The 55,833-nt window shown below is 60.0% G+C and carries 51 protein-coding genes (1 of these 51 only partly in view); 29 read left to right on the top strand and 22 right to left on the bottom strand.

The features are described from left to right. A protein-coding gene (gene dcuR / locus ABLV04_RS19365; protein WP_023289524.1) for a two-component system response regulator DcuR crosses the window boundary here: on the top strand, positions 1 to 705 show its 3' portion. Its footprint begins 15 nt before the window's first position; 705 of the gene's 720 nt are visible here — the last part of the coding sequence; its start codon lies off the left edge, out of view; the stop codon is at positions 703 to 705. Here the strand turns inward: dcuR and ABLV04_RS19360 are convergent. Both ABLV04_RS19360 and ABLV04_RS19355 read right to left on the bottom strand, forming a co-directional pair. Beyond that, positions 686 to 1,636 carry an FAD:protein FMN transferase gene (locus ABLV04_RS19360; RefSeq protein WP_023289523.1) on the bottom strand — a complete coding sequence of 317 codons (951 nt, stop codon included), beginning with the start codon at positions 1,634 to 1,636 and terminating at the stop codon, positions 686 to 688. The genes dcuR and ABLV04_RS19360 overlap by 20 nt on opposite strands. A 65-nt stretch (positions 1,637 to 1,701) precedes the next feature. Next, positions 1,702 to 4,479 carry a flavocytochrome c gene (locus tag ABLV04_RS19355; protein ID WP_348816068.1) on the bottom strand — a complete coding sequence of 926 codons (2,778 nt, stop codon included), beginning with the start codon at positions 4,477 to 4,479 and terminating at the stop codon, positions 1,702 to 1,704. 641 nt (positions 4,480 to 5,120) lie between these two features. On the opposite strand from ABLV04_RS19355, the gene ABLV04_RS19350 reads away from it, so the two are divergent. After that, positions 5,121 to 6,632 carry an anion permease gene (locus ABLV04_RS19350; RefSeq protein ID WP_049092623.1) on the top strand — a complete coding sequence of 504 codons (1,512 nt, stop codon included), beginning with the start codon at positions 5,121 to 5,123 and terminating at the stop codon, positions 6,630 to 6,632. Positions 6,633 to 6,685: 53 nt separating this feature from the next. After that, a complete protein-coding gene (fumA, locus tag ABLV04_RS19345) occupies positions 6,686 to 8,338 on the top strand; it encodes a class I fumarate hydratase FumA (protein WP_348816066.1) in 1,653 nt (550 codons plus the stop codon). A gap of 597 nt (positions 8,339 to 8,935) precedes the next feature. On the opposite strand, the gene pcaC is transcribed toward fumA (ABLV04_RS19345), so the two are convergent. From pcaC to ABLV04_RS19315, 6 genes are read right to left on the bottom strand one after another with little or no spacing between them, the layout of a single operon-like run. Further along, positions 8,936 to 9,325, bottom strand: coding sequence for a 4-carboxymuconolactone decarboxylase (gene pcaC, locus ABLV04_RS19340; RefSeq protein WP_023289519.1), 390 nt, complete (start codon positions 9,323 to 9,325; stop codon positions 8,936 to 8,938). Beyond that, a complete protein-coding gene (gene pcaD / locus ABLV04_RS19335) occupies positions 9,315 to 10,082 on the bottom strand; it encodes a 3-oxoadipate enol-lactonase (protein WP_348816151.1) in 768 nt (255 codons plus the stop codon). Before pcaD ends, pcaC begins: the two co-directional genes overlap by 11 nt. Continuing rightward, positions 10,072 to 11,424, bottom strand: coding sequence for a 3-carboxy-cis,cis-muconate cycloisomerase (locus ABLV04_RS19330; RefSeq protein WP_147733408.1), 1,353 nt, complete (start codon positions 11,422 to 11,424; stop codon positions 10,072 to 10,074). The genes pcaD and ABLV04_RS19330 overlap by 11 nt, the downstream gene beginning before the upstream one ends. 9 nt (positions 11,425 to 11,433) lie before the next feature. Continuing rightward, on the bottom strand, positions 11,434 to 12,636 hold the full coding sequence (gene pcaF, locus ABLV04_RS19325) for a 3-oxoadipyl-CoA thiolase (RefSeq protein WP_023289516.1): 1,203 nt from the start codon (positions 12,634 to 12,636) through the stop codon (positions 11,434 to 11,436). 10 nt (positions 12,637 to 12,646) lie between these two features. Then, positions 12,647 to 13,303 carry a 3-oxoacid CoA-transferase subunit B gene (locus tag ABLV04_RS19320; protein ID WP_023289515.1) on the bottom strand — a complete coding sequence of 219 codons (657 nt, stop codon included), beginning with the start codon at positions 13,301 to 13,303 and terminating at the stop codon, positions 12,647 to 12,649. A gap of 10 nt (positions 13,304 to 13,313) precedes the next feature. After that, positions 13,314 to 14,000 carry a 3-oxoacid CoA-transferase subunit A gene (locus ABLV04_RS19315; protein ID WP_180265975.1) on the bottom strand — a complete coding sequence of 229 codons (687 nt, stop codon included), beginning with the start codon at positions 13,998 to 14,000 and terminating at the stop codon, positions 13,314 to 13,316. Positions 14,001 to 14,169: 169 nt separating this feature from the next. Between ABLV04_RS19315 and ABLV04_RS19310 the strand changes: the two genes are divergently transcribed. Continuing rightward, positions 14,170 to 14,976, top strand: a complete 807-nt coding sequence (locus ABLV04_RS19310; RefSeq protein WP_180265976.1) for an IclR family transcriptional regulator C-terminal domain-containing protein — start codon at positions 14,170 to 14,172, stop codon at positions 14,974 to 14,976. On the opposite strand, the gene smrA is transcribed toward ABLV04_RS19310, so the two are convergent. Both smrA and ABLV04_RS19300 read right to left on the bottom strand, forming a co-directional pair. After that, positions 14,973 to 15,536, bottom strand: a complete 564-nt coding sequence (smrA, locus tag ABLV04_RS19305) for a DNA endonuclease SmrA (RefSeq protein WP_032452707.1) — start codon at positions 15,534 to 15,536, stop codon at positions 14,973 to 14,975. The two genes, ABLV04_RS19310 and smrA, sit on opposite strands and share 4 nt — an antisense overlap. A 101-nt stretch (positions 15,537 to 15,637) precedes the next feature. Next, positions 15,638 to 16,546: a LysR family transcriptional regulator gene (locus ABLV04_RS19300; protein WP_180265977.1), complete on the bottom strand. Its 909-nt coding sequence runs from the start codon at positions 16,544 to 16,546 to the stop codon at positions 15,638 to 15,640. Between the two features lie 166 nt (positions 16,547 to 16,712). On the opposite strand from ABLV04_RS19300, the gene ABLV04_RS19295 reads away from it, so the two are divergent. The 3 genes from ABLV04_RS19295 to abgT all read left to right on the top strand — a co-directional run bounded on the left by ABLV04_RS19295 (position 16,713) and on the right by abgT (position 21,118). After that, positions 16,713 to 18,023, top strand: coding sequence for a M20 family metallo-hydrolase (locus tag ABLV04_RS19295; protein ID WP_023289510.1), 1,311 nt, complete (start codon positions 16,713 to 16,715; stop codon positions 18,021 to 18,023). Then, positions 18,023 to 19,468 (top strand): M20 family metallopeptidase, encoded by a 1,446-nt coding sequence (locus ABLV04_RS19290; RefSeq protein WP_049013444.1) that lies wholly within the window; start codon positions 18,023 to 18,025, stop codon positions 19,466 to 19,468. The genes ABLV04_RS19295 and ABLV04_RS19290 overlap by 1 nt, the downstream gene beginning before the upstream one ends. Before the next feature lie 123 nt (positions 19,469 to 19,591). Then, positions 19,592 to 21,118 carry a p-aminobenzoyl-glutamate transporter gene (gene abgT / locus ABLV04_RS19285; RefSeq protein WP_044522707.1) on the top strand — a complete coding sequence of 509 codons (1,527 nt, stop codon included), beginning with the start codon at positions 19,592 to 19,594 and terminating at the stop codon, positions 21,116 to 21,118. Positions 21,119 to 21,150: 32 nt separating this feature from the next. Here abgT and ABLV04_RS19280 read toward each other — a convergent pair whose 3' ends face one another. Continuing rightward, positions 21,151 to 21,309, bottom strand: a complete 159-nt coding sequence (locus ABLV04_RS19280; protein ID WP_180266290.1) for a phosphatidate cytidylyltransferase — start codon at positions 21,307 to 21,309, stop codon at positions 21,151 to 21,153. 267 nt (positions 21,310 to 21,576) lie between these two features. On the opposite strand from ABLV04_RS19280, the gene ogt reads away from it, so the two are divergent. The 3 genes from ogt to uspE all read left to right on the top strand — a co-directional run bounded on the left by ogt (position 21,577) and on the right by uspE (position 24,127). Continuing rightward, the gene (gene ogt / locus ABLV04_RS19275) at positions 21,577 to 22,092 is read left to right on the top strand and encodes a methylated-DNA--[protein]-cysteine S-methyltransferase (RefSeq protein ID WP_023289506.1); all 516 of its coding nucleotides are present in this window, start codon (positions 21,577 to 21,579) and stop codon (positions 22,090 to 22,092) included. A 193-nt stretch (positions 22,093 to 22,285) separates the two neighbouring features. Further along, a complete protein-coding gene (gene fnr / locus ABLV04_RS19270) occupies positions 22,286 to 23,038 on the top strand; it encodes a fumarate/nitrate reduction transcriptional regulator Fnr (protein ID WP_004887031.1) in 753 nt (250 codons plus the stop codon). Positions 23,039 to 23,176: 138 nt separating this feature from the next. Continuing rightward, on the top strand, positions 23,177 to 24,127 hold the full coding sequence (gene uspE / locus ABLV04_RS19265) for a universal stress protein UspE (RefSeq protein WP_004887033.1): 951 nt from the start codon (positions 23,177 to 23,179) through the stop codon (positions 24,125 to 24,127). Between the two features lie 119 nt (positions 24,128 to 24,246). Here the strand turns inward: uspE and ABLV04_RS19260 are convergent, their stop codons facing one another. The 3 genes from ABLV04_RS19260 to pntA form a co-directional block, all read right to left on the bottom strand. After that, positions 24,247 to 24,435 carry a YdiH family protein gene (locus tag ABLV04_RS19260; RefSeq protein ID WP_004887037.1) on the bottom strand — a complete coding sequence of 63 codons (189 nt, stop codon included), beginning with the start codon at positions 24,433 to 24,435 and terminating at the stop codon, positions 24,247 to 24,249. 148 nt (positions 24,436 to 24,583) lie between these two features. Then, the gene (gene pntB / locus ABLV04_RS19255; RefSeq protein WP_004887040.1) at positions 24,584 to 25,972 is read right to left on the bottom strand and encodes a Re/Si-specific NAD(P)(+) transhydrogenase subunit beta; all 1,389 of its coding nucleotides are present in this window, start codon (positions 25,970 to 25,972) and stop codon (positions 24,584 to 24,586) included. A gap of 10 nt (positions 25,973 to 25,982) precedes the next feature. After that, positions 25,983 to 27,512 carry a Re/Si-specific NAD(P)(+) transhydrogenase subunit alpha gene (gene pntA / locus ABLV04_RS19250; RefSeq protein WP_180266291.1) on the bottom strand — a complete coding sequence of 510 codons (1,530 nt, stop codon included), beginning with the start codon at positions 27,510 to 27,512 and terminating at the stop codon, positions 25,983 to 25,985. A gap of 521 nt (positions 27,513 to 28,033) precedes the next feature. Here pntA and ydgH point away from each other — a divergent pair. The 3 genes from ydgH (at position 28,034) to folM (ending at position 31,303) form a co-directional block, all read left to right on the top strand. Continuing rightward, entirely contained in the window at positions 28,034 to 28,984 is a 951-nt protein-coding gene (gene ydgH / locus ABLV04_RS19245; RefSeq protein ID WP_004887044.1) for a DUF1471 family protein YdgH, read from the top strand. A gap of 177 nt (positions 28,985 to 29,161) precedes the next feature. Next, positions 29,162 to 30,544 carry an amino acid permease gene (locus ABLV04_RS19240; protein WP_065882261.1) on the top strand — a complete coding sequence of 461 codons (1,383 nt, stop codon included), beginning with the start codon at positions 29,162 to 29,164 and terminating at the stop codon, positions 30,542 to 30,544. A 36-nt stretch (positions 30,545 to 30,580) separates the two neighbouring features. Beyond that, positions 30,581 to 31,303 (top strand): dihydromonapterin reductase, encoded by a 723-nt coding sequence (gene folM / locus ABLV04_RS19235; protein ID WP_032452696.1) that lies wholly within the window; start codon positions 30,581 to 30,583, stop codon positions 31,301 to 31,303. Here folM and ABLV04_RS19230 read toward each other — a convergent pair. Next, positions 31,300 to 31,635: a GlpM family protein gene (locus tag ABLV04_RS19230; RefSeq protein ID WP_023289501.1), complete on the bottom strand. Its 336-nt coding sequence runs from the start codon at positions 31,633 to 31,635 to the stop codon at positions 31,300 to 31,302. The two genes, folM and ABLV04_RS19230, sit on opposite strands and share 4 nt — an antisense overlap. 128 nt (positions 31,636 to 31,763) lie before the next feature. On the opposite strand from ABLV04_RS19230, the gene rstA reads away from it, so the two are divergent. The 4 genes from rstA to tus all read left to right on the top strand — a co-directional run bounded on the left by rstA (position 31,764) and on the right by tus (position 35,647). Further along, positions 31,764 to 32,480 (top strand): two-component system response regulator RstA, encoded by a 717-nt coding sequence (rstA, locus tag ABLV04_RS19225; protein ID WP_023289500.1) that lies wholly within the window; start codon positions 31,764 to 31,766, stop codon positions 32,478 to 32,480. Positions 32,481 to 32,710: 230 nt separating this feature from the next. Continuing rightward, a complete protein-coding gene (locus ABLV04_RS19220; RefSeq protein WP_023289499.1) occupies positions 32,711 to 33,073 on the top strand; it encodes a hypothetical protein in 363 nt (120 codons plus the stop codon). 264 nt (positions 33,074 to 33,337) lie between these two features. Then, entirely contained in the window at positions 33,338 to 34,639 is a 1,302-nt protein-coding gene (rstB, locus tag ABLV04_RS19215; protein ID WP_032452694.1) for a two-component system sensor histidine kinase RstB, read from the top strand. Between the two features lie 75 nt (positions 34,640 to 34,714). Next, on the top strand, positions 34,715 to 35,647 hold the full coding sequence (tus, locus tag ABLV04_RS19210; RefSeq protein WP_032452693.1) for a DNA replication terminus site-binding protein: 933 nt from the start codon (positions 34,715 to 34,717) through the stop codon (positions 35,645 to 35,647). On the opposite strand, the gene fumC is transcribed toward tus, so the two are convergent. Beyond that, a complete protein-coding gene (gene fumC, locus ABLV04_RS19205) occupies positions 35,637 to 37,037 on the bottom strand; it encodes a class II fumarate hydratase (protein ID WP_023289496.1) in 1,401 nt (466 codons plus the stop codon). The genes tus and fumC overlap by 11 nt on opposite strands. Positions 37,038 to 37,374: 337 nt before the next feature. Beyond that, positions 37,375 to 39,021 (bottom strand): class I fumarate hydratase FumA, encoded by a 1,647-nt coding sequence (gene fumA / locus ABLV04_RS19200; protein ID WP_023289495.1) that lies wholly within the window; start codon positions 39,019 to 39,021, stop codon positions 37,375 to 37,377. Positions 39,022 to 39,222: 201 nt separating this feature from the next. Here fumA (ABLV04_RS19200) and manA point away from each other — a divergent pair, with 201 nt between their 5' ends. Both manA and ABLV04_RS19190 read left to right on the top strand, forming a co-directional pair. After that, positions 39,223 to 40,401, top strand: coding sequence for a mannose-6-phosphate isomerase (manA, locus tag ABLV04_RS19195; RefSeq protein ID WP_180266294.1), 1,179 nt, complete (start codon positions 39,223 to 39,225; stop codon positions 40,399 to 40,401). An 86-nt stretch (positions 40,402 to 40,487) separates the two neighbouring features. Beyond that, on the top strand, positions 40,488 to 42,047 hold the full coding sequence (locus ABLV04_RS19190; protein ID WP_180266295.1) for a YdgA family protein: 1,560 nt from the start codon (positions 40,488 to 40,490) through the stop codon (positions 42,045 to 42,047). A gap of 39 nt (positions 42,048 to 42,086) precedes the next feature. Here the strand turns inward: ABLV04_RS19190 and ABLV04_RS19185 are convergent, their stop codons facing one another. Beyond that, positions 42,087 to 43,115, bottom strand: a complete 1,029-nt coding sequence (locus tag ABLV04_RS19185; RefSeq protein WP_048334909.1) for a Mal regulon transcriptional regulator MalI — start codon at positions 43,113 to 43,115, stop codon at positions 42,087 to 42,089. A 173-nt stretch (positions 43,116 to 43,288) separates the two neighbouring features. Here ABLV04_RS19185 and malX point away from each other — a divergent pair, with 173 nt between their 5' ends. From malX to ydfZ, 3 genes are all read left to right on the top strand, one after another. Next, positions 43,289 to 44,881: a maltose/glucose-specific PTS transporter subunit IIBC gene (malX, locus tag ABLV04_RS19180; RefSeq protein WP_065805671.1), complete on the top strand. Its 1,593-nt coding sequence runs from the start codon at positions 43,289 to 43,291 to the stop codon at positions 44,879 to 44,881. Positions 44,882 to 44,933: 52 nt separating this feature from the next. Then, positions 44,934 to 46,106 carry a MalY/PatB family protein gene (locus ABLV04_RS19175; protein WP_050534167.1) on the top strand — a complete coding sequence of 391 codons (1,173 nt, stop codon included), beginning with the start codon at positions 44,934 to 44,936 and terminating at the stop codon, positions 46,104 to 46,106. Positions 46,107 to 46,350: 244 nt separating this feature from the next. Then, positions 46,351 to 46,554, top strand: coding sequence for a putative selenium delivery protein YdfZ (gene ydfZ, locus ABLV04_RS19170; RefSeq protein WP_004151566.1), 204 nt, complete (start codon positions 46,351 to 46,353; stop codon positions 46,552 to 46,554). A 69-nt stretch (positions 46,555 to 46,623) separates the two neighbouring features. On the opposite strand, the gene ABLV04_RS19165 is transcribed toward ydfZ, so the two are convergent. Beyond that, positions 46,624 to 47,103: a hypothetical protein gene (locus ABLV04_RS19165; RefSeq protein WP_162823501.1), complete on the bottom strand. Its 480-nt coding sequence runs from the start codon at positions 47,101 to 47,103 to the stop codon at positions 46,624 to 46,626. Between the two features lie 239 nt (positions 47,104 to 47,342). Between ABLV04_RS19165 and ABLV04_RS19160 the strand changes: the two genes are divergently transcribed. From ABLV04_RS19160 to ABLV04_RS19145, 4 genes are all read left to right on the top strand, one after another. Beyond that, a complete protein-coding gene (locus ABLV04_RS19160) occupies positions 47,343 to 47,696 on the top strand; it encodes a DUF1304 domain-containing protein (RefSeq protein WP_348816059.1) in 354 nt (117 codons plus the stop codon). Between the two features lie 103 nt (positions 47,697 to 47,799). Continuing rightward, positions 47,800 to 49,011: a selenium metabolism membrane protein YedE/FdhT gene (yedE, locus tag ABLV04_RS19155; protein WP_023289489.1), complete on the top strand. Its 1,212-nt coding sequence runs from the start codon at positions 47,800 to 47,802 to the stop codon at positions 49,009 to 49,011. Beyond that, positions 49,008 to 49,241: a sulfurtransferase-like selenium metabolism protein YedF gene (yedF, locus tag ABLV04_RS19150; protein WP_004204092.1), complete on the top strand. Its 234-nt coding sequence runs from the start codon at positions 49,008 to 49,010 to the stop codon at positions 49,239 to 49,241. Before yedE ends, yedF begins: the two co-directional genes overlap by 4 nt. A gap of 252 nt (positions 49,242 to 49,493) precedes the next feature. Further along, entirely contained in the window at positions 49,494 to 49,886 is a 393-nt protein-coding gene (locus tag ABLV04_RS19145) for a DUF1398 domain-containing protein (protein WP_180266298.1), read from the top strand. Positions 49,887 to 49,925: 39 nt separating this feature from the next. Here ABLV04_RS19145 and ABLV04_RS19140 read toward each other — a convergent pair whose 3' ends face one another. Next, a complete protein-coding gene (locus ABLV04_RS19140) occupies positions 49,926 to 50,084 on the bottom strand; it encodes a YqaE/Pmp3 family membrane protein (protein WP_049013304.1) in 159 nt (52 codons plus the stop codon). A gap of 282 nt (positions 50,085 to 50,366) precedes the next feature. Between ABLV04_RS19140 and gap the strand changes: the two genes are divergently transcribed. Then, entirely contained in the window at positions 50,367 to 51,365 is a 999-nt protein-coding gene (gene gap, locus ABLV04_RS19135; protein WP_016160929.1) for a type I glyceraldehyde-3-phosphate dehydrogenase, read from the top strand. A gap of 48 nt (positions 51,366 to 51,413) precedes the next feature. Here gap and aldA read toward each other — a convergent pair whose 3' ends face one another. Then, complete coding sequence (gene aldA, locus ABLV04_RS19130; RefSeq protein ID WP_023289487.1) at positions 51,414 to 52,853, bottom strand: aldehyde dehydrogenase; 1,440 nt, start codon at positions 52,851 to 52,853, stop codon at positions 51,414 to 51,416. Here aldA and ABLV04_RS19125 point away from each other — a divergent pair. Continuing rightward, the gene (locus tag ABLV04_RS19125) at positions 52,852 to 52,989 is read left to right on the top strand and encodes a hypothetical protein (protein WP_044522685.1); all 138 of its coding nucleotides are present in this window, start codon (positions 52,852 to 52,854) and stop codon (positions 52,987 to 52,989) included. The two genes, aldA and ABLV04_RS19125, sit on opposite strands and share 2 nt — an antisense overlap. 61 nt (positions 52,990 to 53,050) lie before the next feature. Here ABLV04_RS19125 and ABLV04_RS19120 read toward each other — a convergent pair whose 3' ends face one another. After that, positions 53,051 to 53,851, bottom strand: a complete 801-nt coding sequence (locus tag ABLV04_RS19120) for a YdcF family protein (RefSeq protein ID WP_180266299.1) — start codon at positions 53,849 to 53,851, stop codon at positions 53,051 to 53,053. Positions 53,852 to 54,232: 381 nt separating this feature from the next. Here ABLV04_RS19120 and ABLV04_RS19115 point away from each other — a divergent pair, with 381 nt between their 5' ends. Beyond that, a complete protein-coding gene (locus ABLV04_RS19115) occupies positions 54,233 to 55,558 on the top strand; it encodes an MFS transporter (RefSeq protein WP_023289485.1) in 1,326 nt (441 codons plus the stop codon). Positions 55,559 to 55,833 lie beyond the last annotated feature (275 nt).

Below are 55,833 nucleotides of genomic sequence, written 5' to 3'. Positions count from 1 at the left end.
ATTGTTGACGATGATGCCATGGTGGCCGAACTGAATCGCCTGTACGTGGCAAGGGTTCCCGGCTTTCGTTGCAGCGGGAGCGCCTCGACGCTCAGTCAAGCCCGGGAGATGATTAACGATCCGCAGCTGGAGATCGATCTGGTGCTGCTGGATGTCTATATGCAGCAGGACAGCGGGCTCGATCTGCTACCGACTATCCGTAAATCGGGGCGCGCCATCGACGTCATCATGATCACCTCGGCGGCGGATGCCGCCACGGTGCAGACCGCCATGCATTACGGAGTGGTCGATTACCTGATTAAACCTTTCCAGTTTCCCCGTTTTGAAGAGGCGCTTACCACCTGGCGGGAGAAGCGCAAGCTGATAACCGGCCAACCCTATTACGAGCAGGCCGACGTTGACCGCCTGCTGCACGGCGGCGCGCCGGAGGCCAGCGACGCGCGCAAGCTGCCCAAGGGGCTCACCGCGCAAACCCTGCGCACCCTGTGCCAGTGGATTGACGCTCACCCGGACGTTGAATTCTCTACCGATGAGCTGGCGGCGGCGGTGAATATCTCCCGTGTTTCCTGCCGCAAGTATCTGATCTGGCTGGCGCAGATCAATATTCTCTATACCACTATCCACTACGGCGCCACCGGGCGGCCGGTCTATCGCTACCGCCTGGTGGCCGAACAGTACAGTTTGCTTAAGCAGTACAGTCAGTAACGCGGTAGCCGCTGTCCAGCGACGCAAAGCGCAAGCGCTGCGGCGATGACAGTATAATGTCGCGATTTTTGGTGACGAAAATCGCGTCGATATCCTGCCGCTGACGCAACGCTGCGCAGCCTTTCTCGACGCCGAGGCCGAACAGCAGCGTGGTCCAGATATCGCCGTCTAAAGAATCGCTGGAAATCACCGTGACGCTGTCGAGTTCGTTGTCCAGCGGGTAACCGCTGCGCGGGTCGAGAATATGGTGCCAGCGCTTGCCGTCCTGCTCGAAATAACGTTCGTAGGTGCCCGAGGTGACTACCGACTGTCCGTTGACCGTCAGGGAGCCGATCAGCGCCTGCGCATCGGCAAACGGTTTTTTCAGGCCAATAGCCCATTCGCCGAGGGTATGCACATTGCCGCCGAGGTTGATCAGCGCCCTTTCCACCTGCTGCTGACGCAGATAATCACGCACCCGGTCAGCGATATAGCCTTTGGCGATCGCCCCAAGATCCAGCTCCATCCCCGGCTGCTGAAGAAACACGCTGCAGGTTGCCTCATCAAGGATCACCTCCTGCGGGCGGGTCAGCGCCAGCCGGGCCCTGATTTCGCCGGCGTCAGGCACGCTGTGTCCCTGAAAGCCAATCCGCCACAGCTTCACCAGCGGCCCAATCGCGAGGTTAAAGGCGCTGTCGCGCACCATGCTGGCGGCTTTGGCGCACTGAATGAGCTGAAAGACCGGGCGGCTGACGGTCACCGGGTGACGTCCGGCGGCGTGGTTGATATCCATCACCTGCGACTCGGCGCGGTTAACGGTGAGCAGATCTTCGTAGCGCTTGATTAACTGAAATACGCGGGAGGCCAGCGCCTCATCATGGGAGCAGAGTTTGAGCAGGATGGGAGAACCCATCAGAACGGCGGAGTAGCTATAGACGCGGTTATCAGACATCGGGCTCTCCTTAGTAGGGGTAAGCCGGGCGGCGAAAGCGCCGGCCCGGCATCAACAATGGCGTGTTATCCTCTGGCGCGTTTCGCCGCCTGGTGGCCCGCGAGGGTGCCGAAGATGATGATATCCGCCACCGCGTTACCCCCGATACGGTTGCCGCCGTGGATCCCGCCAACCACTTCACCGGCGGCGTAGGCGCCGCGGATCGGCTGCCGGGCAACGTTCAGCACTTCGCCATCGGTGTTAATGGTCACGCCGCCCATGGTGTGGTGCACCCCCGGGGCGATACGAATGGCGTGGAACGGACCTTCGTTAATCGGCGCGCGCAGCGCGGTGGTCCGGCCAAACTGTTCATCATGCTGTTTTTCCACCGCCCCGTTGTAGCACTCGAGGGTGGCGAGGAAGGCATGGTAATCCATCCCCAGTTTCTCCGCCAGTTCACGCGGCGAGCTGGCGCTGGTGACGAAGCCTTTGGCGATGTACTCATCGGCGGCTTTGTTTTTCGCCCGTACATGTTCGTCAAAGACGATGTACGCATAGTGTTCCGGCAGGGCGATAATCGCCGCGGAGACTTTATCGCGGGTCTCCATTTCGTTGAAGAAGCGGTTACCCTGCTGGTTGACGAGGATCGCCCCACCGCCGCGAATCGACTCGGAAATCAGATAGGAGGTCTGCTGTTCAACGGTCGGGTGAATTTGAATTTCGCCCATATCCACCGTGTCGGCGCCGATACGCTCCAGCAGCGCGATACCGCTCCCGGTGGCCCCTTTGTGGTTGGTGGTGACGAAGCCTTCGAGGTCAGGACGATACTTCACCACCATCGCGCTGTTGGCGCTGAAGCCGCCGGTGGCCACCACAATGCTTTTGCTCTGGACTTCAATGATCTCGTTTTCGTCGTTGATCAGACGCACGCCGCTGACTTCATCGCCGCTCATCAGGATCTCCTCCACTGAGGTATCCAGCAGGACGTCGATGCCGCGTTTGGTGATGTTGCGCACCAGGCCGCTAATCAGATAGCCGCCGACCGCTGACCCGTCGCGCGGACGGTGGGTGCGGTCAATGCTCATCCCGCCGGTGGTGGTGATATCGTTGAGCATAATGCCGCGGTCAGCCAGCCATTCAATGGCTTGCGGGGCATTCTCCACGAAGCGGCGCAGCAGCTGCGGGTTGTTTTTATTGTGCCCACCTTTCAGGGTTTCCTGATAGAACAGCTCTTTGCTGTCCTGAATGCCTTTCACGCGCTGGAAGCGGGTCTCCGCCGCGTTCATCCCGGCGGAAGCCTTGATGGTGTTCCCGCCAATGGTCGGCATTTTCTCGACGATCAGCACGCTGGCGCCTTCGTCGTGAGCCTGAATGGCGGCCGCCAGACCGGCGCCGCCGCTGCCGACCACCACCACATCATAGCTTTTCGGCGCGGCGTCATTGCCGCCCTCTTCCGCCGCCAGCGCTTTGCTCGATTTCAGCATCGCTTTGGCGACCGCTTTTTTCACCGCCTCGCTCTGGCTGGTGGCCCCGGAAATAGCGTCCACGTGCGGGGTATTGGCGGTCAGAATACGTTCGCGGATCTCTTCGAAGCTGGTGGTGAACTCCACGGTCTGCACCGGGCTCGCCGCCAGTTCGATATCGGCGATATGGTCATTTTCGAGGCTGACGTTGATCACCAGCTCATTGGCGTCATCCTGAACGGTTTCAACAAACATCCCCGGCTTAAATTTGGCATCGCCCATGCTCATGTCGCGGATCATCGCTTCCACCAGCGAGAAGCGCCACAGCGGTTCCTGAATGTGCAGCGCCTCGCGCTGGGTGCTGTCGATAAACAGCTCCAGCTCTTCACCCGCGGCGATACGAGCCGCCCAGTCCGGATAGGCGATGCAGGCGCGGCCCACGGCGATCAGGTCATAGCCGTGATCGAGGCCCAGCTCGGCATCGGCGACGTTAACCACCCCGCCGACGCCCATCACCGGCACCTGAGCCAGAGTTTCAGAGCGCATGGCGCAGTATTTCTCAATCAGCGGCGTTGGGTCGCAGGTATCAACGATAGAGGGACGCAGAGTCGCGCCCACCGAGAAGTGCAGATAATCGACGCCGCGAGCGGCCAGTTTTTCCAGCAGATACATGGTGTCGTCGAAGCGGATCCCCGGGACCTCCATCTCTTCCGGCGAGAAGCGGTAACCGATGATAAAGGCGTCGTCAGCGTACTGGCGGGCCATTTTATGGGTGATGTCGAGCACCGCCAGCGGGAAACGAGCGCGATTGTCGCGGCTACCGCCCCACTCATCGTCGCGCTGGTTGGAGTTCGGCGAATAGAACTGCTGAATGAGATAGGTGTTAGCCCCGTGAATTTCGACCCCGTCGAAACCGGCGAGGATAGCGCGACGGACCCCATCGCCAAACTTGGCGATCATGCCTTCCACTTCGTCTCCGCTCAGCGCCCGCGGCATCGCGGCGCCCTCACGCGGGGCGGCGATAGCGCTCGGCGCCACCGGCTGGCGACCGCCGATCAGCTGCGGGTCGACCATGCGGCCGCCGTGATAGATCTGCAGAATCGCTTTCGAACCTTCCGCTTTAATCGCTTCGGCGATTTTCGCCAGGCCGGCGATTTTTTCATCGTTATCGATACCGATAGCACCCGGGAAGGCCAGGCCGTAGTCATCAATAAAGCAGCACTCGACAATAATGGTGCCGATGCTGCCGGCGCGAGCGCGATAGTACTCCACCAGCTCGCTGGTGACAGTCCCATCGAAATAACCGGTGCAGGTGGTCATCGGCGCCATGAGCAAACGGTTTTTCAGCTCCGTACCATTTGGTAAAGTAAATGGCTGCAGAATTCGTTCGTTACTGGTCATAAGTTACGCTCCAGATTTTAAAATATTAAAAATTCAGAATGGGGTGACGGAATCATTAATGGTTGTGGTTTTTTAATTCCTGTTGTCATGCCAATAATATAACGGGTTTTTTAGTTACTAAATCAATTACGTTAGTTATAAAACTATTTAACCCCAGCAATAACATCGCTACCTCTATTGTATTATTAAAATAATAAATAGCATTTACATAATACAAATGAACGATAACATTTCAGATACTTACGTTAACATTCACAGCGACCAAACACGCGCACATTACGGTTATTATTCAGTAACTTATAAAGCATACAGATAAAATTAGCATTAATTGCTTATTTTTATTTTAACATTTACCGATATTTTCGCCAAAATAACACCTCATCACATAGGGTTATACTGATAATAAAAAAATAGTGAAATCACCTGCTTTTCTTGATCTTGATCAATTGCAACGGCCATTGAAAGCGCAATATATAAATAACCAATAAATTTAATTTAACGCCCATCAAATCGCGTTAAATAATCGCCCCAACGATACTCAGAAACGCAAAATAAAAACTAAAGAAACTTTTGTAATTAAAGAAACCACTGAGCACATCGCTGGCGTAAACGTTATTTTCAACAACTTGCAGATACTCATTATGAAAGAGAAAAAGACAACCATACCGCCTGCCGGTGCAGTCAATCCAACGACTGCGAATAAAAAACGTCTCCTGATGATGGCGCTGCCGATTATCGTTGCCGTGCTGTTACTCTTCGTCCCGGTCCCGGACGGCCTGCCGCCGTACGCCTGGCACTACTTCGCTATCTTCGTCGGGGTGATCGTCGGGTTGATTTTTGAACCACTGCCTGGCGCCGTTATCGGCATCACCGGCGTGGTGGTCATCGCCCTGTGCAGTCAGTGGCTGCTGTTCAGTCCGGAACAGATGGCCGCACCTGGCTTCAAAATGGCCGGCGCCTCCTTTAAGTGGGCGGTGAGCGGCTTCGGCAACTCCACCGTGTGGCTTATCTTCGGCGCCTTTATGTTCGCCGCCGGCTACGATAAAACCCAGTTCGGCCGCCGCCTGGCGCTGATTCTGGTGAAATATCTCGGCCGTCGCAGCCTGACGCTGGGCTACGCCATCACCTTCGCGGATCTGCTGCTGGCGCCGTTTACGCCGTCGAATACCGCGCGCAGCGGGGGCACCATCTACCCGATTATCGCCAACCTGCCGCCGCTGTACGGTTCAAAACCAAACGATCCGAGCGCGCGTAAAATCGGTTCCTATCTGATGTGGGTAGCGATCACTGCCGCCTGTATCACCAGCTCGATGTTCCTGTCGGCACTGGCGCCGAACCTGCTGGCGCTGGCGCTGGTAAAAAGCATCGTCGGTATCAACATCTCCTGGGGCACCTGGTTCATCGCCTTCCTGCCGCTTGGCGTACTGCTGATCCTGACCATGCCGCTGCTGGCCTACTGGTTCTACCCGCCGGAAGTGAAAGTCAATAACGAAGTGCCGCTGTGGGCCGCTCGTGAACTGGAAAAACTGGGCAAACTGTCGCGCAATGAGATCCTGCTGCTGGTGTTCGTCTGCTTCGCGCTGATGATGTGGATCTTCGCCGCCGACTGGATTGAACCGGCTCTGGCCGCCCTGCTGGTTATCGTGCTGATGCTGTGGACCGGCGTGCTCTCCTGGAGCGATATCACCAACAACAAAGCGGCGTGGAACACCTTTGTCTGGTTCGCCACCCTGGTGGCGCTGGCCGACGGCCTCTCCTCTACCGGCTTTATCGCCTGGCTGGGTAAAGAGGGCGGCGCGCTGATGAGCGGTATCTCCCCGGGGATGGCGACCATCGTCCTGCTGCTGGCGTTCTACCTGCTGCACTATCTGTTTGCCAGCACCACCGCGCACACTACCGCGCTGCTGCCGGCCATGCTGACCATCGCCGCCACCATTCCGGGGATGAATATGGAAGTGTTCGTTCTGCTGATGGTGACCTCGCTGGGCGTGATGGGGATCATCACCCCGTACGGTACCGGCCCAAGCCCGATCTACTACGGCAGCGGCTATCTGCCGACCAAAGATTACTGGCGCCTCGGCACCATCTTTGGCGCCATCTTCCTGGCCGCCCTGCTGCTGATTGGCTATCCGTGGATGTCCATGATGTTCTGATTCATAACCGCCGGGACCACCCCGGCGGTTTTATCTTTATGGAGTAAGTGATTATGTCGACTAAACCGTTTGTTTATCAGGATCCGTTCCCGTTGGCGCACGACGATACCGAATACTATCTGCTCAGCAAAGCGCACGTCTCCGTCGCCGAATTTGACGGCCAGGAAGTGCTGAAAGTGGAACCGCAGGCGCTGACCCTGCTGGCGCAGCAGGCCTTCCACGACGCCGCCTTTATGCTGCGCGTCTCCCATCAGCAGCAGGTCGCGTCGATTCTGCTCGACCCGGAGGCCAGCGATAACGATAAATATGTCGCCCTGCAGTTCCTGCGCAACTCGGAAATCGCCGCCAAAGGCGTCCTGCCCACCTGTCAGGACACCGGCACCGCCATCATCATGGGTAAAAAAGGCCAGCGCGTCTGGACCGGCGGTGGCGACGAAGCCGCCCTGGCGCAGGGCGTGTACAACACCTATACCGAAGATAACCTGCGTTACTCGCTGAACGCCCCGCTGGATATGTATAAAGAGGTCAACACCGGCACCAACCTGCCGGCGCAGATCGATCTCTACAGCGTCGACGGCGACGAATATAAATTCCTGTGCATGGCGAAAGGCGGCGGTTCCGCCAATAAAACCTATCTCTATCAGGAAACCAAAGCGCTGATCACCCCGGCGAAGCTGAAAAACTATCTGGTGGAGAAGATGCGTACCCTCGGCACGGCGGCCTGCCCGCCGTACCATATCGCCTTTGTCATCGGCGGTACCTCGGCGGAAGCGACGCTGAAAACCGTCAAGCTGGCCTCCACCCGCTACTACGACGGTCTGCCAACCGAAGGCAACGAGCACGGTCAGGCGTTCCGCGATGTGCAGCTTGAGCAGGAACTGCTGCAGGAAGCGCAAAACCTCGGCCTCGGCGCGCAGTTCGGCGGCAAATACTTCGCCCACGATATCCGGGTGATCCGTCTGCCGCGCCACGGCGCCTCCTGTCCGATCGGCATGGGCGTCTCCTGCTCCGCCGACCGCAACATCAAAGCCAAAATCAACCGCGACGGTATCTGGATTGAGAAACTGGAGAGCAATCCAGGAAAATATATCCCTGAACATCTGCGTCAGCAGGGCGAAGGCAAGGTGGTCAGCATCAACCTGAATCAGCCGATGAGCGAGATCCTGGCGCAACTGTCCGCCCATCCGGTTTCCACCCGCCTGAGTCTCAACGGCACTATTATCGTCGCTCGCGATATCGCCCACGCCAAGCTGAAAGAGCTTATCGATAATGGCGAGGAACTGCCGCAGTACGTGAAAGATCACCCGATCTACTACGCCGGCCCGGCCAAAACGCCTGCCGGTTACGCCTCCGGCTCCCTCGGCCCGACCACCGCAGGCCGCATGGACTCTTACGTCGATCTGCTGCAGTCCCATGGCGCGAGCATGGTGATGCTGGCGAAAGGCAACCGCAGCCAGCAGGTCACCGACGCCTGCCACAAACACGGCGGCTTCTACCTCGGCAGCATCGGCGGCCCGGCGGCGGTGCTGGCGCAACAGAGCATCAAGAGCCTTGAGTGCGTGGCGTATCCGGAACTGGGGATGGAGGCGATCTGGAAAATCGAAGTGGAAGATTTCCCGGCGTTTATTCTCGTCGATGATAAAGGCAACGATTTCTTCCAGCAGATCGAGAACAAGCAGTGCGCCGGCTGTAAACAGCACGGCTAACGCCCCCTCTGGCGCTAACAGCAGGCCGTCGCCGTTCAGGTGACGGCTTTTTTTATGCCCGCGCCGCGCCAGCTTGAACTCACTTCCTGCCCGACTATGCTCAACGACAAGTCGTCCCTTGAATGCTGAAAAATAACAATAACTCCCTTTCCCGGGTTGATGCTGACCCTCCGGTCGACCGGGACGATGCCCCAGCCGTCGCGCCGCAGGAGGGTGAGAAATAAGGGATAACGTAGCGGCATTTCCGCCGGGTAGCGGCGTACGCCTTACCCGGCCTACAGGGGCCGTGCAGCCAGCCGTTAATTAACCCACTTGCGCGACTGAAACTGCCGGTGCTGGCGGCCACAACATCGCTGAGACGTTCCCGGAAGACGGGGGCACAGGGGGCGGCGGCGACTGGCCGCTCCCTGCGCCATGAGTGACATAACGCAGAAGATCAACCGGGAGCGTAATCTGCCCGGAATTAACATAGTCGTTGTAGCCCTGCCAACATAGTGCGAACAGGAACACTTCCGGTTGTGCCGTTATTTCCCAAGGTGGCGGCTGCGTCTTACCCGGCCTACAACGACTGCCGGGCAATCCGACCTGGACGACGACTCAACCCTGCGCGGCGTCAATGTCGTCAAACACCTGCTGCGCCAGATGCATCGTGGCATTGGCCGCCGGCAGTCCGCAGTACAGCGCAGAGTGCATGATCAACTCTTTCAGCTCATCGCGGGTCACCCCGTTGTTAAACGACGCGCGCAGATGCATCTTCAGCTCCGCCTCGCGATTGAGAGCAATCAGCATGGCAATGGTGATCATACTGCGGGTGTGGTGGTCGAGCCCCGGACGGGTCCAGGTCTCACCCCAGGCGTAGCGGGTGATAAAGTCCTGAAACTCTTCGTTCAACGGCGTCAGATGCTGCAGCGTACGGTCGACGTGGGCGTCGCCCAGTACTTTGCGCCGCACCGCCAACCCGTCCTGATAGCGCTGTTTATCCTCCATGGCGTTCTCCCTGGAAAAAGCTCAGCAGCGCTGAAGTAAAGCTTTTCGCCGCCTCAATGTTTGACAGATGCGATGCCGGCAGAACTACCACCTGGGAGGCGGGGATCTGCTGCTGCAGGAAATTAGCGTCACCGACCGTGGTGACAGGATCACTTTCCCCGGCGATGATTAACGTCGGCAGCGGGATCTGCCCTACTTCGCCCCGCAGGTCGGCGGCGGCCAGCGCCTCACAGCAGGCGGCATAGCCTTCGGCGTCGGTATGGGTCAGCTGGTGACACAGGGCCTCCACCACCTCCGGCGCCTTCTGGCGAAACGCGTGGGTGAACCAGCGATCCGCCGCCCCGGCGGCGGCCACCGCCATTCCCTCCTGGCGTACCGCCCGCGCCCGCGACAGCCAGCTGGCCTGATCGCCGATGCGCGCCGCGGTGTTCGCGACGGCCAGACCATAAAAACGCTCTGGCGCAAAGCGGCCCAGCCACAGACCGGTCAGACCGCCCATCGAGATCCCGCAGAACCAGGCGCGGTCGATATTCAGATGATCGAGCAGCGCAATCACATCTTCCCCCAGCTGGGCGAGGGTCACTTTGCCATTTTTCGTCGTTTTACCGTGGCCGTGGGTGTCGTAGCGCAGCACCCGGAAATGGGCGGTTAACGCCTCTGTCTGCGGCTGCCACATCGCCCGGGTGGTCCCCAGCGAGTTGGAGAGAACGATAACCGGCGCACCTTCCGGTCCATCGAGTTGATACTCAAGATTCATCATGTTGCTCCTGATAACGCGCCAGCACCTGGCGCACAAAGCGTTCGGCGCTGCCGGTCGCCGTTGCCGGGTCCAGCAGCGTGGTTAAGCGTTCGCGGGAGAGATACTGACTAACCCGCGGGTCTGCCGCGAGCAGATCGACCAGCGGGCAGTGGCGGTCCAGCGCCTGACGGCACAGCGCCTCAATATGATGGTGCGCCTCAGCTTTGCCGATGCATTCCGCCAGCGCCAGGGTCACCGCCTCAGCCATGATCAGCCCGTGGGTGATATCGAGGTCGGCACGCATCTTTTGCGGGAAGACCTGCATGTCGCGCACCAGCGCCTCGCTTTGCGCCAGCGCCCCGCCCACCAGGGTAATCAGCTCCGGCAGGGTCTCCCACTCCGCCTGCCAGCCGCCCAGCGCCCGCTCGTGCTGCTGAATCTGGCAGGCGTAGAGGGTGGCCATCAGACCCGGGGTGCGCTGGGCGGCGGTCAGGATCGCCGCGCAGGCCACCGGATTGCGCTTATGCGGCATCGTCGACGAGCCGCCGCGCCCTTCCGCTACCGGCTCGCCCACCTCAGCCACTTCGGTCTGCATCAGCAGGGAGAAGTCGTTAGCGAATTTCCCCAGGGTGCCGCAGACGCCAGCGAACCAGGCGCCTGCCTCCAGCAGCCGATCGCGCTGGCTGTGCCACGGGGTATCCGGCAGCGACAGACCGAGGTTCTGCGCCAGCGCCTGGCCAACCGCCGGTCCTTGCGCTTTCAGCGCGTCCAGGGTCCCCGCGGCGCCGCCGAACTGCAGCACCAGCAGACGCGGACGCATCTCCCGCAGCCGCTGCTGCCAGCGCAGCAGCGCGTCGAGAGTGCCCGCCAGCTTCAGACCAAAGGTCACCGGCAGCGCATGCTGCATCCAGGTCCGGCCCGGCATCACGCTGTGGCAATGACGGTCGGCCTGCCAGGCGAGGGCCGCCAACAGTCGCTCAAGCAGTTGCTCGGCGGCATCCAGCGCCCCGCGCAGCTGGAGCACCAGCCCGGTGTCGATAGCATCCTGACTGGTGGCGCCCCAGTGAACGTAGCGCGCGGCGTTTGGATCCCGCGCTTTTACCTGGGCCGTCAGCTGTTTCACCAGCGGGATCGCCAGATTACCCGCCCCCACAGCCGCCTCGCCCAGGGCGGTAAAATCGATCGCCTCGTGGCGGCAGGCCGCGACAATCGGCCCGACCGCCGCCGCCGGCACCATCCCGCAGGCGGCCTGCGCCTGGGCCAGCGCCGCTTCAAAATCCAGCATGCCCTGCACCCGCTGCGCGTCGCTGAACCAGTCGGTGAGCGGACTGCTGCGCAGCATCGGGGTCAACAAACTCATTCTGGCTCCTTAAACACGTTCAATAATCAGGGCGATCCCCTGCCCGACGCCGATGCACATGGTACACAGCGCGTAGCGGCCGCCGGTCCGTTTCAGCTGGTAAGCTGCGGTCATCGCCAGGCGGCCGCCGGAGGCGCCGAGCGGATGCCCCAGGGCGATCGCCCCGCCGTTGGGGTTCACATGGGCGGCATCGTCCGGTAAGCCCAAATCGCGGGTCACCGCCAGCGCCTGGGCGGCGAAGGCTTCATTCAGCTCGATCACGTCCATCTGGGCTAACGTCAGACCGGTCTGCGCCAGCACCTTCCGCACCGCCGGCGCCGGGCCAAAGCCCATAATGCGCGGCGCCACCCCCGCCGTCGCCACGCCGACCACCCGGGCCAGCGGCTGAAGATCGTTGGCCGCCAGCGCGGTTTCGCTGGCCAGCAGCAGCGCGCAGGCGCCATCGTTAACGCCTGAGGCGTTGCCGGCGGTGACACTGCCGTCGGCGCGCACCACGCCGCGCAGTTTCGCCAGCGCCTCCAGCGAGGTGCTGCGCGGGTGTTCATCGCGACTAAACCGCAGCGGCTCGCCTTTACGCTGCGGCACCTGGACGGCGATCAGCTCATCGGCAAAATGCCCAGCCTCCTGGGCCGCGGCGGTGCGCAGTTGACTGCGTAAGGCGAACGCATCCTGATCGGCGCGGGAAATGGCAAACTCATCGGCGACATTTTCCGCCGTCTCCGGCATGGAATGCACGCCGTACAGGGCTTTCATCTGCGGGTTAATAAAGCGCCAGCCGATGGTGGTATCCTCCATCTGCATGCTGCGGCTAAAGGCGCTCTCCGCTTTACCCATCACAAACGGCGCCCGGGACATACTCTCCACGCCGCCGGCGATCATCAGCTGCGTCTCCCCGCTTTTAATCGCCCGCGCCGCGACGCCGATCGCATCGAGGCTGGAGCCGCACAGGCGGTTGATGGTGCTGCCGGGCACGCTCTCCGGCAACCCGGCCAGCAGCAGCGCCATCCGCGCCACGTTGCGGTTGTCTTCCCCGGCCTGGTTGGCGCAGCCAAAGATCACATCGTCAATGCGCGAAGGATCCAGTCCCGGGTTACGCTCCAGCAGCGCTTTCAGCGGCAGCGCCGCCAGGTCGTCAGCGCGCATCGTCGCCAGGGTACCACCAAAACGGCCAAAGGGTGTACGCACCGCATCACAGATAAATGCCTGATTCATCATAGGTTCCTTACGCGCTTTCCGCCAGTTGTTCAAAGGTCAGCGTCACCGGAGTGATGCGCTGCAGCTCTTCAAAAGAGAGACCGTTAAAGATTTCCCGCACCACCGGGCCGCGGTCGGTAATGTCGATCACCGCCAGGTCGGTATAGATCCGGCTCACGCAGCCGACGCCGGTCAGCGGGTAGCTGCACTGTTCCACCAGCTTGCACTCGCCGTCGCGGGTTAGATGGTCCATCATCACAAACACCTGGCGAGCGCCGATGGCCAGATCCATCGCCCCGCCGACCGCCGGGATGGCGTCCGGCGCGCCGGTGCTCCAGTTGGCGAGATCGCCGCTGGCGGAGACCTGATAGGCCCCCAGCACGCAGATATCGAGATGGCCGCCGCGCATCATGGCGAAGGAGTCGCCATGGTGGAAATAGCAGCCGCCCTGCAGGAGGGTAACGTACTCTTTACCGGCATTGATCAGCTCGGGATCTTCTTCTCCGGGCTGCGGCTTCGGCCCCATGCCCAGCAGGCCGTTCTCGCTGTGCAGGAACACCTCTTTGTCGGCAGGCAGGTAGTTGGCAATCCGGGTCGGCAGGCCAATGCCGAGGTTAACGTAAGCGCCTTCGGGGATATCGCGGGCCACGCGCTGGGCCATTTCGTCACGGGTCAGTTTTTGCATCTCGGGCTCCTCAGGCGCTTTGTGCGGCAGTCAGGTTTTCCAGCGAGAACACGCGCTGGACGAAAATGCCGGGGGTGATGATGTGTTCCGGGTCGAGGTCGCCCAGCGACACCAGCTGCGAGACTTCAACGATGGTGGTTTTCGCCGCCGTCGCCATAATCGGGCCAAAGTTGCGCGCTGCTTTGCGATACACCAGGTTGCCCCAGCGGTCGCCCTGGTGGGCTTTAATCAGCGCGAAATCGGCTTTGATCGGATACTCCAGCACATAGTGGCGGCCGTCGATTTCCCGTGTCTCCTTGCCTTCCGCCAGCGGCGTGCCGTAGCCGGTGGGGGTAAACACCGCCCCCAGCCCGGCGCCGGCGGCCTGGATCCGCGCCGCGAGGTTGCCCTGCGGCACCAGCTCCAGCTCCACTTTGCCGCGGCGATAGAGGTCATCGAAAATCTGGGAATCGACCTGGCGCGGGAAGGAGCAGATCATTTTGCGCACCCGGCCAGCCTTAAGCAGCGCCGCGAGCCCCACTTCACCGTTGCCGGCATTGTTGTTAATGATGGTCAGGTCGCGGGCGCCCTGGTCAATCAGGGCGTCAATCAGAAAGGTCGGCTGGCCGGCGGGACCAAAGCCGCCGATCATAATAGTCGCCCCGTCGTGGATCCCGGCGATGGCCTCGCTCAGCGTCGATACGCTTTTATCAATCATCAGGTCGCTCCAGTGATGTGCGGTAATCGCACTTTTATTCGTTGTTCGCACAAAATGTGACCCGCTTAACGATGTCGGTCAAGGGCGATAATCGAAATATGGTGCGATAATCGAACATCGGTTATCTTTAGCGAAAGAATGTGATCGATGGCAAATATGGGGAACAGAAATGGACAAGCATCCAGACGATTTACTGACCGGCGACGGCGATCCGTTTAAGGGCGATCCTAACTTCATGGCCTCGCTGGCGCGCGGCCTGGAGGTGATTCAGGCATTCACGCCGCAGCGGCCCCTGCTGTCTATCTCACAGATCAGTCAAAAGACCGGCATTCCGCGCGCAGCGGTGCGCCGCTGCCTGTATACCCTGAGCAAGCTGGGGTTCGTTTATGCCGAAGACGGTAAGCATTTTCAGCTGCGGCCGCGGATCCTGGCCCTGGGTCACGCCTGGCTGGCCTCGACGCCGCTGGCGCGTTCGGCGCAGCCGGTGCTGCGGCATCTGAGCGAAATGCTCAATGAGTCCTGCTCCATCGCCACCCTCGACGGGGACGATATCCTGTATATCGCCCGCGCTTCCAGCTCGCGGATCATGACCATCGACCTCGATATCGGCAGCCGCCTTCCTGCGTGGGCGACCTCGATGGGTCGGGTGCTGCTCAGCCATCAGCCGGAGGAGAAGCTCAACGACATGCTGGCCAGGGTAACCATGATCCGCTATACCCCGCAGACGGTGGATTCGGTGGCGAAGCTGCGCGCCGAGCTGAAACGGGTGCATCAGCAGGGGTATGCCCTCAACGATCAGGAGCTGGAGATGGGCCTGCGCTCCCTCGCGGTACCGCTGATTAACGCCCAGGGGCAGGCGCAGGCAGCGCTGAACGTCGGGGTGCATGCGGGCCAGATGTCGGCCCGCGAGATGATCGACCGCGTGCTGCCGGAGCTGCAAAAAGCCGCCCGCGAGCTAACGCTGCTGCTGCGCTAACGGCTGCGCTTGGCGTGCCGCTCCCAGGTCTCCTGCTTCGCTTCGGCCGATTTACGCAGCGCGACATAGCAGGCGCCGCTACCGCCATGATGTGGTAGCGCGGCGCAGAAGGCCTGCACCTCCGGCAGCTCTTCCAGCCAGCGCGCCAGATAGCTGCGGATGATATTGGCATGGGACTGGTCGTCGCGGCCTTTGCCGTGAACGATCAGCACATTGCGTAATCCCTCTTTCTGCGCCTGCACCATAAAGGCGAAGAGCATCTGCCGGCACTGTTCCACCGGCTGGCGCAGCAGGGAGAGGCTCGCCTGCTGGCTATATTTCCCCCGCCGTAGCTTATCCAGCACTCCGCTCTGCAGCCCTTCGCGCTTAAACTCCAGCGGCGTGGCGAGCGGTACGATATCGAGATAGCCGGTAGTGAGAAAATTATCCAGTTGCAGGGTGTCGACGCGCTGCGGGGCGCGACTGTTGCGCCCGGGATGCCAGTGCACGTCATTGTTACGTTTCAGGGGCTGGACATCTTCCATGGCGTCAAGAAACAGGGATTTGTCATCAAGGTTCATGGGCTCTCCTCCAGCGGCTGTCGCCAGCTACTATAGCCGCCTCGCGCTCCCCCCTCAACGCGTTTAGCCCCGTCTGCTGGCAAAGTGAGCGCGACGGGCGGTTAAGGAAACAATTGTCGACTCTGGCGGCGAAACAGGGTGATTAATGACGCCGCAAGCGGCGTCTGCCGGGTGTCGCGCCGCTGGATCAGAAAATAGGCCGCCGTCGGCAACGCTTCGCGGACGGGGATCATCATCAGCTTGTCCGCCATCATCGGATCGTTGCCGAGCTCCACCGGCAGGATACTGAGAAAATCGCTTTTCACCACCAGGCTGATGCACGACGAGAAGGTCTCGCACACAATATCCACCTTTGGCGCCAGCCCGGCCTGATTAAACCGGTCCTGCAGCTGTTTAAAGTAGCTGCCGCGCGGCGTCGGCATGGTCCAGTGGTGATCCATCAGCTCCACCAGCGAGGTGGCCTGCGCCGCCGGATGCCCCGCGCGGGCGAAGACCGCGAACGGTTTCTCAAACAGTTTTTCAAAGCTGAACTCATGGTCGTACGGCCCCGGATAGTAGGTGTTGATGGTGAAATCCAGCTCCCCCTGGCGCAGCTCATTGATCATCGCCAGCAGCTGGCCCTCCATGATCCGCACCTTCACCTGCGGATGCTGCTGATGAAAGCGGCAGATCACCGACGGCATCAGCGACCGGGCGACGCTGGCGCCAAGGCCAATATTGATCTGCCCGGCCTGCTCTCCCTGGCGCTGCAGCAGTTCATCCTGCGCCGCCCGCAGCTCCTCGAGGATCAGGCTCGCATGTTGATAAAAACTTTCGCCATCGTCAGTCAGCGCCACCCCCTGGCGGCGGCGGACGAACAGCTGAGCGGAAAGCCCCTCCTCCAGCTCTTTAATCGCTTTGGTCAGGGCCGGCTGCGAGACCGCCAGCGAGCGGCTGGCGCCGCGAATACTCCCTTCCCGGGCCACCTCGACGAAGGCGCGAATTTGATGAAATTTAATCTGAAATGCCATGCTTTTGGTGATAACCGTTGTTTATCAGACGGAAGAAAATGACATCTACTGTAATCCATCAGGCTGTGGCAGGTTAAGAGCGTTAAGGCCTGTAGCGCGTCAGTGATAAACAAAAGCTATCACATCGTGAACGCCGTCACATTTTTTACTTATGACAGGATAAGCTATGCCGCAACTTGATGAATACCTGCGCCAGCTGGCGCCAGCCATGACCCAATGGCGCCGCGATTTTCACCTGCACGCTGAATCCGGCTGGCTGGAGTTTCGCACCGCCAGCAAGGTGGCGGAGATCCTCGACGGACTCGGCTACCAGCTGGCGCTGGGGCGTGACGTCATCGATGCCGACAGCCGGATGGGGCTGCCGGATGAGGAGACCCTGACCCAGGCTTTCGAGCGCGCCCGCGAGCAAGGGGCGCCGGAACGCTGGTTGCCGGCGTTTGAAGGCGGGTTCGCCGGCGTGGTGGCGACGCTCGACACCGGACGTCCCGGCCCAACCCTGGCCTTTCGCGTCGACATGGACGCCCTCGACCTCAATGAGCAGCACGATGACAGCCACCGCCCCCATCGCGACCATTTCGCCTCCTGCAACGCCGGCATGATGCACGCCTGCGGCCACGATGGACATACCGCCATCGGGCTGGGTCTGGCGCATGTGCTCAAGCAGTATGCCGCCCAGCTCAACGGGGTCATTAAACTGATTTTCCAGCCTGCTGAAGAGGGTACCCGCGGCGCCCGCGCGATGGTGGCCGCCGGCGTGGTGGACGAGGTGGACTATTTCACCGCCATCCATATCGGCACCGGCGTTCCGGTCGGCACCGTGGTGTGCGGGGGGGACAACTTTATGGCCACCACCAAATTCGATGTGCATTTTAGCGGCGTGGCCGCCCATGCCGGCGGTAAGCCTGAAGATGGGCGCAACGCGCTGCTCGCCGCCGCCCAGGCCGCCCTTGCTCTGCACGCCATCCCACCGCACAGCGCCGGCGCGTCGCGGGTCAACGTTGGGGTGATGCAGGCCGGCACCGGACGCAACGTGGTGCCCTCTTCGGCCCTGTTAAAAGTGGAAACCCGCGGCGAAAGCGAAGCCATCAACCAGTATGTTTTTGACCGGGCGCAGCACGTCATCGCCGGGGCCGCGGCGATGCATCAAGCCGGGTACGAGTTACGCATGATGGGCGCGGCCACCGCCAGCGCCCCGTCGCCGGCGTGGGTGGCGTACCTGCGCGAACAGGCCGCCCTTGTGCCCGGCGTGCAGCAGGCGGTGGATCGCATCGCCGCCCCGGCGGGATCGGAAGACGCCACCCTGATGATGGCCCGGGTCCAGGCGCGCGGCGGCCTCGCCTCGTACATGATATTCGGCACCGAACTGAGCGCCGGTCACCACAACGAGAAGTTTGACTTCGACGAGAGCGTAATGACGGTCGCGGTCGACACCCTGGCGCGCGTCGCGCTTAACTTTCCCTGGCAGCGGGGGGTGTGATGGAACCCATCTTTCAGTTTGTGGACGAGGTGATTGAGGCAAGCCGCGAGACGTATTGCGCTATCGCCGATGACATCTGGGATCACCCGGAGACGCGCTTTGAGGAGTTCTGGTCCGCCCGCCGGCTGGCGGACGCCCTGGAAGCGGAAGGTTTTCAGCTTACCCGGGATGCCGGCGGGATCCCCAATGCTTTTATCGCCAGCGTCGGCGAGGGCCAACCGGTTATTGCCCTGCTGGGCGAGTTTGACGCCCTGGCGGGTCTTAGCCAGCAGGCCCACTGCGCGGAGCCGACATCGTCGACGCCGGGGGGCAACGGTCACGGCTGCGGGCACAATCTGCTCGGGACGGCGGCTTTCGCCGCGGCGGTGGCCGCTAAAAAATGGCTGCAGCAGCACGGCGGCGCAGGCACCCTGCGCTTCTACGGTTGCCCGGGAGAAGAAGGCGGCTCGGGCAAAACCTTTATGGTGCGCGAAGGGCTGTTTGATGACGTCGATGCGGCCCTCACCTGGCATCCAGAGGCCTGGGCCGGGATGTTCAGCACCCGCACCCTCGCCAACATTCAGGCGGCGTGGCGCTTTACCGGCACCGCCGCCCACGCCGCCAATTCGCCGCACCTGGGGCGAAGCGCCCTGGACGCGGTCACCCTGATGACCACCGGCAGCAACTTCCTGAATGAACATATTATCGAGAAGGCGCGGGTTCATTACGCCATTACCGATACCGGCGGCGTCTCGCCCAACGTCGTCCAGGCCCAGGCGGAAGTGCTGTATCTGATCCGCGCGCCGGAGATGGCCGACGTGGAACAGATTTTCGCCCGCATTGAGAAGATTGCCCAGGGGGCCGCGCTGATGACCGAGACCCACGTTAGCTGCCGCTTTGAAAAAGCCTGCTCGGGCTATCTGCCCAACCGCACGCTCGAAGCGGCGATGTACCAGGCGGTATGCCATTACGGCACGCCGGCATGGAGCGACGACGAGCGCGCCTTTGCCGCGGCGATCCGCGCCACGCTCAGCGACAACGATATCAACAACAGCCTGAACAATATCGCCGGCACCGGCGGCGAGGCGGGGAAAACCTTCGCTCGTCGCCACCGCGACACGCTGTTGATTGATGAGGTGGCGCCGTGGGCGGCCACGGATACGCTCCTCGCCGGCTCCACCGACGTCGGCGATGTCAGCTGGAAAGCGCCGGTGGCCCAGTGCTTCAGCCCCTGCTTCGCGGTGGGTACCCCGCTGCACAGCTGGCAGCTGGTGAGCCAGGGACGCACCGCCATCGCCCATAAAGGGATGCTGCTGGCGGGGAAAGTCCTCGCGGCGACGGCGATCCGCTTATTCAGCGACCGCGCGCTGCTGGAGGCCAGCCAGCGAGAGCTCAGGCAAGCGCTGGCCGAACATCCCTACCGCTGCCCGATCCCGGCGGAGGTGAGACCGTCGGTTTTACGCTAACCATACAGACCAGACCGCTCCTGACAGACGCTGACCGGCATCGCGGCACGCACCGACCATAATAACCGCCGGCAGTACGGGAGCAGGCCTGCCTAACACAACAACGACAACAGAGGAACGCCCATGAGTATGTCATCCATACCGTCGCCTTCCCCCGCCGGAAAGCGCTATGGCTGGGTAGAGAAGATCGGTAATAAGGTCCCGCACCCGTTTTTGCTGTTTATCTATCTTATCGTGGCGCTGATCGCCGCCACGGCGATACTCTCCGCCTTCAACGTCGGGGTCCAAAACCCTGCGGACGGGTCGCGGGTGGTGGTCAAAAACCTGCTCAGCGTGGAAGGGTTGCACTGGTTTCTACCGAACGTGATTAAAAACTTCAGCGGATTCGCGCCGCTGGGGGCGATCCTCGCCCTGGTGCTGGGCGCCGGCTTTGCCGAGCGGGTGGGCCTGTTGCCCGCGCTGATGGTGAAGATGGCCTCCCACGTTAGCGCCCGTTATGCCAGCTATATGGTGCTGTTTATCGCCTTTTTCAGCCATATCTCTTCCGACGCCGCGCTGGTGATCATGCCGCCGCTGGGGGCGCTGATGTTTCTCGCCGTCGGTCGGCATCCGGTCGCCGGCCTGCTGGCGGCCATTGCCGGCGTGGGCTGCGGCTTTACCGCCAATTTACTGATCGTCACCACCGACGTGCTGCTCTCCGGGATCAGCACCGAGGCGGCCAAATCCATCGATGCCTCTCTGCACGTCAGCGTGATCGACAACTGGTACTTTATGGCGACCTCGGTGATCCTCCTGACCCTCGTCGGCGGTTTGATCACTGACAAGCTGGTGGAGCCGCGGCTGGGCCAATGGCAAGGCAGTCGTGATGACAAGCTGCAGACCCTGACCGCCGAGGAGCGTTTCGGCCTGCGCATCGCCGGCGTGGCGACGCTGGCGTTCGTGGCGGTCATCGCCCTGATGGTGGTCCCCGAAAACGGCATTCTTCGCGACCCGGTTCAACACACGGTCATGCCCTCGCCGTTTATCAAAGGCATCGTGCCGCTGATCATCTTTTTCTTCTTTGTCGTGTCGCTGGCTTACGGCATCGCCACCGGCAAAATTCGCCGCCAGGCCGATCTGCCGCAGCTGATGATTGAGCCGATGAAAGAGATGGCCGGATTTATCGTGATGGTCTTCCCGCTGGCGCAGTTCGTGGCGATGTTCAACTGGAGCAATATGGGTAAGTTTATGGCCGTTGGCCTGACGGACCTGCTGGAGAGCGCCGGCATGAACGGCGTCCCGGCGTTTGTCGGTCTGGCGCTGCTGTCGGCTTTTCTGTGTATGTTTATCGCCAGCGGCTCGGCCATCTGGTCGATTCTGGCGCCGATCTTCGTGCCGATGTTTATGCTGCTGGGCTTCCACCCGGCGTTTGCGCAGATCCTGTTTCGCATCGCCGATTCATCGGTGCTGCCGCTGGCGCCGGTTTCACCGTTTGTGCCGCTGTTTCTCGGTTTTTTACAGCGCTACCGACCGGACGCCCGCCTCGGGACATACTATTCGCTGGTGCTCCCTTACCCGCTGATTTTTCTCGCCGTCTGGCTGCTGTTGCTGGTGGGCTGGTATCTGGCAGGACTGCCCATCGGCCCTGGCATCTATCCGCGGCTTCCTTAAGCCGTTGAAGCGCCAGGGACGGCGGCTTACGCTTAACGCGGCACCTTCACTTTGACCTTGCGGGGGAGAGCCGCGGCTCCGGCGAAGATGCCGAAAAGCGCGCGATACCCGCGTTCGAGCAACAGCGTGAGGCCGTGGATAACCAGGCCGCTGAAGATCAATACGATTACGCCAGTCAGTATATATTGCATAGCCCCACCTCTGAGTTATTAACCACGCCGCGCCGACGCGGCGGCACCTTCCCGGGCGCGCAAAGCTGCGCGGAGGACCGGCGTCGTCAGCTTAAAAGTAGCAAAAACCATGCCCGATAACCCGCCAGGATCGATCCAAAAATAAATCAACGTAACGGCCGCTGGCTGCCGGTCGATGATGCGGGTTTATCTTTTGGGAGTATAGTTGACCGCCGCCGGCGCGTGGTATCGTGTGGCCCTCGTGTACGATGGTGGATGACCGAAACGATGTTGACCTTGCTGCAGGATAAAATGGATACCCCGCTGGGGGCGCTGTGGGTGCTCTGCGACGAACAGTTTAATTTGCGCGCCGTCGAGTGGGACGAGCACCGCGATCGGATGGAAACCCTGCTCGATGTACACTATCGCCGGGAAGGCTATCAGCGCGTCGACTGCCGCAATCCAGGCGGTCTCAGCAGTAAGCTGAACGACTATTTTGCCGGCGATCTGGCCGTTATCGAGACCCTGCCTACCGCCACCGCCGGCACCCCTTTCCAGCGCCAGGTCTGGCGGGCGTTACGCGAAATCCCCTGCGGCCAGGTGATGCACTATGGTCAGCTGGCCGAGGCGCTCGGTCGTCCCGGCGCGGCGCGCGCCGTGGGGGCCGCCAATGGCGCCAACCCGGTGAGTATTGTGGTGCCCTGCCATCGGGTCATCGGGCGTAACGGCACGATGACCGGCTATGCCGGCGGCGTGCAGCGAAAAGAGTGGCTTCTGCGCCACGAGGGCTATCTGTTGCTTTGACTGAAAATGCGTTTTCGGAATTTTCAGGTAATTTTACAATCCAATGTGGCTGAATAATCTATTTTTAATCAAGCAGATATCAGCCTGTGTTGATTTACCCTGCTGATATTACGTGTTTCAGAGCCTGAAGACTTACCTGCTCATCAAAAAGATGTTAAAATTGACCAATATCAATTAAGGCCTGAGCAGACATATGATCCCTGAGAAGCGAATTATTCGACGCATTCAGTCTGGCGGTTGTGCTATCCATTGTCAGGATTGCAGTATCAGCCAGCTCTGCATCCCCTTTACTCTGAACGAGCATGAGCTTGATCAGCTGGATAATATTATCGAGCGGAAAAAGCCCATCCAGAAAGGTCAAACCTTGTTCAAAGCGGGTGATGAGCTGAAATCGTTGTACGCCATTCGCTCCGGGACTATCAAAAGCTACACCATCACCGAGCAAGGCGATGAGCAGATTACCGGCTTCCATCTGGCGGGCGATCTGGTGGGCTTCGACGCCATCGGCACCGGCCTGCACCCGAGCTTCGCCCAGGCGCTGGAAACCTCGATGGTGTGCGAGATCCCCTTTGAAACCCTCGACGATCTTTCCGGAAAAATGCCGAATCTGCGTCAGCAGATGATGCGCCTGATGAGTGGTGAGATCAAAGGCGACCAGGATATGATCCTGCTGCTTTCCAAAAAGAACGCCGAAGAGCGCCTGGCCGCGTTTATCTATAACCTGTCCCGCCGTTTCGCGCAGCGCGGTTTCTCTCCCCGCGAGTTCCGACTGACCATGACCCGCGGCGACATTGGCAACTATCTCGGCCTCACCGTCGAAACCATCAGCCGTCTGCTGGGGCGTTTCCAGAAGAGCGGCATGCTGGCGGTGAAAGGCAAATACATCACCATTGAAAACGGCGACCTGCTGGCCCAGCTGGCCGGTCAGGCGCGCAACGTCGCTTAATCTCCGCGCAACACCTGGTCAGGATCGGCATTTTTTTCAGATTTGTTGATCTGACCAGGCTCCTCCCCTGTTTCAATTCATCCATATAGGTTATCTTTTTAATAACTGACGGTAGCTGCAGTTGTAAGGAGACCCTGTATGGCGAAGTATCAGAGCATGCTGGTAGTAATCGATCCTAACCAGGACGACCAGCCGGCGCTAAGGCGAGCGGTGTACCTGCACCAACGGATTGGTGGACGCATCAAAGCCTTTTTGCCGATCTATGATTTTTCTTATGAAATGACCACCCTGCTGTCGCCGGACGAACGGACGGCGATGCGTCAGGGCGTCATTGCCCAACGAACGGCCTGGATCCGCGAGCAGGCGAAATTCTATCTTGAATCCGGTGTGCCGATTGACGTGAAAGTGGTGTGGCACAACCGCCCCTTCGAAGCCATTATTCAGGAAGTGATCAGTGAGAAACACGACCTGCTGCTGAAGATGGCCCACCAGCACGACAAGCTGGAAGCGGTGATCTTCACCCCGACCGACTGGCATCTGCTGCGTAAGTGCCCCTGCCCGGTCTGGATGGTGAAAGATCAGCCGTGGCCGGAAGGCGGTAAAGCGCTGGTCGCCGTCAATCTGGCCAGTGAAGAGAATTATCACAACACCCTCAACGAGAAGCTGGTTCGCGAGACGCTGTCGCTGGCGGAAGAAGTCAACCACACTGAAGTGCACCTTATCGGCGCCTATCCGGTCACCCCGATCAATATCGCGATTGAGCTGCCGGATTTCGATCCCAGCGTCTACAACGACGCCATTCGCGGTCAGCATCTGCTGGCGATGAAAGCGCTGCGGCAGAAGTTTGGCATTGACGAGAAATTCACCCATGTGGAAAAAGGGTTGCCTGAGGAGGTGATCCCAGATCTCGCCGAGCATCTGCAGGCGGGGATCGTGGTGCTGGGTACGGTCGGACGCACCGGCCTCTCTGCGGCGTTCCTTGGCAATACCGCGGAGCAGGTCGTCGACCACCTGCGCTGCGATCTGCTGGTGCTTAAACCTGAGGCCTATCAGACGCCGGTGGAACTGGACGACGACGACGACGATTAACCTTCCCTCCCGGAACGTTCACCTTCCCCCGCCTCGCGGGGGATTTTTTTGCCCGCGTTCCCTCAGGCACAAAAAAGGGCCGCTTGCGGCCCCGTCATTGCATGGCGATCATGAACGACTCAGTGGATACCCAGACGCCAGGCCAGATCGATCTCTTCTTTCAGCTCCAGCGAGGAGAGCGCCATCAGGTCAGCAAACTCCAGCTCCAGCAGTTTAAGTTTTTTCAGATACTGCGCTGGGGTCATGACGGTGGTGTCGCGGCGTAAGAATTCGATGGCCATCTGCGTTGGGGTTAACTCGGTATCCATAATATCCTCTGTCTGATGTAAGAACCGGAACATTATATCACCTCTCTCCGCTTATTTTATGAACAATTCCTGGCATCCTTCTGCATATAAAAAAGCCGTCTCACAGGAGACGGCTTATAAACAAACGTTGTAAAACAATAATGTTACATTACAGCGCTTTCAGGATCGCATCGACGCTGGCTTTGGCATCGCCAAACAGCATATGGGTGTTCTCTTTAAAGAACAGCGGGTTCTGTACGCCGGCGTAACCGGTGTTCATCGAACGCTTAAAGACCACCACGTTCTGCGCTTTCCACACCTCAAGCACCGGCATACCAGCAATCGGGCTCTTCGGATCGTCCTGCGCCGCCGGGTTGACGGTATCGTTAGCGCCAATGACCAGCACGGTGTCGGTGTCGCTGAAATCATCGTTGATCTCATCCATCTCCAGCACGATGTCGTAAGGCACCTTGGCCTCCGCCAGCAGGACGTTCATATGCCCCGGCAGACGGCCGGCGACCGGGTGAATGCCAAAGCGCACCTTAATGCCGCGCGCCCGCAGCTTCTCGGTGATCTCGGCCACCGGATACTGCGCCTGGGCCACCGCCATACCATAGCCCGGGGTGATGATGACCGAGTGCGAATTTTTCAGCATCTCCGCCGTCTCTTCGGCGCTAATTTCGCGGTGCTCGCCCACTTCTTCATCGCCGCCGCTGGAGGAACCATCGGTGCCGAAGCCGCCAGCGATCACGCTGATAAAGGAGCGGTTCATCGCCTTACACATAATGTAAGAGAGGATGGCGCCGGAAGAGCCCACCAGCGCGCCGGTGACGATCAGCAGGTCATTGCTCAGCATAAAGCCCGCCGCCGCCGCCGCCCAGCCCGAGTAGGAGTTGAGCATAGAGACCACCACCGGCATGTCCGCGCCGCCGATAGAGGCCACCAGGTGCCAGCCGAAGGCCAGCGCGATCGCGGTCATCACCAGCAGGCACAGGACCTGGGTGCCGGTGCTGTCGGAGCGCACGAAAATCACCATCAGTATGAAGGAGACCACCAGCGCCGCCAGGTTCAGCTTATGGCGATTAGGCAGCATCAGCGGTTTGGAGGAGATCTTGCCGCGCAGTTTACCAAACGCCACCACCGAACCGGTGAAGGTCACCGCGCCGATGAAGATGCCGAGGAACACTTCGGTCAAATGGATATTGACCAGAATCTGCTCCATACCGGTTTCATGCTGCAGGTAGCTGTTAAACCCTACCAGCACCGCCGCCAGGCCCACGAAGCTGTGCAGGATGGCCACCAGCTCCGGCATCTCGGTCATTTCGACCTTCTTCGCCAGACGAATACCGATGGCCCCGCCGATCACCATCGCGAGGATAATCCAGCCGACGTTGCCGGCGTCCGGCCCCAGAATGGTGGCGATCAGAGCGATGGCCATCCCGGCGATGCCGAAATAGTTGCCCTGCTGCGAGGTTTCGTGTTTCGACAGGCCCGCCAGGCTGAAAATAAACAGGATTGCAGCAACAATGTATGCAGCTGTAACTAATCCACCAGACATGTGCTACCCCTTATCCTTTGCGAAACATTTTCAGCATGCGCTGAGTCACGGTAAAACCACCGAAAATATTAATGCTGGCGATCAGTACCGCGATAAAGCTCAGGAAGCTGACCCAGCCGCCGTGGCCTATCTGCAACAATGCGCCAACCACGATAATGCCCGAAATGGCGTTCGTCACCGACATCAGCGGCGTATGCAGGGCATGGGAGACATTCCATACCACGTAGTAACCCACCACGCAGGCCAGCGCGAAGACGGTGAAATGGCCGAGGAACTCTTTAGGCGCCACGTTGGCCAGCCAGCCGAAGAGGATAATCGCCAGCGCGATCAGCGCATATTTGCGCCACGGCGACGCCGGTTTGACCTCTTCTTTCGGCGCTTCCACTTTTTTCACCGCGGCCTGCGGCTGAGCGGAGACCTGAATCGGCGGCGCCGGCCAGGTGATTTCGCCTTCGCGCACCACGGTCACGCCGCGCACCACCACGTCATCGAAATCGATAACGATATTGCCGTCTTTCTCTTTGCACAGCAGCTTCAGCAGGTTCACCAGATTAGTGCCGTAGAGCTGGGAGGACTGGGTCGGCAGACGGCCTGGGAGGTCGGTATAACCGATAATTTTCACGCCGTTGGCGGTGGTCACCACTTCGCCCGGCACGGTGTACTCGCAGTTGCCGCCGTTTTGCGAGGCGAGATCGACCACCACGCTGCCCGACTTCATTGAGTCAACCATTTCCCGGGTGATCAGCTTCGGCGCCGGTTTGCCCGGTATTAACGCCGTGGTGACGATAATATCGACCTCTTTCGCCTGGGCGGCGAACAGCGCCATTTCGGCTTTGATAAAGGCTTCGGACATCACCTTGGCATAGCCGTCGCCGCTGCCCGCTTCCTCTTTAAAATCCAGCTCGAGGAACTCGGCGCCCATACTCTGCACCTGCTCCTTCACTTCCGGGCGGGTATCGAAGGCGCGGACAATCGCGCCCAGGCTGTTGGCGGCGCCAATCGCCGCCAGTCCAGCTACCCCGGCGCCGATAACCATCACCTTGGCGGGCGGAACTTTGCCTGCCGCCGTGATCTGCCCGGTAAAGAAACGACCGAATTCATGGGCCGCTTCAACGATAGCGCGGTACCCGGCGATATTGGCCATTGAGCTGAGCGCATCCAGCGATTGGGCGCGTGAGATACGCGGCACCGAATCCATCGCCATCACGTTGATATTACGGGCCGCCAGTTTTTCCATCAGCTGCGGGTTTTGCGCCGGCCAGATAAAGCTAATCAGCGTGGTTCCTGGGTTTAACAGGGCAATTTCATCGTCATTCGGGGCATTGACCTTGAGGATGACATCAGACTGCCACACCTCGTCGCCGGTCACGATTTCAGCCCCTGCCTGGGCAAAGGCCTCATCGTCAAAGCTGGCCAGCTTCCCGGCGCCGCTTTCTACCGCGACGCTAAAGCCGAGTTTGAGCAACTGCTCAACGGTCTTCGGCGTGGCGGCGGCCCGGGTCTCCTGGGCTAGCCTTTCTTGTGGTACACCAATACGCATAGTTTTCCCTTCCATCGGTTTTTGATGATGGTTTACTTTTCTGACCAACAGCGACAGCACGGCAAAATCATCCTCGCCATCTTTCGCTGTCTGCAAAATGAAACAGTAACAAACTTTTTATAACCTACTGAAAATAGCGATTGTGATCTACAGCGATAAAACAGAAATTTTGATTTTATTGCTTATTGTCAGCACAGATGGTTCCGGGCAGCAATATTTACCTGAATTTGCCTCTCAGGCCTGATAATCCGCTTATCCAGTGGTATAAAACGCCATTTATCGCCATTGAGATCATTGTATTAACATTACATTAACTAATAAAAGTGGTATCGATTATCGTTTTTGCTGGTCAAGCGGCTGTTTTTTCAACATATCGAAAAATGTTATCTTTCCGTAGTATACGATTCGGGCGGCACGCAAAAAATGACGCAGACAGTCACGGCGATTAAATGCAATAATCAAACGTTTTCAGTCAACAACAACACCAGTATATGGTTTGCGCAAGGCAAAGGATTATTTTTATGAAGCTTAAAAACACCCTCCTGGCGTCTGCTCTCCTGACAACCGCCACGTTGTCTGCCCACGCAGCGACCGAGTTGACCCCGGAGCAGGCGGCTGCGCTGAAGCCCTACGATCGCGTTGTCGTCACCGGCCGGTTTAATGCCATTGGCGACGCGGTGCAAGCGGTATCGCGCAAAGCTGACAAAGACGGCGCGGCCTCATTCTATGTTGTCGACACGTCGGATTACGGCAATGGCGGCAACTGGCGCGTCACGGCTGACCTCTATAAAGACGACGCGCCGAAAGCGGATGCGCCGAAAAATCGCATCATCAATGGCGTGATGGAGCTGCCGAAAGATCAGGCCGTTGAGCTGATGCCTTACGACACCGTCACCGTCCAGGGCTTCTATCGCAGCCAGCCGGAAGTGAACGACGCCATCACCAAAGCGGCGAAAGCGAAAGGCGCCTATGCGTTCTTCATCGTCCGCCAGGTCGACGCCAACCAGGGCGGCAATCAGCGCATTACCGCCTATATCTACAAAAAAGATGCGGAAAAACGCGTTCTGCAGAGCCCGGACGCTATCCCGGCTGATTCTGAAGCCGGCCGCGCGGCGCTGGCCAAAGGCGGCGAAGCGGCGAAAAACGTCGAAATCCCGGGCGTCGCCACCACCGCGGCGGTTGGCTCCGGCACCGGCGTAGGTCGTTTCTTTGAGACCCAGTCGTCAAAAGGCGGACGTTACACTGTCACGCTGCCGGATGGCACCAAAGTTGAAGAAGTGAACAAAGTGACCGCAGCGCAAATGGTGCCGTTCGATAACATCAAGTTCACCGGCAACTACGGCAACATGACCGAGATCTCCTATCAGACGGCAAAACGCGCGGCGAAGAAAGGGGCGAAGTACTATCACATTACCCGCCAGTGGCAGGAACGCGGCGGCAACATTACCATCAGCGCCGATTTGTACAAATAATCGCTGCTGACTGGCTAAAAAGGCGGCGCATTGCCGCCTTTTCATTTTTTTTCATCCCCCGCCATTGCATGGCCCCCGGACACTCCGTAAAATCCCGCGCCTTAGCGCAATCCTCCATTTTTATGCGATTTCGCAAAATAAATATTCTGGAACAGCCATTTTCACCTCGGGAATGCAATGGAAAAGAAACTGGGCCTGAGCGCCCTGACCGCCCTGGTCCTCAGCTCAATGCTCGGCGCTGGCGTATTCAGTTTGCCGCAAAATATGGCGGCCGTGGCCAGCCCTTCCGCTCTGCTCATCGGCTGGGCGATTACCGGCGTCGGGATCCTGTTCCTCGCCTTCGCGATGCTGCTGTTGACCCGTATTCGTCCCGACCTCGACGGCGGGATCTTCACTTACGCCCGCGAAGGGTTCGGCGAGCTGATCGGCTTCTGTTCCGCCTGGGGCTACTGGCTGTGCGCGGTGATCGCCAATGTCTCCTATCTGGTGATCGTCTTTTCGGCGCTCAGTTTCTTCACCGATACCCCTGAGCTGCGCCTGTTTGGCGATGGCAACACCTGGCAGTCTATCGTTGGCGCATCAGTTCTGCTGTGGGTGGTCCACTTCCTGGTCCTGCGTGGCGTGCAGACGGCGGCGGGGATTAACCTGGTCGCCACCCTCGCCAAGCTGTTGCCGCTGGGGGCGTTTGTCGCCCTCGCCGCCCTGGCCTTTCAGCTGGATACGTTCCGCCTCGATTTCAGCGGCCTGGCGCTGGGCGTACCGGTGTGGGAGCAGGTTAAAAACACGATGCTGATCACTCTGTGGGTGTTTATCGGCGTCGAGGGCGCGGTGGTGGTCTCCGCCCGCGCGCGACACAAGCGGGACGTTGGCCGCGCGACGCTGCTGGCGGTGCTTTCGGCCCTCGCGGTGTATCTGCTGGTCACCCTGCTGTCGCTGGGCGTGGTCCCGCGTAGCGAACTGGCCGAAATGCGCAACCCGTCGATGGCGGGACTGATGGTCAGACTGATGGGCTCGTGGGGTGAAATTGTGATTGCCGCCGGGCTTATCGTGTCGGTGTGTGGCGCCTATCTCAGCTGGACGATCATGGCTGCCGAAGTGCCTTACCTCGCCGCCACTCACAAAGCCTTCCCGCGCCTGTTCGCCCGCCAGAACCGCAACAACGCTCCCTCCGCTTCGCTGTGGCTGACCAATATCAGCGTTCAGGCGTCGCTGGTCCTCATCTGGCTGACCGGCTCGGACTACGGCACCCTGCTGACCATCGCCTCAGAGATGATCCTCGTGCCCTATCTGCTGGTCGGCGCCTTTTTGCTCAAAATCGCCACCCATCCGCTGCATAAAGCGGTGGGTATCGGCGCCTGCATTTATGGCTTATGGTTATTATACGCGTCGGGACCTGTGCATTTGCTGTTGTCGGTGGTACTTTACGCTCCGGGTCTTCTGGTCTTTTTGTACGCCCGACGTACGCACCAGCACGATCGTTCGCTCAAACGCCGCGAATTGGCGCTAATTGGTTTATTGCTGGTTGCCGCTGTGCCGGCAACGTGGATGCTGGTGGGGTAAGCGGTCGCCCTGCCGCAGAAATCAAAGGAGATACCCATGGCTGAACAACAGCCCCGCCCGGTTCTGATCACAGGAGGAGGCCGCCGCATCGGCCTCGCGCTGGCGCACCATTTTCTGCAGCAACACCAGCCGGTGATCGTCAGCTATCGCACACCCTATCCGGCGATCGAAGACCTGCGCGAAGCGGGCGCCCTCTGTCTGCAGGCCGACTTCAGCAGCGATGACGGCATTCTGACCTTTGCCGAAGCGGTTAAATCGCATACCAGCGGCCTGCGGGCCATCATCCACAACGCCAGCGACTGGATGGCGGAGAAGCCGGGCGTACCGCTCAGCACGGTGATCAACCGCATGATGCAGATCCACGTCCATGCCCCCTATCTGCTCAACCACGCGCTGGAGGAGCTCCTGCGCGGCCACGGCCATGCCGCCAGCGACATTATCCATATCACCGATTACGTGGTGGAGCGCGGGAGCGATAAACATATCGCCTACGCCGCCAGCAAGGCCGCGCTGGACAACATGACCCGCTCCTTTGCCCGCAAGCTGGCCCCGGAGATCAAAGTCAACGCCATTGCGCCGTCGCTGATCATGTTCAATGAAGGTGACGACGAGGCTTATCGTCAACAGGCGCTGGATAAGTCGCTGATGAAAATCGCCCCGGGCGAGAAAGAGATCAGCGACCTTATCGACTATCTGTTTACCAGCCGCTACGTGACCGGCCGGTCATTCGCCGTCGACGGCGGTCGCCCTCTGCGTTAGTGGAAGCGGCTCCAGCCAACAATCAACAGCCACGCGCACAGCCCCCAGCACCCCACTGCGCCTGCCAGCGCCAACGGCAGGCGCATGATCCCGGTGAAGTACCACAGCGACAGCAGATAGATAAAATAGGGAACGATCGACCACATACCGAACACGATAGTGGTGCGCAGGGCTTCAATACCGCGCTCGCTGGCGACAATATAGTGGGCGATGAGCGCAAAGGTGGGAAACAGCGGAACAAGTCCGGCGATGGCGTAGTTTTTGGTTTTCGCCAGCACGCCAATCAGCACCACCACCAGCGCGCCCAGCAGCCCTTTGATTAACAGCCCCATGTCCTTATGCCTTAACAATGAATCAACAAGTTAGCGCAGCATAGCGGAATTAGCGCTGTTTATAAAAGAGGAATGGCGGGTAAAATAGGCGCGGTGTATGTTACTTCTTTTACTGATGTGCAATAGACATGAATAAAATCGTTTTTGTTGAGGATGACCCTGAGGTAGGGGCGCTGATCGCCGCCTATCTCGGCAAGCATGATATGGATGTGGTGGTCGAGCCTCGCGGCGACCGCGCAGAGGAAGTGATCGCGCGGGAGAAACCGGACCTCGTGCTCCTGGACATTATGCTGCCCGGCAAGGACGGAATGACGCTCTGTCGCGATCTGCGTGGGCAATGGCAAGGGCCGATTGTCCTGCTGACCTCGCTCGACAGCGATATGAACCATATCCTCTCCCTGGAGATGGGCGCCAGCGATTATATCCTGAAAACCACCCCGCCGGCGGTGCTGCTGGCGCGACTGCGTCTGCATTTGCGCCAGCATATCGCCCCGGCGGGAGCAGGCGCGCCTGCGACGCTCACCCCGCACAAGACCATCTCCTTTGGTTCACTGACCATTGACCCGGTCAACCGCCAGGTGCTGCTCGGCGGAGAAAGCGTCGCCCTGTCTACCGCCGATTTCGACCTGCTGTGGGAGCTGGCTACCCACGCCGGGCAGATTATGGACCGCGACGCCCTGCTGAAAAATTTACGCGGCGTCACCTACGACGGGATGGATCGCAGCGTCGACGTCGCCATCTCGCGCCTGCGCAAAAAACTGCTCGATAACGCCACAGAACCCTACCGGATTAAGACGGTACGCAATAAAGGCTACCTCTTCGCCCCCCACGCCTGGGACAACTGAGCGGTCCTTCTGCGGCCCTGAAAGGGGCCCGTTTACCGCCTGTTCCCCGGCGGCATGCGCATCGCATTTTCCGCCGCCTTCGCGCTGGCGGGCCGCCGCCAGTTTGTCATATTGAGTAAATAAATATGTTTCGCCGTACAGAAGCCCATCACATAACCCCTCAATATGATTGTGCTCAAGGACTTACCGTTATCAGAGTGGCATAAAGCCTGAAAACACAGGACTTTTGCATGATGAAATACGTTGTACTTTTGGCACTTACCCTCTTCACGTCACTCTCTGGCTGGGCTTTTTCCCTCGACAACGCCGATATCCGGCTCCTCTGTCCACAGCGCGGGCAAATTAAGGTGCTCCTCCACCGCTATCAACATACCCAGCAATCCTGGGGAGATCACCATTTCGAAACCGGCGGCGGATACGTGCGCCAGGGGCCGCTGCTGGTGATCCCGTTTGCTAACCTTGATCAGATGATTTACCACCAGACCACCGGCGAATTTGCTTACTGGTATGCCGAAGCAAAACAGCTGGTGCGCTGTCGACTGCTGAGCCTGGCCACCCTCTATCCGGTGGATATCCCCTACTATCGCGAGTAGCGCCCAGCGGCGCGCAGATGACACTGGACACAATCCTTGCCTAATGCAGAGGTAAGCTCGCAATAAGTGACACTGTCACATTTTTAACGACGTCGCTCCCCCCGGCTGGCTATTGTCAGGGGACATAAACCCTGCTTTGATAGCGTATCGGTTACTCCCGCGCGGGCCTCGGCTCGCCCCGGTAAACCCGAGACGTTTCCGCCTCGCCGGGCAGATGGTCCCGAGGCGCCGGCAGGTTTCTCTTTTTGACTATGCGGTAATGTAATGAAAAAGCTGTTCGTGCAGTTCTACCTTCTGCTCTTCGTCTGCTTTCTGGTGATGACCATGCTGGTGGGCCTGGTCTATAAATTTACCGCTGAACGCGCCGGCCGGCAGTCGCTTGACGATCTGATGAAAAGCTCACTGTATCTGATGCGCAGCGAGCTGCGGGAAATTCCGCCTCGCGACTGGAGCAAAACGCTGAAAGAACTGGACCTTAATCTGTCGTTCGACCTGCACATCGAGCCGATGAGCAAATTCAAATTGTCGGAAAGCTCGATGCAGCACCTGCGCGCCGGGGATATCGTCGCGCTCGACGACCAGTACACCTTTATCCAGCGCATCCCCCGCAGCCACTATGTGTTATCCGTGGGCCCGGTGCCCTATCTCTATTTTCTGCATGAAATGCGTCTCCTGGACGTAGCGCTGATGGCGTTTATCGCTATCTCGCTGGCCTTCCCGGTGTTTATCTGGATGCGTCCGCACTGGCAGGACATGCTGCGCATTGAGACCGCCGCCCAGCGCTTTGGCGAAGGCCACCTCAGCGAGCGTATTCATTTTGACAGCATGTCCAGCTTTGAGCGGCTCGGGGTGGCCTTCAACCAGATGGCCGACAACATTAACGCCCTCATTGCCAGTAAAAAGCAGCTGATTGACGGCATCGCCCATGAGCTCAGGACGCCGCTGGTGCGCCTGCGCTACCGTCTGGAGATGAGCGAAAACCTCACCGAGGCGGAATCGCAGGCGCTGAACCGCGATATCGGCCAGCTGGAGGCGCTCATAGAAGAGCTCCTGACCTACGCCCGTCTCGACCGCCCGCAGACGGAGCTCAGCCTGACCACCCCCGATTTCCCCGCCTGGATCAGCGACCACGTCGAGGATATCCAGATGGTCAACCCGCAGCGCGAAGTCGGCCTGGCGACGCTGACCCGCGGCAACTATGGCGCGCTGGATATGCGGTTGATGGAGCGGGTGCTGGATAATCTGGTGAACAACGCCCTGCGCTACAGCGGTCAGCGGGTGGCGGTCAGCCTGACCCTGCAGGGTTCCCGCGCGTCGTTGCAGGTCGACGATGACGGCCCGGGCATTGCCCCCGAGGAGCGCGAGCGGGTGTTCGAACCTTTTGTTCGTCTTGACCCCAGCCGCGATCGGGCGACCGGAGGCTGCGGCCTCGGCCTGGCCATTGTCCACAGTATCGCCCAGGCGATGGGGGGCGACGTTCGCTGCGAGGCCAGTCCACTCGGCGGCGCCCGCTTCTGCTTTAGCTGGCCGGTCTATCATCAGTTGCCCGATTTTACCTCTGCCTGAATAAAACTTGCGCAGAGGCCGCGGGCTGGGTATGCTGCAAAAATCGAATAGTATGTTGTAACTAAGGTGAAGGCGATGGCCAGCTACGACCTCGTTGAACGTCTGAATGATACCTTTCGCCAGATCGAGCTGGAGCTGCAGGCGCTGCGCCAGGCGTTAGCGACCTGCCGGCTGCTGGCGGGCCGGGTGTTTGAGCTGCCGGCGATCAGTAAGGATGCCGAGCACGACCCGCTGGCGAACATTACGGTCGTCCAGCACACCGGTGAGGCGGCGCTGGATCTCGCCCTGCGCCACTACGGCCATCTGTTTATCCAGCAGCAGTCGGAAACCCGCAGCAGCAAAGCCGCCGTCCGCCTGCCGGGCGCTATCTGTCTCCAGGTCACCGCCGCGGAACAGCAGGTGCTGCTGGCGCGCATTCAGCAGATTAACGCCCTGAAGGCCACCTTCGAGAAAATCGTCACTGTCGACGCTGGCCTGCCCCCCACCGCCCGCTTTGAGTGGGTGCATCGCCATCTGCCTGGGTTAATCACCCTCAGCGCCTATCGCACGCTAACGCCCCTCCTCGACCCGAGCACTATCCGCTTCGGCTGGGCCAATAAGCACGTGATCAAAAATCTGACCCGCGACCAGGTGTTGATGATGCTGGAAAAAAGCCTGCAATCGCCGCGGGCGGTGCCGCCCTGGACCCGCGAGCAGTGGCAGAGCAAACTGGAAAGGGAGTATCAGGATATCGCCGCCCTGCCGCAGCGGGCGCGGCTAAAAATCAAACGGCCGGTGAAAGTGCAGCCGATTGCCCGTGTCTGGTATGCCAGCGAGCAGAAACAGGTGCAGTACGCCTGCCCCAGCCCGCTGATCGCCCTGATGTCCGGCAGCCAGGGGGTCAGCGTGCCGGATATTGGCGAATTGCTCAACTACGACGCCGACAATGTGCAATACCGCTACAAACCGGAGGCGCAGGCGCTGAGATTACTGATCCCTCGTCTGCACCTCTGGCTGGCTAGCGAGTAGCCAGGCTGCCGACCATCTGTTCCGGGCGCACCCAGCTATCGAATTCGGCTTCCGTCAGGTAGCCCAGCGCCAGCGCCGAAGCCTTCAGGGTCAGCCCCTCATGGTGCGCTTTTTTGGCGATCTCCGCCGCTTTATCATAGCCGATATGGGTATTCAGCGCGGTCACCAGCATCAGCGACTCGTTGAGCAGCTGGGTGATCCGCTCACGATTCGGCTCAATCCCCACCGCACAGTGCTCGTTAAAGCTCGCCATGCCGTCCGCCAGCAGACGCACCGACTGCAGGAAGTTGTGAATGACCATCGGCCGATAGACGTTGAGCTCAAAGTTACCCGAGGCGCCGCCGATATTCACCGCCACGTCGTTACCCATCACCTGGCAGCAGACCATGGTCAGGGCCTCGCACTGCGTCGGGTTGACCTTACCGGGCATAATCGATGACCCAGGCTCGTTTTCCGGGATGGCGATTTCGCCAATCCCGCAGCGCGGCCCGGAGGCCAGCCAGCGGACATCGTTAGCGATTTTCATCAGCGAGGCCGCCAGACCTTTCAGCGCGCCGTGGGCATGGACCAGGGCATCGACAGTGGCCAGCGCTTCGAATTTATTCGGCGCGGTGACAAACGGCTGTCCGCTGAGCGAGGCCAGCTCGGCCGCCACCCGCACGGCATATTCCGGATGCGTATTCAGCCCGGTCCCCACCGCCGTCCCGCCCAGCGCCAGCTCGGCAAGGTGCGGCTGGCTGGCTTCAAGATGCTTCAGGCTATGGTCCAGCATCGCCACCCAGCCGGAGATTTCCTGGCCTAAGGTGAGCGGCGTGGCGTCCTGCAGATGGGTGCGACCGATCTTCACGATATCCCTGAAGGCCACCGCTTTTTCGTTGAGCGTGGCCCGCAGCGCCTGCAGCGACGGGAGCAATTTTTCCCGCAGGGCGACCAGCGCCGCGACGTGCATGGCGGTGGGAAACACATCGTTCGAGCTCTGGCTTTTATTGACATCGTCATTGGGGTGGATTTTTCGCGCCATCCCCCGCTCACCGCCGAGCAGTTCACTGGCGCGGTTAGCCAGCACCTCGTTCATATTCATATTGCTCTGGGTGCCGGAACCGGTCTGCCAGATAGCCAGCGGGAACTCCTGGGGATGTTTTCCGGCCAGCACTTCGTCAGCGGCGGCGACGATCGCCCCGGCTTTCTCCGCCGTCAGCAGGCCAAGATCCTGATTGACCTTCGCCGCCGCCCGCTTGGTCAGCGCGAGGGCATATATCAGTTCCCCGGGCATTTTTTCGGTCGAGATGCGGAAATGCTCCAGCGAGCGCTGGGTCTGGGCGCCCCAGAGTTTATCGGCCGGGACGTCGATGGCGCCCATCGAGTCTTTTTCACTGCGATGCGTTGTCATTACTTTCTCCTTGGATGAAAAGTGCGTCATAGCGACAAAGCTCACCTGCTTAAAAGAGTAAGTATTGGCCAGATTGATAAGTTGTTTTGGTGGTTCGTGCCGCAAAGCGGCATAAAAAAGCCGCCCCGAAGGGCGGCCCGGACGGCTGACAACGTGCCATCTTCAGCGATTGCCCGGCGGCGATGCGGTTGCGCGGGCCGACAGGGAATGGCATACCCGGTTGATAGTGCTGTTTTCGTAGGCCGGGTAAGGCGAAAGCCGCCACCCGGCAGAAGGCGCGCACGATAACGAAAACAGGTTTGTCATCGGCCAGAGCCGCCCCGAAGGGCGGCCAGGTTTATTTCACGCAGCGGGCGCACTGCGACGTCTGGATCTGCTGGAAGAAGTCGTTGCCTTTATCATCGACGAGGATAAACGCCGGGAAGTCTTCCACTTCGATTTTCCAGATCGCCTCCATCCCCAGCTCCGGATACGCCACGCACTCCAGGCTGCGGATGCTCTGCTGAGCCAGTACCGCCGCCGGGCCGCCAATGCTGCCGAGGTAGAAACCGCCGTGCTTGTGGCAGGCGTCGGTGACCTGCTGGCTGCGGTTGCCTTTCGCCAGCATGATCTTACTCGCGCCGTGAGACTGCAGCAGATCGACGTAAGAGTCCATGCGGCCTGCGGTGGTCGGGCCGAGGGAGCCGGAGGCGTAACCGTCCGGCGTCTTGGCCGGGCCGGCGTAGTAGATCGGGTGATCTTTCACGTACTGCGGCAGTTCCTCGCCATTATCGATAAGCTCTTTCAGCTTGGCGTGGGCGATGTCGCGGGCGACGATAATGGTGCCGCTCAGCGACAGACGGGTGGAGACCGGGTACTGCGACAGCAGCGCCAGGATCTCGCTCATCGGCTGGTTAAGGTTCACCTTCACCGCTTCGCCTTCGCCGGCCTGGCGCAAATGCTCAGGGATATATTTCCCCGGATTGCTCTCCAGCTTCTCGATCCAGATGCCGTCGCGGTTGATTTTGGCTTTGATGTTGCGGTCGGCGGAACAGGAGACGCCCATCCCTACCGGACAGGAGGCGCCGTGGCGCGGCAGGCGGATCACCCGGATATCGTGGGCGAAGTATTTGCCGCCGAACTGCGCGCCGAGGCCGAGGTTTTGCGCCTCCACCAGCAGCTCCTGCTCCAGCTGAATGTCGCGGAACGCCTGGCCGTGCTCATTACCTTCGGTCGGCAGACCGTCGTAATATTTGGTGGATGCCAGCTTGACGGTCTTCAGCGTCGCTTCCGCCGAGGTACCGCCGATGACAAAGGCGATGTGGTACGGCGGGCAGGCAGCGGTACCGAGGGTACGCATCTTCTCCACCAGATAGTTTTTCAGCTTCGCCGGGGTGATCAGCGCTTTGGTTTCCTGGTAGAGATAGGTTTTGTTCGCCGAGCCGCCGCCTTTGGCGATACAGAGGAATTTGTACTCATCGCCATCGGTAGCATAGAGGTCGATCTGCGCCGGCAGGTTGGTGCCGGTGTTGACCTCTTTATACATATCCAGCGGGGCGTTCTGCGAATAGCGCAGGTTGTCCTGGATGTAGGTGTTGTATACCCCCTGCGCCAGCGCGGCTTCGTCGCCGCCGCCGGTCCAGACGCGCTGGCCTTTTTTACCCATGATGATGGCGGTGCCGGTGTCCTGGCAGGTAGGTAGAATGCCTTTGGCGGCGATATCGGAGTTGCGCAGGAACTGCAGGGCGACGTATTTGTCGTTTTCGCTGGCTTCCGGGTCGTTAAGGATATCCGCTACCTGCTGCTGATGGGCCGGGCGAAGCATAAAGGAGGCGTCGTGGAAGGCATGTTGCGCCAGAAGGGTCAGCGCCTGAGGGTCAACTTTTAGCACTTCCTGGCCGGCAAATTCGGCGACGGAGACGTAATCACTGCTGAGGAGATAATACTCGGTGTCATCCTTTTTGAGGGGAAAAGGATCCTGGTAAACAAACGGTTTATTCGACATTGTACTCTCACTTACTGCTTTGGCTGATTATGTTTCAGGCAGGGACTCCATGTGCCTGTAGAAAAGCGAGTCGATCAATTTTACACAATTTTTTAACAAAAACTGAGACAGGGACGACTTTTTCTTTCAGCAGTTGCTTCTCCAGCGTTTGCTGGTTTAATAGGGCGATAAATTTTACTTTGATTGAAACAGGGATTGAGAATGCAAAAGCTGATTAACGCCGTGCAGAACTATGCATGGGGAAGCCACACCGCCTTAACTGAACTGTATGGCATCGCCAACCCGGACAACCTGCCAATGGCAGAGCTGTGGATGGGGGCGCATCCGAAGAGCAGCTCGCAGATCCTGGCGGCAGACGGCCAGCCGCGTTCGCTGCGCGAAGTGATTGACGCGGACAAAGCCGCCCTGCTCGGCGACAAAGTGGCGCAACGCTTCGGTGAATTGCCGTTCCTGTTTAAAGTGCTGTGCGCCGCGCAGCCCCTCTCCATTCAGGTCCATCCTAACAAGCAGGCCTCCGAAGAGGGTTTCGCCCGCGAGAACGCCGCCGGCATCCCCCTCTCCGCCGCCGAACGTAACTACAAAGATCCGAACCACAAGCCGGAGCTGGTCTTCGCCCTGACCCCGTTCCTGGCGATGAACGCGTTTCGCGAGTTCAGCGAGATTGTCAGCCTGCTGCAGCCGGTGGCTAACGCGCACCCGGCGATCGGCGCCTTCCTGCAGCAGCCGGACGCGGCTCGCCTGAGCCAGCTGTTTGCCAGCCTGCTGAATCTGCAGGGCGAGGAAAAAGCGCAGGCGCTGCAGGCGCTGCGCGAGGTGCTGGACCGCGAACAGGGCGAACCGTGGCAGACCATCCGCCTGATCGCCGAATTTTATCCCGACGACAGCGGCCTTTTCTCCCCGCTGCTGCTGAACGTGGTGAAGCTGAATCCGGGCGAAGCGATGTTCCTGTTTGCCGAAACGCCGCACGCGTATCTGCAGGGGGTGGCGCTGGAGGTGATGGCCAACTCGGATAACGTGCTGCGCGCCGGCCTGACGCCGAAGTACATTGATATCCCTGAGCTGGTGGCCAACGTCAAGTTCGAGGCCAAACCGGCGGGTGAGCTGCTGACCCAGCCGCAGCGGCACGGCGCGGAGCTGGACTTCCCGATCCCGGTGGAAGATTTTGCCTTCTCGCTGCACGATCTCTCCGCCGAGGCCAGCGATCTGGCCCAGGCGAGCGCGGCGATCGTTTTCTGCGTCGACGGCGAAGCCCTGCTGCGCAAAGGCGACCAGAGCCTGACCCTCAAGCCGGGCGAATCGGCCTTTGTGGCCGCCAATGAATCGCCGGTGCAGGTCAGCGGCCATGGCCGCGTGGCGCGCGTGTTCAATAAGCTCCAGTAAACGACAGACCTTTCAGGTCGCGCTTACTGATTATGACAACTCAGCCAGGCGGTCTCTCCGCCTGGCTTCATTTATGGACAAATGCTATGAAAAAATCGCTGGTCGCAGCAGGAATCATCGTGGCGCTGGGCGTGGTATGGACAGGCGGCGCCTGGTACACCGGCAAACAGCTGGAAGGCCGGATTGCCGATATGGTGCAGCAGGCTAACGCGCAGTTACGCAGCAGCGCGCCGGAGTCAGGTCTGGAGCTGAGCTATCAGGACTACCAGCGCGGGCTGTTCAGCAGCCATCTGCAGCTGGTGGTGAAGCCGATCGCCGGTCAGGCTAACGGCTGGCTGGCCGCCGGGCAGAGCGTGGTGCTTGACGAGGTGGTCGATCACGGCCCCTTCCCGCTGGCCTCGTTAAAAACCTTTAATCTGGCCCCGGCGATGGCCTCGGTCCACACCACGCTGGTGAAAAACGACGCCAGCCAGGCGCTGTTCGAAATAGCCAAAGGCAATACCCCCTTTACCGTCGATACGCGCATCGCCTACAGCGGCGACAGCCAGTCGGCGATCGTCCTCAATGCCCTCGACTACGCCAAAGGGGATGAGAAAGTCACCTTCAGCGGCGGCGAGTTCCAGCTCGACGCCGACCGCGACGGCAAAAACATCAGCCTGAAGGGCCAGGCCGGCAGCGGACAGATCGATGCTCTCAACGAATATAACCAGAAGGTGCAGCTGCGCTTCGTCAACCTGACCACCGACGGCGCCACCGAGCTGGCCAGCTTCAACGAGCGTATCGGCCAGCAAAAAATGACCCTCGATAAACTGGCCATCAGCGTCGAAGGCAAAGAGCTGGCGCTGGTTGAAGGCATGGCGCTGGACGGCGGCTCCACACTGACCAAGGACGGCAAAGGCGTGAACAGCCAGGTGAACTACACCGTCAACAGCCTGAAGCTGCAGGGTCAGGATATGGGTAGCGGCAAACTGACGCTGAAAGTGGATAACGTCGACGGTCAGGCGTGGCACCAGTTCAGCCAGCAGTACAGCGCGCAGTCTCAGGCGCTGCTGGCGAAACCAGAGCTGGCGCAGAACCCGGAGCTGTACCAGCAGGCGCTTACCGAAACCCTGTTCAATGCGCTGCCGATCCTGCTTAAGGGCAATCCGTCGGTGACTATCTCACCGCTGAGCTGGCGCAATGCCAAAGGCGAAAGCAGCCTCAACCTCTCGGTGCTGCTGAAAGATCCGGCCCAGGTGACCGCCCCGCCGCAGACCCTGGCGGACAGCCTGGATCGCGTGGTGCAGTCCCTTGACGGCAAAGTGGTGATCCCGGTGGATATGGCGACGGAGTTTATGACTAAGATCGCCGGTCTGGAAGGCTACCAGCCAGCCGACGCCGCCAAACTCGCCGATCAGCAGGTCAAAGGCCTGGCGGCGATGGGCCAGATGTTCCGCATCACCACCATGGAAGATAACGCCATCAGCAGCAGCCTGCAGTACGCGAACGGCCAGGTGACGCTGAACGGCCAGAAAATGCCGCTGGAGGATTTTGCCGCGATGTTTGGTCTCGAAGCGCCTTCGTTACCGGGCAGCGCGCCGCAGGAGGGCCAGCCGCAGCAGGATGACGCCGCGCCTCAGCAGGACGACGCCGCCCCGCAGCCGTAACTTATCGGCTCAGGAGACGGCCACCGCGCGCCGTCTCCGTCATTTTCTCGTCACCAGCCGCGGGGGCATGATCTGATTTCGCGTCTCGCCCGCGCCCTCCTCCAGCCGCCGCAGCATCGACTCCGCCAGCGTTTTTCCCATCTCGCGCGCCGGGGTGGTGACCCAGGTGAGCGGCAGGTCGTCAAGCGCGGCCTCAGGCACATCGGCGAACGCCGCCAGCGCCACCCGCTGCTCGAAGTAGCTGTCGACGCCATCTTCCCCGCTCTGCCTTCCGGCGCGCAGCAGACCGAACCACGCGCCGGTCGCCACCACGTTGTTGTAGCACAGCACCGCGGTGATGGTCGGATTTTGCCCCAGCAGCGCGGTCATCGCCTCCGCCGCCTGCTTCTGGCTCGATTCGCACTCCAGTACCCATTCGCTGTGAAACGGCAGACCGTATTTCAGCAAGGTGGCGCAATAGCCGCCGACTCGCTCGGCGCGGGTCAGCGACGAGCTCTGGCCGCCTAGCCAGGCGATCCGCTGATGGCCGCGGCGGATCAGATGCTCGGTCACCAGCTGCGCCGCCTGCATGTTGTCCGGACGGATCAGGTCGACATCGTCGAGGTAGCTGGCGCGGGAAGCGAACACCAGCGGCACACCCGCCTCCGCCGCCCGCTCGCGCAGCTCGCTCCCGCGGTCGATGGCCCCGGCGATGATCACCCCATCCACCCCCTGCGCCGCCAGCGTGTCAAACCGCTGCGCCATCTTCTCGCCGCTGCGCCCTCCCTGGGTGAGAAACACCATTTTCCCCTGCCTCTCCAGGGCATCGGTGAGGCCGGCGGTTAACTCGGCATAGAACGGTTTAGAGAGATCGCTGACGATAAGGCCAATCACCCCGCTCTGTCCGCCGCGCAGCGAGGCGGCCTGACGGTTGCGCACAAATCCCAGCTGCTCGATGGCCTGATTAACCCGCTCGCCGGTGGCGCTGGAGATACGCCCTTTCCCGCTCAGCACCAGCGAAACGGTGCTCACGGAGACGCCGGCGGCCAGCGCCACATCATTGATGGTGATCTTTTTTGCGATAGCCATAGCGTGCCGGCTGACTCCCTTGCCTGTCGATAAAACGTTTTATCATTGTGCGATCTTTATAAACCTTATTATCGCTTGAATATGTGATTTTTATCGCACTAAAAAGTGGTAAAACGTTTTATCTTGCCGTGGCGTTAGTTCTTCCCGACCACTTGAGAATCAGGAACCGCGTTATGACGGCGAAAACCGCACCAAAAATCACCTTGTGGGAATTTTTCCAGCAGCTGGGAAAAACCTTTATGCTGCCCGTGGCGTTGCTCTCGTTTTGCGGGATCATGCTGGGGATCGGCAGCTCGTTAAGCAGTCACGATGTTTTGACCCTGCTGCCGTGGCTGGATATACCGCTGCTACAGGCCATCTTTATCTGGATGAGCAAAGTCGGCTCCTTTGCCTTCAGCTTCCTGCCGGTGATGTTCTGTATCGCCATCCCGTTGGGGCTGGCGCGGGAGAACAAAGGCGTCGCCGCCTTCGCCGGTTTTGTCGGCTACGCGGTCATGAACCTGGCGGTCAACTTCTGGCTGACGGCGAAAGGCATTCTGCCCACCACCGACGCCGCTATTCTCAAGGCCAACAATATCCAGAACATCATCGGTATTCCGTCGATCGATACCGGGATCCTCGGGGCGGTTATCGCCGGGATTATCGTCTGGCTGCTGCATGAGCGCTTCCACAACATTCGCCTGCCGGACGCCCTGGCCTTCTTCGGCGGCACCCGCTTTGTGCCGATCGTCACCACCGTGGTGCTGGGTCTGGTCGGGCTGGCGATCCCGCTGGTGTGGCCGGTCTTCGCTATGGGGATCAATGCACTCGGAAAGATGATCAACAGCGCCGGCGATTTTGGGCCGATGATCTTCGGCACCGGCGAGCGACTGCTGCTGCCGTTTGGCCTGCACCACATCCTGGTGGCGCTGATCCGCTTCACGGAAGCCGGCGGTACCCTTGACGTCTGCGGTCACAGCGTCAGCGGCGCGCTGACCATCTTCCAGGCGCAGCTAAGCTGCCCGACCACCCACGGCTTCGCCGAAAGCGCCACCCGCTTCCTGTCGCAGGGTAAGATGCCGGCCTTCCTCGGCGGCCTGCCGGGCGCCGCGCTGGCGATGTACCACTGCGCCCGCCCGGAAAACCGGCATAAAATTAAAGGTCTGCTGATCTCCGGGGTGATCGCCTGCGTGGTGGGTGGCACCACCGAGCCGCTGGAGTTCCTGTTCCTGTTCGTGGCGCCGGTGCTGTATGTCATCCACGCCCTGCTGACCGGTCTCGGCTTTACCCTCATGGCGGTGCTCGGCGTCACCATCGGCAACACCGACGGCAATATCATCGACTTCGTGGTGTTTGGCATCCTGCATGGTCTGGCGACCAAGTGGTACCTGGTGCCGGTGGTGGCGGCAATCTGGTTTGCGGCCTACTATGCCATCTTCCGCTTCGCCATCACCCGCTTCAATCTGAAAACGCCGGGCCGCGATATCGACACCGCCGCCAGCGTGGAGAAAGCGGTCGCTGGCACCATTGGTAAATCCGGGTATAACGTGCCGGCGATTCTGGCGGCCCTCGGCGGCGCCGACAACATTGTCTCGCTGGATAACTGCATTACCCGTCTGCGACTGTCGGTACACGATATGAGCAAAGTGGACGCCGCCGCGCTGAAAGCCCATCGCGCCATTGGGGTGGTTCAGCTCAACCAGCATAATCTGCAGGTGGTTATTGGCCCGCAGGTGCAGTCGGTAAAAGATGAGATGGCCACGCTGATGAATACCGTTCAGGCCTGATCCCACCGGTCCCCTTCCGGCACGGAGGGGGACCCTCGCTAAGGAAGTTCCGATGTTTGATTTTTCCACCCCCATCGACCGCCACGGCACCTGGTGCACGCAGTGGGACTATGTCGCTGACCGATTTGGCGTCCCCGACCTGTTGCCGTTCACCATCTCCGATATGGATTTCGCCACCGCGCCCTGCATTCTCGACGCCGTCAGCCGGCGGCTGGCCCACGGCGTGTTCGGCTACAGCCGCTGGCAGAACGAGGCGTTTCTCGGGGCGATTGCCCACTGGTACGCCAGCCGCTTTCACAGCGTCATCGATCCGCAAACGGTGGTCTACGGACCGTCGGTTATCTATATGGTGGCGGAAACCATCCGTCAGTGGTCGCAAGAAGGCGACGGCGTCGTCGTCCATACTCCCGCCTACGATGCGTTCTATAACACCATCACCGCTAACCGCCGACAGATTGCCCCGGTGCCATTGACCCTGACGAACAATCAGTGGCACTGCGATATGGCGCGCCTGGAAGCGGCGCTGGCGGAGCCGAAGAATACCCTGCTGCTGCTGTGCAGCCCGCACAATCCAACGGGGAAAGTGTGGCGCCGCGAGGAGCTCGAGACCATGGCGGCCCTGTGCCAAAAGCATGGCGTGAGGGTGATTAGCGATGAAATTCATATGGACATGACCTGGGGCGACCACCGTCATATCCCGTGGAGCGAGGTGGCTCAGGGGCCGTGGGCGCTGTTCACCTCCGGGTCGAAGAGCTTCAATATCCCGGCCTTTACCGGAGCCTATGGCTTTATCCCGGAGGCAAACTGCCGCGACAGCTATCTGCAGGCGCTGAAAGCGCGCGACGGGCTCTCGTCGCCCTCGGTCCCGGCGCTGGTGGCTCATGTCGCCGCCTACCGCGACGGGGCGCCCTGGCTCGACGCTCTGCGCGACTACCTGCAGGAGAACCTGCGCTATGTGGCTGATACGCTCAATCGCGCCTTTCCCGCGCTGCGCTGGCAGCCGCCGGAGGCCACCTACCTGGCGTGGATCGACCTCCGCCCCCTTAACATTGACGACCGCGCGCTGCAGCAGGCGCTGATCGCCGGGCAGAAGGTGGCGATTATGCCGGGGTATACCTATGGTCCCGAAGGCAATGGCTTTCTGCGCCTCAATGTCGGCTGTCCACGCGAGAAGCTGGAGCGCGGTGTCGCAGGGCTAATAGCCGCCCTGCGCAGCCTTATCTGATGCGCCGGCAAAGTGAATTATCTGGTTGTCAAACCCTATCCTGCCTGCCAGATGGCTGGCAGGATGATCGAGGCTTTTCCCCTGGCGCAGGCAAACCCTGTAGCGGCCATGAATGACTCTCGCGCCCGGCTGATGTCGGCATTATTAAAATAATTTTGATATTTCTCAAAACTTTTTTAGGCAGGAAGCGGTATTAATTTGGCCGCTTAATCATTGCTTACACTGGTTTATTGAGGAGGAGAGCATGAAAACCTATGACCGTAATCGTAACGCTATTGCCACCGGCAGTATGGTCATGATCGCCGGTAACGGTACGACGGGCGTGATTAAAGCGATCCATGGCGAGGGGAAAACCGCCGAGCAGCTGCGTCGGGCGGACTGCGTGGAAATCGACGGCTGCGAGGGCCGCTTCTGTCCGTTAGATCTGATCCGTCTCGGTTTCCATTAATCCCTGCCGCCAGGGCAACATGAGCAGGCCACCCAGGGTGGCCTCTCTTTACCGGCCTGTTACAGGCGCTTAGCGAAAGCTCCACTGAATACTCATCACAAAGATCGCCGGGAGAATAATCCCGCCCTCGACGCCGAAATAATCGGTAAAGTTATACTGCAGACCATGATAGATATAGGGCGAAAAACCGACGCCGGTGATTTTTTTGGCGGTGCGGTAGGTGCCTGAGTCGCCGCAGTGGCTGAAAGCGTCAAAGAAAAATTCCCCGGTATAGGCATACACCCCTTTCAGCAGCCAGCCGGTGTCGTTTTTCAGCCAGTCGCGGCGCACGCCGAGGGTCAGGCAGCGATCGTCGAAGCTGTTTTTCATGGTGCCGACCAGCGCGCTGTATTTTGAATCCGCTGAAAACTTGCGCTCCACCGAGAAAAAGTTGTTGTTGAAATGCTCGTTATATTGTCCGTGGTTGCCGGTCATGTGATAAACATAGGAACCGGTATTCATCGAATAGAGATTTAATTCCCCGGCCTGCGCCGACGGCATGGCAACCAACAGCAGCCCGGATAACACAACCCATAATTTATTTAACATTCAGTAACCTACGCCACACCCGTAAAAAAAGAACCCGGCATACTATCACCGCTAAGCTAAACCAAAGGGCAATCAGATAAACCGGCGCTCGTCGCGGCAGGCAAACATGACGCTATATGCACTATAGCAGTCGCCCTCTCGCCTGGTGAGCGCCAGCGGCTATACTGCAGACACATTCATCTCATCGATTAAGGACTGCTGTGTTAGCCACTCTCCTCGTTGCGCTGGTCGCTATTATTCATCTCGCCATCCTGGTGCTGGAGATGTTTTTCTGGGAAGCGCCCGCCGGGCGCCGGGCCTTTAACCTCAGCGCCGATTTCGCCCGGGAAACCCGGGTGCTGGCGGCCAACCAGGGGTTGTATAACGGTTTCCTGGCCGCCGGCCTGGCGTGGGGGCTGTGGCTGGGGGAGTCCGGCGAGCCGGTGGTGATCTTTTTCCTCGCCTTCGTGCTGGCCGCCGGGATATTCGGCGCGCTGACCGCCAGCCGCAAAATTCTCTATATTCAGGCGCTGCCCGCGCTGCTGGCGCTGCTGGCGGTGCTGACGCAAGGGTAGGGCCTTGATCTAAAACAGAGAAAACAGGCGGTAAGGCGGATACTATGTGCCCCCTTCGGTCGGTCATCGACCTTTAATACCTTCTGAGTTCAGAGGCATTTTTATGACATGGCAATCCTTCAAACAGGCCTGGCTTATCCGGTTCTGGTCCCCCGTCCCGGCGGTCATCGCCGCGGGCATTCTCTCTACCTACTATTTTGGCATCACCGGCACCTTCTGGGCGGTGACCGGCGAATTTACCCGCTGGGGTGGCCAGCTGCTGCAGCTGCTGGGGGTCCACAGCGAACAGTGGGGCTATTATCAGCTGATCCATCTCGACGGGACGCCGCTGACCCGCATCGACGGCAGGATGATCATCGGCATGTTCGGCGGCTGCCTGGCGGCGGCGCTGTGGGCCAATAACGTCAAATTGCGCTTGCCACGCAGCCGGATCCGCATTGTGCAAGCCGTAGCCGGGGGTATCATCGCCGGGTTCGGCGCGCGGCTGGCGATGGGCTGCAACCTGGCGGCCTTTTTCACCGGCATTCCGCAGTTCTCCCTGCACGCCTGGCTGTTTGCCATCGCCACCGCCATCGGCTCCTGGTTTGGCGCTCGCTTCACCCTGCTGCCTCTTTTTCGCATACCGGTAAAAATGCAAAAGGTATCCGCTGCTTCGCCGTTAACCCAAAAACCGCAGCAGGCGCGCCGCCGTTTCCGCCTGGGCATGGTGATCTTTTTCGCCATGATCGGCTGGGGCCTGCTCACCGCCGCAGACCACCCTGCGCTCGGCCTGGCGATGCTGTTCGGCATCGGCTTCGGTCTGCTTATCGAGCGCGCGCAGATCTGCTTCACCTCCGCCTTTCGCGATATGTGGATCACCGGCCGGACGGTGATGGCGAAGGCGATAATCTTCGGCATGGCGGCGAGCGCCATCGGCATCTTCAGCTATGTGCAACTGGGGATGGCGCCGAAAATCATGTGGGCCGGTCCCAACGCGGCGATTGGCGGGCTGCTGTTTGGCTTTGGCATCGTGCTGGCCGGCGGCTGTGAAACCGGCTGGATGTACCGGGCGGTGGAAGGCCAGGTTCACTACTGGTGGGTGGGGCTGGGCAACGTTATCGGCTCCACGCTGCTCGCCTGGTGCTGGGACGATATCGCCGCCCCGCTCGCCACCCACTGGCAAAAGGTCAACCTGCTGAACGCTTTTGGTCCCTTCGGCGGACTGCTGGCGACCTATCTGCTGCTGCTGATCGCCCTGCTGCTGGTGATCGCCTGGGAGAGACATTTTTTCCGCCGCCAGTCGGCAGCGGTCCGGACCGCGAAGGAGAGCGCATGAAAAACATCATCCCTGATTATCGCCTGGACATGGTCGGTGAGCCCTGCCCCTATCCGGCGGTCGCCACCCTGGAGGCGATGCCCTCCCTGCAAAAAGGCGAGATCCTCGAAGTGATTAGCGACTGTCCGCAGTCGATTAATAACATTCCGCTTGATGCCCGGAACCATGGCTATACGGTGCTGGATATTCAGCAGGATGGCCCGACCATTCGCTATCTGATCCAGAAGTAACCCCGTTTCCCCGCCGGCGACCTTCATCGCCGGCATGGGTTTCCCCGTCTCCCGTCACGCCATTTCCTCAACACCAGAGAGGCCGCGCAGGCAAACGATTGCAATACATTGTAACACTTGAAACGATGTTCCAGTTATCCAATAACCATTAATATAACGCGGCTATATTATTAAAATACGAATAAGTAACTTCATGAATGGTTTCTGCCGCTACCGGCCAAAGCCGCACACCGCAACACAATAAGGATAGAAATGGAACTGCTGGCCAGGCTGGGTCATTTTTTTGAGCAAGTGCGTTCAGATGCCGATTTTGCCACCTTCGCCAGTGAACTGCGTCGGCATCAGGTCTCGAGTTATATCTACTTTATCTCTACCGGCAATATGAATTTTGTGATGGCCAACGACGAGGTGATCACGATAAAAAGCGCCCGCGGCCTGCTGCGCGTGCGCAGCGCCCCCAGCCATCGACTGACCTCGGCCGCGGTCATCCGCCATTTTGCCGGCGCCATCAACTTTGAACAGTACTGCAGGGATCTCGCCAGCGCCGGGGTGTTTAAGTGGAGCGTCGACCTGGACGAGGAGACTCGCCACTACTGGTCAAAGGAAAACAGGCTGCTGTACAAAGAGAGCCTGATTCCCCCCTGAGCGGGTCCCAGGGGGAAGCCTGGCCTGAGGGGCCAGTCCTTAATCGCGGGTCTGCACCCAGAAGGCGTGGATCAGGCCTGGAATATAGCCCAGCAGGGTCAGAATAATGTTGAGAATAAACGCCCAGCCGAAACCTTTCCCCAGCAGTACTCCCAGCGGCGGCAGAATGATAGTTAAAACGATTCTCCAGAATCCCATAAGCTCTCCCTTCATCTAACGGCAATATTTTACTAAGTTATTCAATAGTTAAGCATAGACGCTTTTCACCGCTTCGCCAGCAGGCGGCACCCTCATCTCCGGTAACAAAAATTATTCCCTGCCGTCACGGATAAAAAAGCCCGCCAAAACATCCACTTTTCTGGCTCATGCTGCGGGCCCGGCAGCGAACCGCACAGATTGTCAGTTGACCTGGCTGCGAGTCAGGACTAAGCCTGGAGGAGTTTTATCACATCGAGTCGTTTTACCAACCGGAGAATATCCATGAGTAAACTTGGGATTAATGGATTTGGTCGTATCGGACGTCTGGTGTTACGCCGTTTATTAGAAGTCGACAGCAGCCTCGAGGTGGTGGCTATCAACGACCTCACCTCGCCAAAAGTACTGGCCTACTTGCTAAAGCATGATTCAAACTACGGCCCCTTCCCGTGGAGCGTCGACTTCACGGAAGATGCGCTGATCGTCAACGGTAAGACCATCACCGTGTATGCCGAAAAAGAGGCGCAGCATATTCCGTGGCAGGCGGCGGGCGCGGAAGTGATTGTGGAGTGTACCGGGTTCTACACCTCGGCAGAGAAATCGCAGGCCCATCTCCAGGCCGGCGCGCGCAAGGTGCTGATTTCCGCCCCCGCCGGCGAGATGAAAACTATCGTCTATAACGTCAACGATGACACCCTGACGCCGGATGACACCATCATCTCCGTCGCCTCCTGCACCACCAACTGCCTGGCGCCGATGGCCAAAGTCCTGCAGGATGCCTTCGGCATCACCGTTGGCACCATGACCACTATCCACGCCTATACCGGCACCCAGTCGCTGGTGGACGGGCCGCGCGGTAAAGATTTGCGCGCCTCCAGGGCGGCGGCGGAAAACGTCATCCCGCACACTACCGGCGCGGCCAAAGCTATCGGCCTGGTGATCCCCGCCCTGAGCGGGAAGCTGAAAGGCCATGCCCAGCGCGTACCGACCAAAACCGGCTCAGTGACGGAGCTGGTGTCGGTGCTGGAGAAAAAAGTGACTGCGGATGAGGTCAATCAGGCGATGAAGCAGGCGGCAGAGGGCAATGAATCCTTTGGCTACACCGAAGAAGAGATTGTCTCTTCCGATATCATCGGCAGCCATTTCGGTTCAATCTACGATGCCACCCAGCTGGAGATTGTGGAGGCCGGCGGCGTACAGCTGGTGAAAACCGTCGCCTGGTACGATAACGAATACGGCTTTGTCACCCAGCTGATCCGCGTGCTGGAGAAATTTGCCCGCTAAGTGAACGGCGGACAGCCTGCGCTGCCCGCCGATTCTGCATTGAGCGCCTCAGGCCTGCAGATAGACCACCTGAGTCTGCAGGTACTCATTCAGGCCATGGCGGCCATCTGCGCCGCCGATCCCCGATTTACGCCAGCCGGCGTGGAATCCCTGCATCGCCTCAAAGTTCTCGCGGTTGATATAGGTTTCGCCGAATTTCAGCCCCTTAATCGCCTTCATCGCCACATTAAGATCGCGGGTATAGATCGAGGAGGTCAGGCCATAATCGCTGTCATTGGCCATCGCCAGCGCTTCATCAAGCGTCGAAAACGCCACCACCGGCAGCACCGGCCCGAAGGTTTCCTCATGGATAATATCCATCTCCTGACGCACATCCAGCAGCAGGGTCGGCGGATAAAAATAGCCTTTCCCCTCCTGCGGCTGACCGCCCAGCGCGACACGTGCCCCCTGCGCCACCGCCTTTGCCACTTTGCGCGCCACCTGATCCCGCGCGGCGGCGTTAATCAGCGGCCCCATGGCGATGTCATCGCGCGCCGCCGGGTCGCCAAACTGCACAGCCTTCATCGCCTCGCCGAGGCGGTTGACGAAGCGATCGTAAATCCCCTGCTGAACATAGACCCGCTCGACGCAGTTGCACACCTGCCCGGTATTGATCACCCGCGAGTCCACCACCGCCTTCACCGCCAGCTCCAGATCCGCATCGTCCATGACGATGGCCGGCGCTTTGCCGCCGAGCTCGAGGCACACTTTGGTGATATTTTTCGCCGCGGCGGCCATGATTTTCTCCCCCGCCGCTACGCTGCCGGTCATGCTGACCATCGCCACCTTCGGATTGCCGGCCAGCTCCTGGCCGACGGTTTCCCCACGGCCGAGCACCAGGTTAAAGACCCCTTTCGGCAGCCCAACCTGGTGGACGATCTCGGCGAAAGCGATGGCGTTGTTGGGCGTGAATTCGCTGGGCTTAATGACGATAGTGTTGCCGGTGATCAGCGCCGGCGCCAGCTTGCGGGCGATAAGAAAGAACGGGAAGTTCCACGGCAGGATCCCGGTGGTCACCCCCAGCGCGCGTTTGAAGACGAGTATATTCTCCCCGGGACGGTCGCTCTGCACGATCTCCCCTTCATACCGCCGCGCCCATTCGGCCATGTAGTCGAGATAGTCGGCGGTAAACGCAACCTCCACCGCCGCCAGCTGCTGGATCTTGCCCCCTTCAGCGACGATCAGCCCGGCGATGTCGTCGGCACGCTGACGAATGCCGGCGGCAATTTTGCGCAGCCAGCCCGCGCGCTCAATGGCCGGCAGCGCCTCCCAGGCCGGCTGGGCGCGCTCTGCGGCGTCAATCGCCAGCCGCGCCTCTTCCGCGGTCCCGTCCGGGATCCGCGACAGCAGCGCTTCAGTCGCCGGGTTAAGCACGTCGATCCAGCCGTCGCCGCGACCGGTAACGAACTGGCCATCAATATACATTGGGTGTTGAACGGGTGCTGTCATGGCTGCTCCTGTGGTGCATTTGTATTTAACAAGTGATTTTTTTGTTAAATATCGGGCGGATAAGCCGTGGCTTCGCAGCACGTTGGCGCATTTCTGTGAGCTGATTCATAAAACCGGGCCAAAAATGCCCGGTTGAGGTTACATTTCAATAACACAAATTGCCCGTTTGCGATAAATCTGCCGCAAACGGGCATTTTTCAGCCGAGGAGGCGGGCCTGCAGCGCCCCGGCAAGCCGGTCATCCTCCCGCAGCTGTCGCCAGGCGTCGAGGATCGCCGGCGGGAAGGTCACGTGGCTGATAAAGTCTTTCCCCCGCGGACCGTACCCTTCAGGGGAATCCTGCAGGCGCGGCAGCTCGCCCAGCAGCAGCGCGAGGTAGCGGGTCACCGGCCACAGCCCCGCCCCGCCGCCCGCGAACCCCAGCTGGCCGTCGGTCTGCTCCAGCACCGGCGAGCAGCCGGGAAAGCTCAGCCACTGCGGCGGCGTCGTCGCCCCCTGCCAGACGCGGGCGAAGGTGGCCATCGTCCGCCGCTGCATGGTGGGGTCCTGAATGACGATCCCGCGGCGATGGGGGATCCCCCGGCTCTCCAGCATCGTGCGGGTAAAGCGCGCGTTTTCCCCGCAGTTGGTCGACCGATCCTCCACCACCAGCCGCTGGCGAGGAATGTGCCAGAAGTCATGCGCAATATCCGCCAGAATATGCGCTTCCGGGCGGCCCTCCACCGCGAGCGAACGGTAGCGGGGATCCTCGCGCACCGCCTCATACAGAAAACCGGTGGAGTGTCCTATGCCGCCGCTGATCAGCAGCGGAACCTCCTGCTCCGCCGCCAACCGGCAGGCGGCGTCGATGGTGGGGATCACGGCATTGCCAGCCAGCACCACCACATCCACTGCCGGCGGCGCGGTCAGCGTCGCCAGATCGTTCTGCGCCAGCCAGCCGCCAGTCAGGTTTGCCGCCGCCAGCGTCGTCGCCGACAGCGGGGGAAATTGTTCTGCCATTCTGATCTCCTTAATCACCTCTCAGCCGCGCAGAGAGGATAGTCCGGCCATCATAAACGCCGCCTGCCGGGGCGCAAAGCGACGTTGATTTGTAACCATTTAGAAATAACAAGAAACATCTAAAAACACACAGGTTGCACCTGAATAACTGACCATGAAAATAACAAAAAACAGCAAAAACAGGTGGAAAATAAAAATTTACCTCGCGGTTACACCAGACAAAAGCGCGTTTTCTCGCCCGCGTTGCCGAGGGATAACTTGCCAATTGTAACCATCAACTCTAAGTTGCTTAACAATTACACAACCTTTTTCACATCAGGTTGCACCCTGCACGCACAGAGTGACACCTGACCTTTTACCGTGGCGGGAGAACGTTTCGTAATGAGCAATCCAGAAAGCAACACTGCATCCATTCTGCAGAAAAACAAGAAGGTCCTGATCGCGAGCCTGACCGGCAGCGCCATCGAATGGTTTGATTATTTTCTCTATGGCACCGCCGCCGCGCTGGTGTTTAACAAAATCTTCTTTCCGATGGTCGACCCGGTCATCGGCCTGATCCTCTCCTGGCTCTCCTTTTCGCTCACCTTTTTTATCCGCCCCATCGGCGGGGTCATTTTCGCCCACATCGGCGATCGCATCGGTCGCAAGAAGACGCTGGTGCTGACCCTGTCGCTGATGGGCAGCGCCACGGTGGCCATTGGCCTGCTGCCCACCTACGAAATGGTGGGCCTGTGGGCGCCCGCCCTGCTGATTACCCTGCGCATTATTCAGGGCATGGGTATCGGCGGCGAATGGGGCGGCGCGCTGCTGCTGGCCTACGAATACGCCCCGGAAAAGCGGAAAGGCTTTTTCGGCAGTATTCCTCAGGCCGGCGTGACTATCGGCATGCTGATGGCGACCTTTATCGTCTCGCTGATGACCCTGTTCGATGAGGCGCAGTTTCTTGCCTGGGGCTGGCGCATTCCGTTCCTGCTCAGCTCCGTCCTCGTTTTCCTCGGCCTGTGGATCCGCAAAGATATCGACGAAACGCCCGCCTTTAAGCAGGTGAAACAGTCTGGCCAGGTGGCGAAGGCTCCGCTGCGCGTGACGCTCAAACACCACTGGCGGGAGGTGCTGATCGCCGCGGGTCTGAAAGTGGTGGAGACCGCCCCCTTCTATATCTTCTCTACCTTTGTGGTCAGCTACGCCACTACCACCCTGAGCTATCAGAAGTCGCAGGCGCTGGAATCCGTCACCCTCGGCGCGCTGGTGGCCACCGTGATGATCCCGCTGATGGGGCTGCTGTCCGACAAGGTGGGCCGGCAAAAGATGTACACCCTGAGCGTGGTGCTGCTGGGGCTGTTTATCGTTCCGTGGTTCCTGCTGCTCGACACCGGCACCAGCTGGGGCATTATGCTGGCGACGATCGTTGCCTTCGGCATCCTGTGGGCGCCGGTGACCGCGGTGCTGGGTACCCTGTGCTCAGAGATTTTCAGCGCCAATGTGCGCTACACCGGGATCACCCTGGGTTACCAGCTGGGTGCCGCGCTGGCCGGGGGCACCGCGCCGCTTATCGCCACCGGTCTGCTGGCGAAATACGATGGTGACTGGCGACCGGTGGCCATCTACCTGGGCGTTACGGTGGCGATTTCGCTGCTGGCGATATTCTGCGCCAGCCGGATGAAATCCGTCCCAGGCGCGGCGCGCCCCCGGGCGGAAAGCGCCTAACCGCAGCCGGTCCGGGTCGACCATCCTGCCCGGCGGCGCTGCGCTTGCGCGGGCCTACGGGGAGATCGCGCCACGTGGGAAACCGCTCATCCCAGGCTCAGTAAGACAGTAGGCCCGGTAAGGCGCCAGCCGCCACCGGGCAGTAAAGCTGCTGCGAAGCCGACTATCCCGCCCGGCGGCGCTGCGCTTGCGCGGGCCTACAGGGGGGATCACGCCGCGGGGGAAACCGCTCATCCCAGGCTCAGTAAGACAGTAGGCCCGGTAAGGCGCCAGCC

The sequence above is a fragment of the Klebsiella sp. JN_Kp127 genome (assembly GCF_040062505.1).
Taxonomy (GTDB): Bacteria; Pseudomonadota; Gammaproteobacteria; order Enterobacterales; family Enterobacteriaceae; genus Klebsiella; species Klebsiella quasipneumoniae.
The sequence above is the reverse complement of the archived record's forward strand: the minus strand, read 5'-3'. Positions and strand labels throughout refer to the sequence as shown.

What these genes read in the sequence shown, in the direction of transcription:
- ABLV04_RS19360 (WP_023289523.1), bottom strand. Translation starts at nt 1,636, where the DNA reads ATGTCTGATAACCGCGTCTATAGCTACTCCGCCGTTCTGATGGGTTCT.
- ABLV04_RS19355 (WP_348816068.1), bottom strand. Translation starts at nt 4,479, where the DNA reads ATGACCAGTAACGAACGAATTCTGCAGCCATTTACTTTACCAAATGGT.
- ABLV04_RS19350 (WP_049092623.1), top strand. Translation starts at nt 5,121, where the DNA reads ATGAAAGAGAAAAAGACAACCATACCGCCTGCCGGTGCAGTCAATCCA.
- fumA (WP_348816066.1), top strand. Translation starts at nt 6,686, where the DNA reads ATGTCGACTAAACCGTTTGTTTATCAGGATCCGTTCCCGTTGGCGCAC.
- pcaC (WP_023289519.1), bottom strand. Translation starts at nt 9,325, where the DNA reads ATGGAGGATAAACAGCGCTATCAGGACGGGTTGGCGGTGCGGCGCAAA.
- pcaD (WP_348816151.1), bottom strand. Translation starts at nt 10,082, where the DNA reads ATGAATCTTGAGTATCAACTCGATGGACCGGAAGGTGCGCCGGTTATC.
- ABLV04_RS19330 (WP_147733408.1), bottom strand. Translation starts at nt 11,424, where the DNA reads ATGAGTTTGTTGACCCCGATGCTGCGCAGCAGTCCGCTCACCGACTGG.
- pcaF (WP_023289516.1), bottom strand. Translation starts at nt 12,636, where the DNA reads ATGAATCAGGCATTTATCTGTGATGCGGTGCGTACACCCTTTGGCCGT.
- ABLV04_RS19320 (WP_023289515.1), bottom strand. Translation starts at nt 13,303, where the DNA reads ATGCAAAAACTGACCCGTGACGAAATGGCCCAGCGCGTGGCCCGCGAT.
- ABLV04_RS19315 (WP_180265975.1), bottom strand. Translation starts at nt 14,000, where the DNA reads ATGATTGATAAAAGCGTATCGACGCTGAGCGAGGCCATCGCCGGGATC.
- ABLV04_RS19310 (WP_180265976.1), top strand. Translation starts at nt 14,170, where the DNA reads ATGGACAAGCATCCAGACGATTTACTGACCGGCGACGGCGATCCGTTT.
- smrA (WP_032452707.1), bottom strand. Translation starts at nt 15,536, where the DNA reads ATGAACCTTGATGACAAATCCCTGTTTCTTGACGCCATGGAAGATGTC.
- ABLV04_RS19300 (WP_180265977.1), bottom strand. Translation starts at nt 16,546, where the DNA reads ATGGCATTTCAGATTAAATTTCATCAAATTCGCGCCTTCGTCGAGGTG.
- ABLV04_RS19295 (WP_023289510.1), top strand. Translation starts at nt 16,713, where the DNA reads ATGCCGCAACTTGATGAATACCTGCGCCAGCTGGCGCCAGCCATGACC.
- ABLV04_RS19290 (WP_049013444.1), top strand. Translation starts at nt 18,023, where the DNA reads ATGGAACCCATCTTTCAGTTTGTGGACGAGGTGATTGAGGCAAGCCGC.
- abgT (WP_044522707.1), top strand. Translation starts at nt 19,592, where the DNA reads ATGAGTATGTCATCCATACCGTCGCCTTCCCCCGCCGGAAAGCGCTAT.
- ABLV04_RS19280 (WP_180266290.1), bottom strand. Translation starts at nt 21,309, where the DNA reads ATGCAATATATACTGACTGGCGTAATCGTATTGATCTTCAGCGGCCTG.
- ogt (WP_023289506.1), top strand. Translation starts at nt 21,577, where the DNA reads ATGTTGACCTTGCTGCAGGATAAAATGGATACCCCGCTGGGGGCGCTG.
- fnr (WP_004887031.1), top strand. Translation starts at nt 22,286, where the DNA reads ATGATCCCTGAGAAGCGAATTATTCGACGCATTCAGTCTGGCGGTTGT.
- uspE (WP_004887033.1), top strand. Translation starts at nt 23,177, where the DNA reads ATGGCGAAGTATCAGAGCATGCTGGTAGTAATCGATCCTAACCAGGAC.
- ABLV04_RS19260 (WP_004887037.1), bottom strand. Translation starts at nt 24,435, where the DNA reads ATGGATACCGAGTTAACCCCAACGCAGATGGCCATCGAATTCTTACGC.
- pntB (WP_004887040.1), bottom strand. Translation starts at nt 25,972, where the DNA reads ATGTCTGGTGGATTAGTTACAGCTGCATACATTGTTGCTGCAATCCTG.
- pntA (WP_180266291.1), bottom strand. Translation starts at nt 27,512, where the DNA reads ATGCGTATTGGTGTACCACAAGAAAGGCTAGCCCAGGAGACCCGGGCC.
- ydgH (WP_004887044.1), top strand. Translation starts at nt 28,034, where the DNA reads ATGAAGCTTAAAAACACCCTCCTGGCGTCTGCTCTCCTGACAACCGCC.
- ABLV04_RS19240 (WP_065882261.1), top strand. Translation starts at nt 29,162, where the DNA reads ATGGAAAAGAAACTGGGCCTGAGCGCCCTGACCGCCCTGGTCCTCAGC.
- folM (WP_032452696.1), top strand. Translation starts at nt 30,581, where the DNA reads ATGGCTGAACAACAGCCCCGCCCGGTTCTGATCACAGGAGGAGGCCGC.
- ABLV04_RS19230 (WP_023289501.1), bottom strand. Translation starts at nt 31,635, where the DNA reads ATGGGGCTGTTAATCAAAGGGCTGCTGGGCGCGCTGGTGGTGGTGCTG.
- rstA (WP_023289500.1), top strand. Translation starts at nt 31,764, where the DNA reads ATGAATAAAATCGTTTTTGTTGAGGATGACCCTGAGGTAGGGGCGCTG.
- ABLV04_RS19220 (WP_023289499.1), top strand. Translation starts at nt 32,711, where the DNA reads ATGATGAAATACGTTGTACTTTTGGCACTTACCCTCTTCACGTCACTC.
- rstB (WP_032452694.1), top strand. Translation starts at nt 33,338, where the DNA reads ATGAAAAAGCTGTTCGTGCAGTTCTACCTTCTGCTCTTCGTCTGCTTT.
- tus (WP_032452693.1), top strand. Translation starts at nt 34,715, where the DNA reads ATGGCCAGCTACGACCTCGTTGAACGTCTGAATGATACCTTTCGCCAG.
- fumC (WP_023289496.1), bottom strand. Translation starts at nt 37,037, where the DNA reads ATGACAACGCATCGCAGTGAAAAAGACTCGATGGGCGCCATCGACGTC.
- fumA (WP_023289495.1), bottom strand. Translation starts at nt 39,021, where the DNA reads ATGTCGAATAAACCGTTTGTTTACCAGGATCCTTTTCCCCTCAAAAAG.
- manA (WP_180266294.1), top strand. Translation starts at nt 39,223, where the DNA reads ATGCAAAAGCTGATTAACGCCGTGCAGAACTATGCATGGGGAAGCCAC.
- ABLV04_RS19190 (WP_180266295.1), top strand. Translation starts at nt 40,488, where the DNA reads ATGAAAAAATCGCTGGTCGCAGCAGGAATCATCGTGGCGCTGGGCGTG.
- ABLV04_RS19185 (WP_048334909.1), bottom strand. Translation starts at nt 43,115, where the DNA reads ATGGCTATCGCAAAAAAGATCACCATCAATGATGTGGCGCTGGCCGCC.
- malX (WP_065805671.1), top strand. Translation starts at nt 43,289, where the DNA reads ATGACGGCGAAAACCGCACCAAAAATCACCTTGTGGGAATTTTTCCAG.
- ABLV04_RS19175 (WP_050534167.1), top strand. Translation starts at nt 44,934, where the DNA reads ATGTTTGATTTTTCCACCCCCATCGACCGCCACGGCACCTGGTGCACG.
- ydfZ (WP_004151566.1), top strand. Translation starts at nt 46,351, where the DNA reads ATGAAAACCTATGACCGTAATCGTAACGCTATTGCCACCGGCAGTATG.
- yedE (WP_023289489.1), top strand. Translation starts at nt 47,800, where the DNA reads ATGACATGGCAATCCTTCAAACAGGCCTGGCTTATCCGGTTCTGGTCC.
- yedF (WP_004204092.1), top strand. Translation starts at nt 49,008, where the DNA reads ATGAAAAACATCATCCCTGATTATCGCCTGGACATGGTCGGTGAGCCC.
- ABLV04_RS19145 (WP_180266298.1), top strand. Translation starts at nt 49,494, where the DNA reads ATGGAACTGCTGGCCAGGCTGGGTCATTTTTTTGAGCAAGTGCGTTCA.
- ABLV04_RS19140 (WP_049013304.1), bottom strand. Translation starts at nt 50,084, where the DNA reads ATGGGATTCTGGAGAATCGTTTTAACTATCATTCTGCCGCCGCTGGGA.
- gap (WP_016160929.1), top strand. Translation starts at nt 50,367, where the DNA reads ATGAGTAAACTTGGGATTAATGGATTTGGTCGTATCGGACGTCTGGTG.
- ABLV04_RS19125 (WP_044522685.1), top strand. Translation starts at nt 52,852, where the DNA reads ATGGCTGCTCCTGTGGTGCATTTGTATTTAACAAGTGATTTTTTTGTT.
- aldA (WP_023289487.1), bottom strand. Translation starts at nt 52,853, where the DNA reads ATGACAGCACCCGTTCAACACCCAATGTATATTGATGGCCAGTTCGTT.
- ABLV04_RS19120 (WP_180266299.1), bottom strand. Translation starts at nt 53,851, where the DNA reads ATGGCAGAACAATTTCCCCCGCTGTCGGCGACGACGCTGGCGGCGGCA.
- ABLV04_RS19115 (WP_023289485.1), top strand. Translation starts at nt 54,233, where the DNA reads ATGAGCAATCCAGAAAGCAACACTGCATCCATTCTGCAGAAAAACAAG.